At 49.1% G+C, this 41,867-nt stretch carries 37 protein-coding genes; 5 read left to right on the top strand and 32 right to left on the bottom strand.

Annotated elements, in window-relative coordinates; translation table 11 throughout:
• Positions 1 to 524: 524 nt before the first annotated feature.
• From J7E21_RS02010 to J7E21_RS01955, 12 genes are all read right to left on the bottom strand, one after another.
• Entirely contained in the window at positions 525 to 1,082 is a 558-nt protein-coding gene (locus J7E21_RS02010) for a DUF4126 domain-containing protein (RefSeq protein WP_215104282.1), read from the bottom strand.
• Positions 1,083 to 1,234: 152 nt separating this feature from the next.
• Positions 1,235 to 2,215: a hypothetical protein gene (locus J7E21_RS02005; protein WP_215104280.1), complete on the bottom strand. Its 981-nt coding sequence runs from the start codon at positions 2,213 to 2,215 to the stop codon at positions 1,235 to 1,237.
• Complete coding sequence (locus J7E21_RS02000; protein WP_215104279.1) at positions 2,212 to 2,985, bottom strand: hypothetical protein; 774 nt, start codon at positions 2,983 to 2,985, stop codon at positions 2,212 to 2,214. The genes J7E21_RS02005 and J7E21_RS02000 overlap by 4 nt, the downstream gene beginning before the upstream one ends.
• Before the next feature lie 90 nt (positions 2,986 to 3,075).
• Positions 3,076 to 4,755 (bottom strand): DUF2334 domain-containing protein, encoded by a 1,680-nt coding sequence (locus tag J7E21_RS01995; RefSeq protein ID WP_215104277.1) that lies wholly within the window; start codon positions 4,753 to 4,755, stop codon positions 3,076 to 3,078.
• Positions 4,756 to 4,772: 17 nt separating this feature from the next.
• Entirely contained in the window at positions 4,773 to 5,810 is a 1,038-nt protein-coding gene (locus J7E21_RS01990) for a hypothetical protein (RefSeq protein WP_215104275.1), read from the bottom strand.
• On the bottom strand, positions 5,807 to 7,039 hold the full coding sequence (locus J7E21_RS01985) for a glycosyltransferase family 2 protein (protein ID WP_215104273.1): 1,233 nt from the start codon (positions 7,037 to 7,039) through the stop codon (positions 5,807 to 5,809). The genes J7E21_RS01990 and J7E21_RS01985 overlap by 4 nt, the downstream gene beginning before the upstream one ends.
• Positions 7,036 to 7,797 (bottom strand): hypothetical protein, encoded by a 762-nt coding sequence (locus tag J7E21_RS01980; RefSeq protein ID WP_215104271.1) that lies wholly within the window; start codon positions 7,795 to 7,797, stop codon positions 7,036 to 7,038. Before J7E21_RS01980 ends, J7E21_RS01985 begins: the two co-directional genes overlap by 4 nt.
• Positions 7,798 to 8,210: 413 nt before the next feature.
• Complete coding sequence (locus J7E21_RS01975) at positions 8,211 to 8,726, bottom strand: hypothetical protein (RefSeq protein ID WP_215104269.1); 516 nt, start codon at positions 8,724 to 8,726, stop codon at positions 8,211 to 8,213.
• Positions 8,727 to 8,809: 83 nt separating this feature from the next.
• Complete coding sequence (galU, locus tag J7E21_RS01970; RefSeq protein ID WP_215104267.1) at positions 8,810 to 9,688, bottom strand: UTP--glucose-1-phosphate uridylyltransferase GalU; 879 nt, start codon at positions 9,686 to 9,688, stop codon at positions 8,810 to 8,812.
• Positions 9,689 to 9,781: 93 nt separating this feature from the next.
• Positions 9,782 to 11,146 carry a YjiH family protein gene (locus tag J7E21_RS01965; RefSeq protein WP_215104265.1) on the bottom strand — a complete coding sequence of 455 codons (1,365 nt, stop codon included), beginning with the start codon at positions 11,144 to 11,146 and terminating at the stop codon, positions 9,782 to 9,784.
• Between the two features lie 34 nt (positions 11,147 to 11,180).
• Positions 11,181 to 12,491, bottom strand: a complete 1,311-nt coding sequence (locus J7E21_RS01960; RefSeq protein WP_215104263.1) for an aspartate aminotransferase family protein — start codon at positions 12,489 to 12,491, stop codon at positions 11,181 to 11,183.
• Positions 12,491 to 13,813 (bottom strand): sigma 54-interacting transcriptional regulator, encoded by a 1,323-nt coding sequence (locus J7E21_RS01955; protein WP_215104261.1) that lies wholly within the window; start codon positions 13,811 to 13,813, stop codon positions 12,491 to 12,493. Before J7E21_RS01955 ends, J7E21_RS01960 begins: the two co-directional genes overlap by 1 nt.
• 215 nt (positions 13,814 to 14,028) lie before the next feature.
• Between J7E21_RS01955 and J7E21_RS01950 the strand changes: the two genes are divergently transcribed.
• Together J7E21_RS01950 and J7E21_RS01945 are read left to right on the top strand one after the other, a co-directional pair.
• Positions 14,029 to 15,210 (top strand): processed acidic surface protein, encoded by a 1,182-nt coding sequence (locus J7E21_RS01950; RefSeq protein WP_215104259.1) that lies wholly within the window; start codon positions 14,029 to 14,031, stop codon positions 15,208 to 15,210.
• Positions 15,207 to 15,908, top strand: a complete 702-nt coding sequence (locus J7E21_RS01945; RefSeq protein WP_215104256.1) for a class D sortase — start codon at positions 15,207 to 15,209, stop codon at positions 15,906 to 15,908. Before J7E21_RS01950 ends, J7E21_RS01945 begins: the two co-directional genes overlap by 4 nt.
• An 87-nt stretch (positions 15,909 to 15,995) precedes the next feature.
• Here J7E21_RS01945 and J7E21_RS01940 read toward each other — a convergent pair whose 3' ends face one another.
• The 10 genes from J7E21_RS01940 to J7E21_RS01895 all read right to left on the bottom strand — a co-directional run bounded on the left by J7E21_RS01940 (position 15,996) and on the right by J7E21_RS01895 (position 27,990).
• Positions 15,996 to 17,426: a trypsin-like peptidase domain-containing protein gene (locus J7E21_RS01940; RefSeq protein WP_215104254.1), complete on the bottom strand. Its 1,431-nt coding sequence runs from the start codon at positions 17,424 to 17,426 to the stop codon at positions 15,996 to 15,998.
• A 315-nt stretch (positions 17,427 to 17,741) separates the two neighbouring features.
• Positions 17,742 to 18,143, bottom strand: a complete 402-nt coding sequence (locus tag J7E21_RS01935; protein WP_215104252.1) for a hypothetical protein — start codon at positions 18,141 to 18,143, stop codon at positions 17,742 to 17,744.
• Between the two features lie 90 nt (positions 18,144 to 18,233).
• Positions 18,234 to 18,749, bottom strand: a complete 516-nt coding sequence (locus J7E21_RS01930; RefSeq protein WP_215104250.1) for a hypothetical protein — start codon at positions 18,747 to 18,749, stop codon at positions 18,234 to 18,236.
• A gap of 771 nt (positions 18,750 to 19,520) precedes the next feature.
• Positions 19,521 to 19,892: a hypothetical protein gene (locus J7E21_RS01925; protein ID WP_215104248.1), complete on the bottom strand. Its 372-nt coding sequence runs from the start codon at positions 19,890 to 19,892 to the stop codon at positions 19,521 to 19,523.
• A 157-nt stretch (positions 19,893 to 20,049) separates the two neighbouring features.
• Complete coding sequence (locus tag J7E21_RS01920) at positions 20,050 to 20,583, bottom strand: divergent PAP2 family protein (RefSeq protein WP_215104246.1); 534 nt, start codon at positions 20,581 to 20,583, stop codon at positions 20,050 to 20,052.
• Between the two features lie 160 nt (positions 20,584 to 20,743).
• Positions 20,744 to 22,786, bottom strand: a complete 2,043-nt coding sequence (locus tag J7E21_RS01915) for a S8 family serine peptidase (protein WP_215104244.1) — start codon at positions 22,784 to 22,786, stop codon at positions 20,744 to 20,746.
• 264 nt (positions 22,787 to 23,050) lie between these two features.
• Positions 23,051 to 24,724 (bottom strand): glycerol-3-phosphate dehydrogenase/oxidase, encoded by a 1,674-nt coding sequence (locus J7E21_RS01910; protein ID WP_215104242.1) that lies wholly within the window; start codon positions 24,722 to 24,724, stop codon positions 23,051 to 23,053.
• A gap of 139 nt (positions 24,725 to 24,863) precedes the next feature.
• Positions 24,864 to 26,366, bottom strand: a complete 1,503-nt coding sequence (glpK, locus tag J7E21_RS01905) for a glycerol kinase GlpK (protein ID WP_215104240.1) — start codon at positions 26,364 to 26,366, stop codon at positions 24,864 to 24,866.
• 18 nt (positions 26,367 to 26,384) lie between these two features.
• The gene (locus tag J7E21_RS01900) at positions 26,385 to 27,221 is read right to left on the bottom strand and encodes an MIP/aquaporin family protein (RefSeq protein WP_215104238.1); all 837 of its coding nucleotides are present in this window, start codon (positions 27,219 to 27,221) and stop codon (positions 26,385 to 26,387) included.
• 253 nt (positions 27,222 to 27,474) lie between these two features.
• Complete coding sequence (locus J7E21_RS01895; RefSeq protein WP_215106061.1) at positions 27,475 to 27,990, bottom strand: glycerol-3-phosphate responsive antiterminator; 516 nt, start codon at positions 27,988 to 27,990, stop codon at positions 27,475 to 27,477.
• 172 nt (positions 27,991 to 28,162) lie between these two features.
• On the opposite strand from J7E21_RS01895, the gene J7E21_RS01890 reads away from it, so the two are divergent.
• The gene (locus J7E21_RS01890; RefSeq protein WP_215104237.1) at positions 28,163 to 28,873 is read left to right on the top strand and encodes an MBL fold metallo-hydrolase; all 711 of its coding nucleotides are present in this window, start codon (positions 28,163 to 28,165) and stop codon (positions 28,871 to 28,873) included.
• 21 nt (positions 28,874 to 28,894) lie between these two features.
• Here the strand turns inward: J7E21_RS01890 and J7E21_RS01885 are convergent, their stop codons facing one another.
• The 3 genes from J7E21_RS01885 to J7E21_RS01875 are packed head-to-tail and all read right to left on the bottom strand — an operon-like array spanning position 28,895 to position 30,421.
• On the bottom strand, positions 28,895 to 29,452 hold the full coding sequence (locus J7E21_RS01885; protein WP_215104235.1) for a GNAT family N-acetyltransferase: 558 nt from the start codon (positions 29,450 to 29,452) through the stop codon (positions 28,895 to 28,897).
• A gap of 22 nt (positions 29,453 to 29,474) precedes the next feature.
• A complete protein-coding gene (locus J7E21_RS01880; protein WP_215104233.1) occupies positions 29,475 to 30,116 on the bottom strand; it encodes a flavin reductase family protein in 642 nt (213 codons plus the stop codon).
• 17 nt (positions 30,117 to 30,133) lie between these two features.
• Complete coding sequence (locus tag J7E21_RS01875; RefSeq protein ID WP_215104231.1) at positions 30,134 to 30,421, bottom strand: hypothetical protein; 288 nt, start codon at positions 30,419 to 30,421, stop codon at positions 30,134 to 30,136.
• A gap of 337 nt (positions 30,422 to 30,758) precedes the next feature.
• Here J7E21_RS01875 and J7E21_RS01870 point away from each other — a divergent pair, with 337 nt between their 5' ends.
• A complete protein-coding gene (locus J7E21_RS01870; RefSeq protein WP_215104229.1) occupies positions 30,759 to 31,931 on the top strand; it encodes a DUF2157 domain-containing protein in 1,173 nt (390 codons plus the stop codon).
• On the top strand, positions 31,928 to 32,374 hold the full coding sequence (locus J7E21_RS01865) for a GDYXXLXY domain-containing protein (RefSeq protein WP_215104227.1): 447 nt from the start codon (positions 31,928 to 31,930) through the stop codon (positions 32,372 to 32,374). Before J7E21_RS01870 ends, J7E21_RS01865 begins: the two co-directional genes overlap by 4 nt.
• 670 nt (positions 32,375 to 33,044) lie before the next feature.
• On the opposite strand, the gene J7E21_RS01860 is transcribed toward J7E21_RS01865, so the two are convergent.
• Genes J7E21_RS01860 through murJ form a run of 7 tightly spaced genes read right to left on the bottom strand, consistent with a single transcriptional unit; the run spans position 33,045 to position 41,196 of the window.
• Positions 33,045 to 34,220, bottom strand: a complete 1,176-nt coding sequence (locus tag J7E21_RS01860; RefSeq protein WP_215104225.1) for a glycosyltransferase family 4 protein — start codon at positions 34,218 to 34,220, stop codon at positions 33,045 to 33,047.
• Complete coding sequence (locus J7E21_RS01855) at positions 34,150 to 35,316, bottom strand: hypothetical protein (RefSeq protein ID WP_215104223.1); 1,167 nt, start codon at positions 35,314 to 35,316, stop codon at positions 34,150 to 34,152. Before J7E21_RS01855 ends, J7E21_RS01860 begins: the two co-directional genes overlap by 71 nt.
• 46 nt (positions 35,317 to 35,362) lie before the next feature.
• Entirely contained in the window at positions 35,363 to 36,541 is a 1,179-nt protein-coding gene (locus J7E21_RS01850) for a glycosyltransferase family 4 protein (RefSeq protein ID WP_215104221.1), read from the bottom strand.
• A gap of 15 nt (positions 36,542 to 36,556) precedes the next feature.
• Complete coding sequence (locus J7E21_RS01845; protein ID WP_215104219.1) at positions 36,557 to 37,183, bottom strand: sugar transferase; 627 nt, start codon at positions 37,181 to 37,183, stop codon at positions 36,557 to 36,559.
• 14 nt (positions 37,184 to 37,197) lie between these two features.
• Positions 37,198 to 38,379, bottom strand: coding sequence for a nucleotide sugar dehydrogenase (locus J7E21_RS01840; protein ID WP_215104218.1), 1,182 nt, complete (start codon positions 38,377 to 38,379; stop codon positions 37,198 to 37,200).
• Entirely contained in the window at positions 38,379 to 39,662 is a 1,284-nt protein-coding gene (locus J7E21_RS01835; RefSeq protein ID WP_215104216.1) for a hypothetical protein, read from the bottom strand. Before J7E21_RS01835 ends, J7E21_RS01840 begins: the two co-directional genes overlap by 1 nt.
• 19 nt (positions 39,663 to 39,681) lie before the next feature.
• Entirely contained in the window at positions 39,682 to 41,196 is a 1,515-nt protein-coding gene (gene murJ / locus J7E21_RS01830) for a murein biosynthesis integral membrane protein MurJ (protein ID WP_215104214.1), read from the bottom strand.
• Positions 41,197 to 41,867: the final 671 nt, after the last annotated feature.

Below are 41,867 nucleotides of genomic sequence, written 5' to 3'. Positions count from 1 at the left end.
GCCGACTCCTAGGGGACCGCGCGGGACTAGCGAGTCAAATGTGGCGCGTTCTATGCGGCACATTTACTCGACGCTCGACGCCCCGGAAAGCCGCTGTTGGAGCGCAGTCTTAGCACCAGCAAATTAGACTTGAAAGGTCTGGGACATCTTTTCTTACACCCTGTTTACCAGAGGTCAAGAAAATTCCAAACCACTCTAAACCTAGAGACGGAGCGGAAGGGGCCGACGCCTGGGGGACCGAGCGGGACAGGCGAAACAATGGTGGCGCGCCCTTTGCGCCACCTTGGTTCGACGCCCGCCCCCCCGGCAAGCGTGCCCCTGAAGCGCAGTCCAATAGCGCTAGCTATTTAAAGATGAAAAGTCTAAGACATCTTTTTTGACTCACTTTTATAAGAGGACATAAAAACGATTAACCACTATAAACCTAGAGACGGAGCGGAAACTACCGACTCCTAGGCCTGGGGACCAAGCAAATGAACAAGTGAAGGTTAGCTGAACTTATTCATTTGCTTCCATACTTCAAATCAAGCCGGCTGCCTTTTCCGGAGAAACCGATTATATAGACGATAGATGACGAAAGCCATAATCAGCAAAAAGACGATCGCCAGCACTGGCATCAAAAAGATTAAAATCGGCGCAATTGTTGCCGTTACATCTTCAGCCACCGATACCGCCGGACCTACCAGCGTAGTATCACTGACCCCTTTAACTGCCGTCAATGTGGCATGAGACACCGTAGCGACTCCACCGCCGCCGATAATCGCAATCGACCATTCCAAAAATGGATTCATATCCCCGATGAACGCAGCCGTCAGTAAAATTCCCGCCAACGCAGCAACAGGAGTAGAAATCAACTTCATAAATGAACCGACCGCAGGAATATAATTGACCAGAACTTCAAATATTGTAGCGGCTCCAAAAGCAATGAGTGCAGGCGTACTGCCCACCCAGCTGAAGCCTTCGGATAAAGTGATCCAATCTATACGTTCAAAGATGCCCGTGAGCAATAACGGAGTGAAAATACGAAAGCCTACCGTTGCACTTAATGCCAGACCGACGAAAACCGCAAGAACCATTTCCATCGAACCACCTCCAGTATGTTCTTTTACCTATTCCATACCCTTATAGAAATGAAACTAACAAATCGGTTCGAACTCTCCAGTCAAGATGTTCATTTTTCAAAAAAGACGGAAAAGAGTTTACCCTTTCCCGTCAGTTCTATCGAGGCAACTGCTCATTGATCCGCCATCATCATTTGATAATGAATAAAATCGAAAAAGTGCAATTCTCCCGGCACTTCCCCGTCCGTTACCAACTCTGCCTGCTTTGCCGCTTCTTCCGCAAATCTGGGCTGCTCGATTCTTTCGAAGTATTGCCATAAATAATAATAGACAGCAAGTGACTCGTAATCGACTGTCGGGGCTCCAGTATCCCGGTCAAAACGGCCAGCCAGCATACTTTTTTCTTCCCATTCCGCCATAAGCCAGCTGTCGAATCGAGGTGACGGGAGGCCTTGATCAAAACGGTTGATGGCTATCAACAATTGATCAATCATATGCACTTCGCCGCTTTCTACATAGCGCTTTCCATCAAAATCATAATACTCCGGAAAAAAAGTCTGTTCTTTTTCAGCTTCAAGCATGTCGAATGAATCGGCAGACACGGTTAATTCGTTGATCAAATAGCTGAGGGTCAGGCGCTTGCCTGCCACCCCATACGACCAATCATAATAATCCACGGCAATGCCGCCTTGATGTTGCCGCGATCTAATCGAAGACAATATTTGCTCAGCAAGAACAAGGAAATCAGGCTCATTAAAGGCTTTAGCTGCATTTTTCAATGCCGCCGCAATGCGGACATCGTCAATCAATGCATTGACATTCGCTTTTTCGTACAGGCGCCAAGGCACGAAATACTGGCCATCCTGTTCGATGAGAAAATGGTCCGTCAGAATTTCCACCTGCTTCCCGAAACCTTGCTCATCGTTGACTTGGAGCAAATACTGCATATACAAGCCAATGCTTTCAGAAAGGTATTCCGAAGTTTCATCATTTGGGTATGCGTGGATTACCCCTTCATCGTTGACGTAATGAGAATCGACTAATTGCTGAACTGTAGTTTCCTGTCCTTTAGCCACTGCACATCCCCCGATTCCAAAAATCAAACTGTTGACGATCATTAATAATGTTAATCCATTTCTGCTTGTCCGCTTCAACTTAATAAACTCCTCATTTCAGCAACCTTCGTAATGCGTGTTTTCCTTATTTCATAAGCGAAGATATGGTCTTCTGCATGCATAGCTTTCTCAAAACTATGGATCAATGGCTGAAGTGCCTGTTCCTCTGTTTCTTTCACAAGCAGATAAACTTTTCCTTCTTTGCTGGTCACCAAATCACGCCCACTGGCAATAGAGCAGAGGGCAACTTGCTCCAATTCCGCGGTCAGTACTGGGCAATTCATCGCCGGCACCACTTCCATAAACCATGTCCGCTCTTTGTGAGTAGACGTCTTCATCATCCAAAGTGCCTGTTCAATGAATTCCTGCAAACTCAACACCCGAAGCTCGCCGTTCTTTTGCGACAAAAAATCATACTGCTCCCTGAGCCGGTCTGTTTCATCCGCGGTTTGCTTCAGTTTATCCGCCGTTGACCAGAGTGAAAACTGGAATATAGACAACAAGAAATAAGTGCCAATGGAAGTCAAAACAAAAGCAGGTTCTTGCGACGCATAGCCAATGGATAAAATCAAAACGCCAAACAAAAAGACCGGTATCCACTTTTTTGACAGCAAAAAAATGGCCGGCACTGAGACTATTGCGACTAATAAGGCTTGTTCATAAAAAGGCCAGCGAACATACAATAATAATGCTCCTGAAAAAAACGCTAACACAATATACAATGGTAATAATTTTAATCTATTCATTTTATTCTCTCTCTTGTAAAATATTTGGTAAAAAATCAAAAATATTTTGAATTTCTTTACCAAAATTATCTTACACTAGCTTGCAAGAAAAAACTATGGAGCAGAGAAATTCTCTGCTCCATTTTTTCTTTCAATCACTTTAGTTCATCATTGCTACTGAAAAAACTCGTTTTCTGGTTTGCGCTTACGGAGTTTTTGGATAAGCGTAATGATTGCAATGATGATGAAAATAGCAATCGGTATCGACACCCACCACAAATCTCTTGTCGTTTGAGCAACCAGTACACTCATCGGGCGCGATACATTGATATCTCCACCAGATGTTTCCACAACGATGCCGTCAACTTCTGTTTTATGATCCATTTGTTTCAAGTCGACCCATTCGTATTCATCGAACTTCTCAAACTCGTCCATCACTTCCTCGAACGTTTCAATACCGAGATATGGATGGTAGAAAAACGCCAAGTAACTACTGCTGAATTGGGAGACGTAATCAGCCTCCGCCATCATTTCATCCACCGCATCCGGGTTATCCGGATTGATGTAGCCGAGCCTTTCCGGATACAGTTTCATGCCATGAAGTCCTGCTGACTCCGTTTCATAGACTGGCGCGAACGTTCCGTCATAAGTTCGGTCGGAAATTTGAATCTGCCCGACGTATGTTGTGAAATAATTCGACAGTTCCTCGTATCCAGTTTGCGACATCGAATAATGGGGTGCTTCGAACGCAATCGGATAAAGCCCTTCTGCCGTCATTTCATAAACACCGTCCACAATCGACTTATAGATATGTGTTTGCTCGTATGGCAAGCCGACATTTTGCACGAACTCTTCGTATTCTTCTTCCGAAGCAAAATCTTCGCGCAGCCGAACTTCATCTTCATTGGATTGGAAGATTGGACGGTCATGGTCCACATCCCAATATTCGAAGCCTTCGCCGGTTTCATCTGCACGGTATTGGTGATAGTATCCGTGCTGAATCAAACTGGCGCCATTATTTTGCATTTCCTGCAATACATCCACCAGTTCGATTGATTGGGCCAAATGGATATTCTGGCCGGTTTCTGGATTAGTGTAAACCGGAATAACAGTCACCGCATAAGGAATGTTACGCTCTGCCAAATAATCACCGACTTGCTTGACGAGCACCGGATCGCTTCTCGGATGGATGTCTTCCAAACGGATCAGTTTCTTCGGCGGTGATTTCTCGGCGTCGAAGAAATCGAATAGCGACTCCCCGATTGCATCACTGAGATTCCCTGTAATCGAGTTCGCAGCGACATAGTAAAGCTGCCCGTTCTTGAAGATCAGTGGATGGTTGCCGTCTTCGGCATGTCCTTCGAACAGCACTTCCATTTGCTCGATGCCATTGATAAGCATCATGTCTTTTCCTTCAGGGAGCGGGATTTCCATCCCATCCCCGGTAATCGAATCCATCGTCCGGAAATCACGGAGACTGAGATCATGTGAATCAGTAAAATATTCAAAATAGTTTCCGATGAACATTTTATTGATGTCATCGTATTGGTCAACGATAAACAATTCTTCCGTAGTCAATTGCCGTTCACCTAAACCAAGATAAATCACGTGCGTATAATCGCCTTTCTCGTATTCAGCAGCAGCTTCTTCGATCGATTGAATGGTGATGTCCGAAGAAAAATGGCCGACCAACATATCCAAGATTGGAACTTCCTCTTTTTGCGTCACTTCTTCTGCATGATACAAAATCAAAACTTTCGGTTCGTCGCTTGCTGGCTCATCGGCAGATGCTTTATGCCAAGGGGCAATAACCAATGCGGCGATCAGCATCATAACAGCTAATTGATTTTTCACAAGCAGCGCCCCCTCTCTTATTTCGTCTCATCTTCCATCATGAGATGGTAATGGATAAAATCGAAGAAATGCGTTTCTCCGTTATCATTGGCTTCTGTCACTTCTGTCGCACGAGCTTTCACTTCTTCTGCCGCTTCATCTTCACCAATGGCAAGAAGATATTCATTCATATAAAAGTACATTGCAAGTGATTCATATGTGACCCTTGCTTCTTGAGTCTCCCGATCGTACCTGCCGAACAGCCGGCCCTCTTCTTCCCATTCAGTTTTCAGCCATTCTTCAAATACGTCCGAAGATAGTCCAATCCGCTCCCGGTTGATCGCTATGAGCAATTGATCAATCATATGAACTACTTCATTTTTCACATACATTTCTTCTGCCACATCAAAATATTCAGGAAAGAAAACAGCATCCGCTTCCACATTTTCAAGCAAACGGTCTGCATTCATATCTTCCGGCACATCAGCGATCAAGTAACTCAAGGTCACGCGCTGCGCTGGATATTCCACTTCCCAATCGTAATAATCGACCGTGTAATCATTATTTGTCTGAATACGGGAAATCGTCTCGATTATCCGATCTGCTGTTTCGGAATATTCCGGGCGATTGAACAACTCGTCTGCTTCACGCAGCGCCGCGGCAATTCGGATATCATCAATCAATGCATTGACTGTCGCATCTTCAAAGATGAGCCAATTGATGAAAAAGTTTTCTCCTTCTTCGACCACAAATTCGCTCATGAGGTTGTCATATTGTTCAGCGAACTTCTCCTCGTCTTCCATCATGACCAAATACTCCATATACAAACCTATGCTTTCGGACAAAAACTGAGAATCCAAAGCGTCCGGATATGCGTGAATAAAGTTATTTTGATCAAAATAACGTTCTCCAAAATCTTCAGGTACTCCCTTTTGCTCTACCGCCTGTTCCTCTGTTTCTGGCTGCTCTTCAACTTCAGGTTGTTTATCTGGTTCAGGCGCCGGTTCACTCGCTCCGTCATCGCAAGCACTTAGGAGCAACAAGAGCGCTACGGGCGGCAAAAGCCATTTCCTCATGAATCCACTCTCCCTCTAAAGCGCTGGGTTTTGTCCCAAGCAATTGTTTTTTTGCGCAGTTTGCTCCAAGTGTATTTTGTGATGCTGAGTACCAACAACAGGAGGAACAACTGTGCATAGGTGAAATACATGACTAATACGAAAAGCACATTTGTCAACGAGACGTTCCGGTCGACGACTAAAGCGCTTAAGAGTTGGGCGGTATAGACGATATACGTCATAAACCAAAGCATCATTAGCGGCGCGGAGATAATTGGTATATCTACACCCGATACACTTAAAATGAAAAAGATATGGGAAACCAGCAGCATGAGCACGAATATCAAATAGGTGAAAAGATGCTGCAAGCTGAGAATGAACGTTCTGCCCTTCCAATGTGACCGCTCTTTCAAAGATTTCTCCAATAAATACAAGTTTCCTGTCAGCCAGCGCGTCCGTTGTTTGATGAACGCTTTTAAAGTCTCCGGTTCCTGCTCCCACGTATGCGAAGTCGGGATTACCGGCAAGACATAGCCAGCAGCCGCCAAACGGACTGTCAGCTCTGCATCTTCTGCCAGTGCGTAGACGTCATAGCCTCCAAGCTTTTCAATGACCGAACGACGCAGCAGCATATTCGTGCCGGCGAGTGAGCCGATTTTGAAAAGCGCCCAGCGTCCGCATTGCATAAGCAGTTGGAACACTTGGAATTCAAGTGCGATCATGCGGGTTAATATATTCGTGTCGACGTTTTTCGTTTTGACATACCCGACGGCTCCTGCAGCATTCGGAACTGTTTCTGCCGCTTGAACCAGCTTTTCCAGTGCATCCGGGTCAGGTTCATTATCAGCGTCATAAACGACAAAATATTCCGAGTTGGTAATGCTCAAGCCATAATTCAACACCCGTGATTTGCCTTTCGGATTGCCTGGTGGAACCGGAATGTAATGAATACGGGAAAATACTTCCGCAAACTCCTGGACAATCCCAGCTGTCCCATCTTTTGAACTGTCGTCCAGCACATAAATATCAAGTTTTCCTTCATATTTCAATCTAGCCATCGCGCGCAAGGTATTTTCGATGACGATTTCTTCATTATGGGCGGGGATCAGCACGGCCACACTCGGATATTTATCGATTTTCGGCGGATTCTTGAACCGGAGCCGGTACCAGACCCCACCGATTGTCACCGCGGAATAGAACAGCAGCAAAATCCAGAATAAGACAACGATGAATCCGATGAATATATTCATACCGCTCTACCTAAAGCACGTGACAATTCGTTGATATTCGACACTTGCTCCTTTCTCACTTCATAAGGCGAGTCGAGCAAGTTCAGCTCCTGTTTCACTTTGTCACGGTAACGCTCAAGCATTTGGCGGACGCCTTCTTCATCGATATCTTTTAGCACCAGATAAATCGATTGCCCCGTCGAAGTCGCCAAATCGTACTTTTGGCGAATTGTTGATAAGGTAGCCCGCTCAAGCGATTCTTTAATGTTTTGCTGTGTCCGCTTGTTTTTCGTATTGATGGTAATTTCGACAAACCACGCTTCTTCCTGGCGGCGCTCCGTCGTCTTCAGCAGCCATTGCGCTTGTTCCGTAAACTCGTTGACCGTCAGAATATCGGTTTCGCCGTGATATTTCTGAAGCAACTGCACTTGCCGGCGCAACTCGCTCGCTTCGTAGCCGATATTCTTGATTTGATGCAGCAAGAGCCAGAACGACAAGACAAAGCCGGTGAACAATAAGTGGCTGTAGATGTACATCAGTTCCAAGTCGGGACGCTGGGTGAAGAAAAAGGCGAATATTGTCAAAAATATCCCATAGCTCAAAATGACGCTTATCCCATAAAGGAATACGTAACGCTCGTGGATCAAGGTCATGAAGAGGATGGAAAGCCCCGCCACCAAAAGCATTTCGGTAGAAAACGGTAGAACTAGCGAGAATAATGCCCCCCCGAATCCAAGCACCATCAAGATCAAAACTCCAAGCTTCAAATTATTTTTCATTCTGCCCACCCCATCATCTAGGTTTAAATACCCGTTATTTATTTCAACATTAGAAATATTGAAATATTATAAACCTATTCTACTACATAAACTCGTTAATAACTAGTGCAAAAAGTATTGTCAGTATTAATGCCCTGTTTTTTATCGATAAAAGTAGGTATTATTATCTATTTAAACCAAATTTTCAGATATCATATTTCGAGTGAATAAAGCCTTAACAGGTGCCTCACAGCAACTCTGGAAGCGCATACATAAAATGTGAATGAATTTCAAAAAAATTTTAGTTAATTTCCGTGAATTTGAACTTTTAAGGCATATCACATAAAAACATCCATAAAGAAGCTTATTTTTGCTCACTCGCTTCACTTTTTAGCCAATAAAAAAACCGCCGAATCGGCGGTTTTTGCTGCTAGCTATAAATACGTATACATGACTGGATTGTCCGTATTCTTCTTCAATCGCTTAAAGCCATTCTTCTTATAGTAAGCACGGATCCTTTTATTATACGCCTCGTCCTGCTTTGAAGTATTCGTATAGTAACCAGGGATGACAACCAATAGCTCGACATCCAAAAAGCGCAATTCTTCGATCAACTTTTGGCCGAACGATTCGCCGATGCCTTTGTTGCGCTCTTCTTCGACGACTTGCAGATCATCAAAAACCGCTATAAGGCCGAACACATCATCAATGTCCGGGATATGCTTTAAATCCCGGTAGACATCGCCCAAACCTTCCGAAATTTCCCCGGCGTACATTGCCAGCGATTCGAGCGAACTGCGCTGTGGGTTGAACAAATAGAAATGAGCATCACCAACTTGCGCCGACTCTTCTTCACCTTTCAGTGTACAATCTGCTACACATGTAAAGATTTCTGTGCCTGCCTTCATTTGGATCCGGTAATCGACATGAATGTCATCTTCTGTAATCATCGAATTCCTCCTCCGCTCCATCTATTAGATTGAACATACTATAAGTATGTCATTTTTTATCAGAAAATTCAATCACATAAAAGTTATTTTCCCTTCCGTTCCTCTTCCAGCTTTTTTTCGAATAGGTCGAGCAGCTGTTGTTTCAATTCCGGCCGTTGCAGCGCAAATTCGATGGTGGTTTCAATAAAGCCGTATTTCTCCCCGACGTCATAGCGTTTGCCTTCAAAGGCAAATGCGTGAACTGGGCGAATTGCGTTGAGCCTTTCGATGGCATCGGTCAATTGAATCTCCCCGCCAGCTCCAGGTTGCTGTTCAGCGAGCAATCGGAATATTTCCGGCGTCAGCACGTAACGGCCCATGATGGCAAAATTGGAAGGCGCTGTTCCCGGGTCCGGCTTTTCGACGAAATGATCGACTGCCATGAGCGCCCCCTCCGTCTCTGTCGGTGCGATAATACCGTATCGGTGCGTTTCACTTCCACTTACTTCCTTGACCCCGATCACCGGGCTATCCGTTTTTTCAAACTGTTCCATCAGCTGCAGCAGTGCCGGTGGATCGTTTTGGACGATGTCATCGCCGAGCAGCACCGCAAACGGTTCATCCCCGATAAAATGGCGCGCAGACCATACCGCATGGCCGAGTCCGAGCGGCTGCTTCTGGCGTATGTAATGGATTTCCACTTCGGACGTGGCGAGAACTGAATCGAGCATATCAAGTTTCCCTTTTTCCCTGAGTATGTGTTCGAGCTCAAACGCGTGGTCGAAATGATCTTCAATCGCCCGCTTGCCTTTGCCGGTAACGATAAGTATGCTCGTGATGCCCGATGCAATCGCTTCTTCGACGATATACTGGATGGTCGGCTTGTCGACAATCGGCAGCATTTCTTTCGGCATCGCTTTTGTCGCAGGCAAAAAACGGGTGCCGAGTCCAGCTGCCGGAATGATCGCTTTCGTTACTTTCATGGAATCTCCCCTTTCCAAATGCAGTTGTTTTCTTGTGAGTATAGCATTGATTCGGAAATGCAAAAAAGCCTCCGCACTGGCGGAGGCTCTTCTTTAGACAAACAGGTGTGCAAACAACACGATGATCGGCAATGTGATCGCTGTGCGCAATAAGAAGATTGCGGCAAGTTCCCAAAGTTTCACGGGAATATTCGACCGCAAAATCAGGATGCCGATTTCGGACATGTAAATCAATTGCGTAAGCGACATGCCGGCGATAACGAATTTCGTCAGATCGCTTTCGATGCCGCTGCCGAGAACTGCAGGCAAGAACATATCCGCAAATCCGACGAGCAAAGTCGGTGCCGCTGCTGCCGCTTCAGGCAATCCCATTAGCGTAAGTAGCGGAATGAGGGGGTAAGAGATGATTCTGAAGATCGGTGTATATTCCGCGATGACCAGTGCTGCTGTACCGAGCGCCATGACTAGCGGAATCAAACCGAGCCAGATATCCATGACGGTACCGACACCGGATTGAACCAGTTTTTTGCCGCTTGCTGCACGATTCGCTTTTGAGCGTGCGGCTTCAAAGCCCCATTTAACTAAGGAAACATCCGTTGGGACGGTATCATCAATTTGCTTTCCGACACCTTCCCTATATGTATCGACTTTGCGAGACAATGGCGGGATGCGCGGCATGATGACTGCTGCCACGAGGCATGCGACCGAGACTGCCAAGTAAAACGGCAAGAACAAATGGCCGATGCCGATGACGTTTGCGACCACCAGGCTGAAAGCGATGGAAGCGATCGAGAAAGTCGTCGCGATGACGGAAGCTTCGCGCTTCGTGTAATAGCCTTCGTCGTATTGCTTCATCGTGACCAACACCCCGACCGGCGCCGCACCCATCCAGGATGCCATCGCATCGATGGAAGAGCGGCCAGGAAGCGTGAACACTGGGCGCATGATTTTATTGAGCAAAGTCCCGACAAACTCCATCAAGCCGAACTCGACAAGAAGCGGCAACAGTATGCCGGCAAACAAAAACCAAGTCAACAGGACCGGCGCCAGGTCATACAACACGACGCCGCCGGTATTGCGAGAAGCGATTGCTTCAGGCCCGATTTCATAAAATGCCATGACTCCGACTGCAAACCCGATGAAACGGATCAATAAGCCAAACGGTCCGACAATGAAGATTGGACGCAGCATAGCGGAATCTTGGATAAAGGCAGGTCTTGCAATAGTTGCCACCAGCCCTGCGACTGCGGAGAAGCCTAGAAGAATCACAATGAATCCAGGAATCCACTCCCCGAAAGTAGAGAGCAGGAATGAGGCGAGTATGCCGACCCCTATGGTGATTTGCCCGTCATATGAAACCGGCACAAGAAACAGCAGTGCCCCGATCAATGACGGAACGAGAAATTTCCAGGTGGCGGATGGTGGTAACTTCTGCGTTTCTTTTGGAATGCTTGTCATGAACAGTTCCCCCTTTTTTAGTCCCCTTCAATTGTTACTGCAAGTTCGCGAGCGCCCGATCGAGCACGCGGATGCCTTCATCGATTTGCTCTTTTGTCACGGTGAGCGGCGGGATCATACGGATGACTTCGCCTGAATTGCCGCATAAATAGAACAGCACCCCTTGCTTCAGGCAATCGTCCAACACGGTCATGACCGCTTCCCCGTCCGGGCGCTTTGTTTTTGTATCCATCAGTTCGATGCCGATCATCAGCCCGACACCGCGCACTTCACGGATACATGCATGCTGTTGTTTCAGTTTCTCCAGCTCTTCCAGTGCATACGCTCCGAGCGTTTGGGCATTTTCCAACAAGCGCTCTTCTTTCAGCACTTCTATAGAAGCAAGAGCTGCAGCGCATGCGAGCGGATTGCCGCCGAACGTCGTGCCATGCGTTCCGAGCGGCCATTGGTCCATCAATTCTTTTGACGCGACCGTGGCACTGAGCGGAAGCCCAGCTGCGATGCCTTTCGCAACAGCCATAATGTCCGGTGTCACACCGAAAGTTTGCGCGGCGAACCAATTGCCGGTGCGCCCAAACCCGGTTTGCACTTCATCGAAAATCAACAGTATGCCGTGGCGGTCGCAAATCTCTCGCACTTTTTCGAGCCACGCTTTCGGCGGGATGATATAGCCGCCTTCACCGAGCACCGGCTCCAAGATGATGCACGCCACTTCTTCCGGCGTCACTTGGTGGTTGAAGAGCTTCTCGATGTCGCGCTCCAGTTTTTCCGGGAAAAACACTTTCGGGTCCGCGGATTCCGGCAAATCATCCGGATGCGCATACGGCAATTGATACGTCAGCCACGAGGGCTGCATATGTTTACGGTATTTGCTTTTCGATGTCGAAACGCTCAACGCACCCATCGAACGGCCGTGGAAACAACCCGTGAACGAGACGACGTACGGTCGTTTCGTTACGTATTTTGCCAGCTTGATGCCGCCTTCGATCGCTTCTGTACCGCTATTGGCGAAAAAGAAGTTATCGAGCTTTCCAGGCATTATCTGCTGCAACTCATATGCGAGTTTCAAGATCGATTCGTAGATGATGACGCCGGACGGCCCGTGGATCAAATGGTCCGCCCCGTCTTTGATCGCCTGGACGACTTTCGGGTGGCGATGGCCGACGTTCTCCACTGCAATTCCGGACGTGAAATCCAAATACGTACGGCCATCCGCGCCGTAATAATAACAGCCTTCCGCTTTGACGACCGGCAGATTCGGATGGTCCTTCGCCATGCTCGGCGCCAGCAGATTACCTATCGAATGGGTCATTCCCAACCAATCCTTCGTTTGTTTTTCAGTCATTATGCTTCATCCTTTCCTGTTGCGATTGCATGTTTTTTCAATTTGCGTACTACGGACGGCTGGCTGATACCGAGCCGCTCCGCCATCTCGGTCGTCGTTCGGTAACGTTTTTTGGCATTTTCCAGCACTTTTTTCTCCACCACATCCAGCAAATGCGGCAAGGTGCGTCCCGCTAACTCGATGCCGACTTGCTCGTCTTCTGCCGGCCGGTAGTTGATTGGCAAATCGTCCAGCCCGATCTCCGCTTGCTCACTTTCCAAATAACTGCGTTCGAGCACGTTGCGCACTTCCCGGAAATTGCCTTTCCAGTCCAACTGCAACAGGTGGACATAGGCCTCATCTGAGAGTTTTTTGATTGCACCGTATTTTCGCCCGAGTTCCTCAACGGTTTGAATGAGGAACGCTTCCAAGTCTTCCGGACGCTCACGCAGCCCAGGCAGTTGAATGAGCGACACGTGCAGCTGATAAAACAAAGCTTCCCGGAATTCCCCGCTGTGCATCCGTTTTTCTAATGAAGTATCACTGATGGCGATCAGCCGGATATCGCGTTTTTGTGAAAGCATTTTCTCTAAAATCGACTGCGTCCGTTCGGATAGGCGGTCGATTTCATTCAAGACGAGCGTGCCCCGCTCTGCCAGATCGAAATAACCGCTCTCTCCTTCGAACGATTCCACAAAAATCGTCTCCGGCACAGCACCGCAATCCACTTCGATAAACGCTTCGCCGCTTCTCTCGCTATGTTGATGAATGATTTTTGCGAACAGGCTTTTACCCGCCCCTCTAGGTCCTTCAATAACGATCGCTGCGTCGTACTCGGCAAGCTTCAGCGCACTGCGTAGCGCGCGTTCTGTCTGTATGCTTTGTGAGATGACGCCGCCGATGGACAGTTGCCTGCCGCGGAGGTGAGCCAGCTCTCCTTTGACGCGGCCCATTTCAGTTTCCAGCGATTCCAAGTATTCTTTCATAACCATCAATTCCGATACTTCATAAGAATAACTGATGACGAATTCCACTTCTCGCTGTTCATCGAAAACCGGTATTCCGGTAATGAGCATCTTTTTGCCTGTCGCCGTTTCCTGGACGAGCACCAACTTTTTCTTGCGTTCGATGACTAGCGGCGTAACAGCTGGTGTGAATAAACCCTCTTGTTCCAGTTCGTAAATTGACCGCCCGAGCAGCGCTTGCGGCGCGACACCGTAATGCTGGCCGCTCAGCTCTGTAACTTTGAGGATGCGGCCAGCGCGGTTCGTGATGATGATATCCTCATCGTGCATCGCCATTACTTCTTCTTTTGCATCCGGTACGAGCAAATGTCGGTGCATCTTTTCACCTCGTTTATTCATTATTGTATAGACTATACGTTATTGAATAATTGAAAAGCAAGATAATTTCAATAATTCCCTCAAATAGTCTAATTAACAGCACCCGTACGTGTACCAACAACTTTTTTATAATCTTAAATACCTATTCCAAAAGACTCAATTCAAGACTATACTATTCTAGATATTCCATTTATTACACATATAGGAGGTTTCACATGAAAGCAGCGTTAACGATTATCACTTCCCTCTTGCTGGCCATAACGACCGGGGCAATCCCCGCGTTCGCCATTTCACAGGAAAGCCGCGATTTCGACCGCTTTTTGCAAAGCATCGAATGGGAAAAAGCGGATTATTTAGCATACTTGGACAGCAAAGAGTGGTCACTGGATGAATTCGACTCGGTCGATGAACTTGGTACCCCGCTTTCTGAAACTGAAGTATCCAAAGTTTTGAAAATGTACGATCTGACTCGTGCAGAATTGAATAGCTTGCTCGAGGAGTTCGGGGAAATAGACAAAGGCGAAGATGTGCTTGATGGGACTTACATCATCTTTACAGAAGAACTTATTGTTTATGTCGAATTCTATTTATCCTACCAAGAAGACTGGACGCCGATTTCGGATGCTAAATTGGCCACATTGATGGCGGAATACGGTTTTTCTTCCAAACTGGAACTGGAGGAATTTCTCAAGCTATTCGATGATTCACTCGACAACTACGAGTTTATCGAAGACTTGGAGAGCTCAATCATGTTCTACCAGGAAGACTGGCTCGGCGATTTCGATTTTGACACTTTGTTTGCCGAATTCGGCTTGACAGAGGAAGAGCTCGAACGCCTTCTCGAGCATTTTGAAACAATCGATTATACGAATCCCGAATTCGAAGAACGCCTGATCCAGTTGAGCGAGCGCATGATGGCGATTGAGGAGTTCTCGACGGTTACGGAGTTGACCGCTGAACAAATTGCAGAATTATTATCGATCTACGATGAGTTCATGACGCTTTTTGAAATGGAAGCGAAGTATTATTTCGTCAAAGGCGATGAGAAAAAAGAAATGAGTGTCCAATCCCTCATCACTTTGGAAACAACTGACGGCTATGATTTATTGATCGAATTGTACAACCTGCAAGGCATTTTCTTGGCGGACATCTTGTTGACGGCTGAAATGTTCGGGTCTGACCTGATCATCGATACCGGCAAAGAACTGGGCGGCACGCCGACCATTACTACAATCCCGCAGAAGGCAACTGTTGAAAGCACGACGAACCAGACTGTCAAAGGCGGCAAATTGCCGAATACGGCGAGTGATTTTGCCACAAATGCTGGCATCGGGCTCGGCTTCGTCTTGTTCGGTGCTTTCCTATTAAGACGCAACCGGGCAAAACGCGCAGCATGACAAAGAAAAAAGCTTCCTGGCTCGTCACCGCCATGGCAGCCAGCATGATTTTATTTGGCTTATGGTTTAGCGGTACACAAGCAGCGACGTTTTTAAAAGGCTATACGCTGTATAAAGCGGATTCCGTTTCTGCAGAAGATTTTGCACCTAAGCTGCAGACAACCGACGCAACAATCTACTTACCGGAGAAAGAAGAAACGGTTGAGGAAATTACAGAAGTCGTGGAAGATGAGAACATCGAGGAATCACCAGAAGCAGCTACAACCCAAACTGCCGCCAACTATCCATCAAACCCTAAAATTGGGGATTTGATGGGTGAACTGGTCATTCCGAAGCTCGGCGCAAGTTTGCCGATCATCCACGGCACCGACGAAGATGAGCTCGAAAAAGGCGTCGGTCATTACGCGAGTAGCGTCTTGCCTGGACAATCCGATAACTCGGTCCTATCTGGACATCGCGACACTGTGTTCCGGGAACTCGGCAAAGTCGGCAAAGGCGATGAGTTTATCGTCCATACCGCAGATGGCACGTTTACGTACCGCGTCAGACAAGTGCGCATCGTCGATGAAGACGACCGTACTGTCATCGTCCCAAAACCAAAAGCAACACTTACCGTATCGACCTGCTATCCATTCGATTTTGCCGGATATGCACCTGACCGCTACATCCTGATCGCTGACCTCGTATCGAGCAGCTGACACAAAAAGCGCTGCATCCATGATGGATGCGGCGCTTTTTTGTTCTATAAAAAAATGCCCTGAATGCAGGATTCAGGACATTTCATGCTATTCGACGTTGACGATATCGGAAACATAGAAGAACCCGTAATCATCCATGACAATGGTGTAAACTTTGCTGCGCTCTTGCAGCGACCAATTGCCCTGTGCATCCTTGAATTCAAAGGCTTCATTCGTCTGGACCATCGCATGGTCTTCTTTAATTTCAACACCGGTAATATCCAGTTTATTGAAATTATGTTCCATGCCCTTTCCGGCAATCTGATCGATATATTCAATCATGCTGTTGTAAATATCGCTTTGGTACACGAGCAAGTTTTGGACATAATAGAAATCTTCTTCATTTAGCGCGAGCTCATAAAACTCTTGATAGCTCGTAACAAACTCTCTCAAAGATTCATCCGTAAACTCATGTGTCGTACTATAATCAAACTCGTAATTGTCGTCTTCATAACTATCGAAGTCATCATACACCGGGAAGATTGCCGCGACTGCTTCGCGGCCCATCGGCGACTTGGCCCAACTATCCAATTGGGCATACATCGAATACATCGGTATCGAGAAGCCGATCGAATCGCCATCCGGGAACAACAGCGAGTTGATGCCGATCACTTTTCCGGTTCCTGCATCGAGCAGCGGGCCGCCGCTTGATCCTGGGGCAAGTGCTGCATCAATCTGGTAAATATCCTCATACGTAAACTCCTGGTAGAAATCACGATCGATGCCGGTCAAATAGCCCATCGAAGCGGTATTTTCAAAACCGGACGGGCTGCCCAGTGCAATGACTTCCGTACCGACAGCAGTCCCCGCCATCTCTACTTCCAGCGGTTCAATACCGGTCAAGTCTTTCACTTGGATAAGTGCGATGTCTGATTCTGCTGAAATCCCGACAACCGTTCCCTCCTGGTCCTGGCCGTTAACATTGCGGACAATAACATCCGTATACCCTGCCACTACGTGAGCGTTTGTCACGACCATGCCTGTCTCCGTGAACAAGAACCCGGAGCCTTGGCCGCCTTCAGTCAAAATGGTGTAGACACGCGATTGCGCCCCTTTGATAATTGCGGTTTTATCAACTTTTTTTGGCTCCACTTTTTCTTCCTGATCGGAAGGATGCGTAATGTTCTCTGCCTTTGTTACAGTTCCTTCGACCTGCTCTTCCGATGACACTTGTGTTTCAGGTTCTTCAACCGGCATTTCTTCTTCAACTTCTGCTGGTTCTTCAACCGGCTCTTCCTCGACTACTTGTTCCTCGGCCGATTCGGTTTCTTCCTGCGGCAAAGCCTGTTCCGGTTCATCGTTCCCAATCAATTGGCTAAGTCCTAACCCTAATCCCAAAAACGCCACCAATAACACGAGTGCATAGAGGAATTTATTGCGCTTTGGCTTGCGTGTTTTTCGCGTGGTCATTGTAGCTCCACATTTTTTACAGAACTTTTCATTTTCGCTGTTTGCAGCTCCACATTTTGTGCATTCCATAGCTGTACCTCCTGCCGGACATTTCTTATCCCCGAATTTTCTTCATTATAAACCTTAGAACGCCAAACCTCCACCTTAGGTTGCTTTTGTAATATTTTGTCCTCATTTGGTAATATGTTTCAAAATTCAAAACAGAAGTTTTGAACTAGGTTTAGTCATTAGAACTAAGAAATCTGCTTCTCATTTTCAATTTCTCTGATAATAAGTTACTATGATTCAATTCGTCAGCAGGTTGGGTGTACATATTTAGAGGAGTACGTAGTCATTTTAGAAGTTTGAGTGAGGTGATGTGTCCATGGATCGTTTCATCGCGAACTAGCCGCCTTCCGCTTTGGGCATGCCTTTCGCCAGGAGCCGACAAACAGGCTTCGCCAGTCGTCTCCTTGCTTCGGCTAGCCCGTTTGCGCGGTGCGGCTTGGAGATTTCATTGAAGTTTGTGGGTGATGATGTGAACCCTTTGATTCGAGTTGTCCGCTGGGTGGGTGTGCTTATTTGGAGTAGTCCGTGGTCATTTTGAAAGTTTGAGTGTGATGGTTTGTTCATGGATCGTTTCATCGCGAACCAGTCGCCTTCCGCTTTGGGCATGCCTTTCGCCAGGAGCCGACAAGCTGGCTTCGCCAGTCGTCTCCTTGCTTCGGCTAGCCCGTTTGCGCGGTGCGGCTTGGAGATTTCATTGAAGCTAACAGGTAATGAAATGATTCCGTTGATTTGAATCATCCGCGGGGTGGTTGCGCTTATTTGGAGTAGTCTGTGGTCATTTTGAAAGTTTGAGTGTGATGGTCTGTTCATGGATCGTTTCATCGCGAACTAGCCGCCTTCCGCTTTGGGCATGCCTTTCGCAAGGAGCCGACAAGCTGGCTTCGCCAGTCGTCTCCTTGCTTCGGCTAGCCCGTTTGCGCGGTGCGGCTTGGAGATTTCATTGAAGTTTGTGGGTGATGATGTGAACCCTTTGATTCGAGTTGTCCGCTGGGTGGGTGTGCTTATTTGGAGTAGTCCGTGGTCATTTTGAAAGTTTGAGTGTGATGGTTTGTTCATGGATCGTTTCATCGCGAACCAGTCGCCTTCCGCTTTGGGCATGCCTTTCGCCAGGAGCCGACAAGCTGGCTTCGCCAGTCGTCTCCTTGCTTCGGCTAGCCCGTTTGCGCGGTGCGGCTTGGAGATTTCATTGAAGCTAACAGGTAATGAAATGATTCCGTTGATTTGAATCATCCGCGGGGTGGTTGCGCTTATTTGGAGTAGTCTGTGGTCATTTTGAAAGTTTGAGTGAGGTGATGTGTCCATGGATCGTTTCATCGCGAACCAGTCGCCTTCCGCTTTGGGCATGCCTTTCGCCAGGAGCCAAGAAGAACGCTTGTCTCCTTGCTCCGGCTAGCCAGTGTGCGCGGTGCGGCTTTAAGATTTCATTGAAGTGCTCATGTTATGAAGCTGCCCTCTTGATTTGTTTCATCGGCTAAGTGACTGAACTTATTTAGAGCTGTAAGTGATGAAATTAATTTGGAGATGCCGAGTGACAAAACTTCTTCACATTGAGAAGTGGCTGCTGCTTACTCTACTAATTTTAGATAACGACGAAACATACCACCATTTTAAAATTAGAGATGAAGCGGAAGGGAGGCGACGCCTGGGGGACTGCGCGGGACTGGCGAGACAAATGTGGCGCGCACTTTGCGGCACATTGGCTCGACGCCCGCCCCCCCGGCAAGCGTCCTCCCTGCAGCGCAATCTCCCACACACCTTTTCCTAAACTTTTACAAGCCTATGCAGAAATCTCCAGCTGCTTCATTTTGAAACTGATATTACCTACCTGAAATATAAAATTAGAGATGAAGCGGAAGGGAGGCAACGCCTGGGGGACTGCGCGGGACTGGCGAGACAAATGTGGCGCGTACTTTGCGGCACATCGGCTCGACGCCCGCCCCATACCCGGGCAGTTGGATCTCGACATCCTGTCGCACTAACTGCATGACCCGCATATTGCGGGCCCCAATCGACCCCTGCAGCGCAATCTCAACCACTAATACTTCCTATTAAAATCTAAAAAAAGCAACGCCGCAGCATCGCTCCCATCACTCTTCCCTATATATTCAGCCCGGCTTACCGAACATCTATCCCAACCACGACTTCCTGCATCTCCAACACTTCCCCGAACAGCTCCGCATCCGCCTCGCCGCTCACCTTCGCTTCTTCATTGACCCGCTGCAACAGTTCATCCAACTGTCCTTGAACCGCCTGATATTCTTCAATCGTCAAAGATTCTTTGCTCTCCACTTGCCGCTCCAGCTGTGCCAAGTCTTCCATTACTGCATGTTCATGCGGACCCAGACGTTCGATCACTTCCCGCCCCGGTTCGTATGTCTTGCCGCCCTGTGCAGACTCATGAGCGAATGCGGCCGGCTCATAATGCGCCATGAATACCAGTCCAAAAGCGAGTGCCGAAAATGAAATGTTCAGAGCAGAAATCTTCAAATGATTTTCCTCCTTTGAATGGGGCTGCCTTCACTCCTAGAGTAACCGATTTCCCTTCACTCATGACTACTTCGGCACAACACTTCACCAACTCTTAACAAACTTTACATTGGTTTTCTGCACAAAAAAACCCCTGGCACATGCCAGCGGCTTTTTGTTATCTGTAATCGGCTCTCGTCTTGCGGCCGTTGTATGGAAGTTTTTTTTGCTGCTCTAATTCCCGCTCGCGGTTTTCGAGTTTTGCGGAGACAACCCCCATCAAAATGCCGAACCCTGCACCTGCGAAGACTTCCACCGGCTGATGGCCCAGCAATTCTTTTAAATCTTTATCCCGCTCAGTGAACTCGAAACTTGGGAACTCTCCGGAAATCTTCATGAAGCTGTCTTCTAAGTCATTGACCAGTCTTGCAATTTCACCTGTATGGCGGCGTATGCCTTGTGCATCGTACATGACGATGGCCCCGAATACGACGGCCAGCGCCGTTTCCGTATGGCGCGCGCCTTTATTGGCTGCAACGTATGACGCGAGTGCCGCTACGCCAGCTGAGTGGGAACTTGGCATGCCGCCGGTCGTGAACGCTTGCTGCCAATCCCATTTTCCGGCCACCACTTTGTGGGTTACAATTTTTAATGCTTGAGCAACACTGATTGCTCCGAGCGCTGTAATCATTCCGCGATTCATCTTTCTCATCTTTTCATCCTCCAATACAATAACTGCTGCGGCTTATGCCGCCCAATAACTTTCTTTACCCTCATCAGCTAAAGATTATGTACTGAGCGCATTGTTTTTTTCACACCCTTGTTCTGCTCGCTTCCATTAAAAAATTCCCCTCATCGCTGAGGGGAATGAATTATTTCAATAGCTTATCGATTTCAAACTTAACTTCCGCACTGACTGCTCCTTTATTTCCGTAAATACTGAAATTCTTATAATTCGGAAGCAAACTATACGTCGAATGCGGCACCGAATATTTTGCCGTCAACAAGATCGGCGCATCCATTTTTGCCGCTAGAACAGAGCCCGCAAGCGCATCCGGGAAATTCAAACCGGTTGCGACAAACGCTTTTTGATTGCCCATCGGCAAACTTTGGTTGATCAATTTGCCCGTGTCATAGCGTGTCGCGCCGCCGTAGCGCTTTGCTCCTGGCAATTGTTTGAGCACCTCAGCGCTGATTGCACCGGTTCCGCCCGTTACGATCGTCGAACTTTTTCCGGCGAGCGCCGCTTTCGTTTCCGTCGGCAACGTTTTCGTCCGCGTCAGCAAAATCGGAATGCCTTGTTTTGCCGCATACGGGGAAACGGATAGAACGTCCGGGAAGTTTTGGCCGTTGGTGATGACCGCCCGATTGCTCGGTATGCGTTTCGCGATCATGGCCGCCGTTTCATAACGGCTTTTCCCGCCGATTCGGGTAATCGACAGCCCAATTGCTTTGATTTGGGCCTCGACATTCGCTGATAAAGCGCCCGTACTGCCTAGCAGAATGGCATTTTTAGCTTTCAGCCGGCGAATTTCTGCCGCTGTGGCCGGATGCAGCGAATCGCCTTTCGTCAAAAGGATCGGCGCCCCCTCACCGTAAGCGAGCGGTCCTCCCGCTAAAGCATCCGGGAAATCAGTTCCCGTAGCGATAACTACGGTCGCAGAATCCGACCAGCCGGCTTTGGAGATATTGACCGCGGTTTCATAGCGGCTCGCACCTGCAATCCGGTTTGACCATTTCGTCGCATCCATTGTGAGCGCCTGGTTCACATCCAATCTCCCATAGCCGTATAGGGGATCTTTCCCTTTCACTCCAAGATCTGTTGCTGTCAGCATCAAGCGGCCCATAATATCATTGTTCGTCAAGTTCGGCTCTTTCGCTTTCAACAGCGCCGCAGCCCCTGAGACAATCGGTGTCGACATCGAAGTCCCACTCATTTCACCGAATGGTTCGTATCCTAACTTCGGATCGGTCGGTAAAATCGAGAAGACATTGCTGCCGGGCGCCGCGATATCAACCCACAGGCCGTAATTCGAGAAGCCGGATCGTTTATCGACCGCATCCGTAGAGGCTACAGCTAATACTTCGCCGTAAGCTGCCGGGTAATGCGGGGAGTCGATATTATCATTGCCCGCCGCCGCTATGACCAGTACGCCTTGTGCATGGGCATAGCGCACAGCTTCCGCTAAAATATCGGCATTAAAATAAGCGCCGAGGCTCAAATTGATAATGTCCGCCCCTGCAGCCACTGCGTGGTAAACGCCCGCTGTGACGTCGGCAATATAACCGACTTCGCCGTCAAACACATCGATCGGCATAATGCTCGTGTTCGGTGCGACGCCGACGCCGCCCACGCCATTGTTCATGCCGCTCGCGATCAGCCCCGCAACGTGGGTGCCGTGCGCGTCGACACTGACATTGGCGTTTTTCGTAATGACATTATACGGGGCAACGATGCGCCCTTTCAAATCGGGATGCTTTAAATCGAAGCCGTCGTCAATGACCGCCACAAGAACATCCGGCTTGCCTGTTGTCTTTTGCCAAGCGGCTTCCGAACCGATGCGCTGGTGGTGGTATTGATAGCCTTTATAATAAGGATCGGTCGGCACGATGGTCAGTTCTACCCGGTGATCGGGTTCGACATGTTCGATATCTGCCCGTTTCAACAGCTCGGCCATAAACGAATTCAAACTTTTCCCTTCCGGCACATCAATCGTGACAATCCGCTCGCTGTTTTCACCCGAAACGGGGACTTTCTGTGTGCTGAACACATTCAGACCAGCCGTTTCGCTCATTTTAACGATGACGCGATCCGTCACTGGCTGCTCAGCTGCTTGTGCGTTTTCGAATGTGCTAATTCCCATAAGAGAAAGGGCTAATGTCATAGCCGCTAAAGCTGTCGTGATGTTTTTCATGGTCATTCTCCTCACCGTCCGGTTAGTCTATTCACCCAAAGTTTTCTGATAATTCCAATTCATTAATACGGAAATTATACGACCTTTCCGGACAAATGCCTAGACAATGTCAAAATTCTTTTGAATTTCAATAAGAAATGGATATTATTCTCTACCCCACTTTAATCAAATTTTAGCACTTTTGACATAAAATTTAATAATCTGGTCAAAAAAGCAGCCGCTTATCAAATCGATGATAAGCGGCTACTGTGATTTTTGTGCATGTTACTTGCTTAATTCCGAAACGGCTGTCGGAATGACCGCTTCGTGAAGCAAAACGTCCAATTCGTAGACATAACGCTCCTGCTGGGCAGCAGTCCAACGGAAAACATCTGCCATGTAGTTATTCACTGCTTCTTTATGCGCACGTACCCAATCGATATCAAAGTACAGGGCGCCTGTGCGGCGAATGAAGAAGTCGACCGGTTTGCATACCGCTTCCGCTTCTATGCCGTAGCGCAGCATCGCATAGACGAGCGGATCGAGGTTAAAGTCGGCCGCTTCCGTTAACCCTTCCGTATAGAAGTACAACACAACATCGACATTGGCGCCGTAGCGGTCGACGAGCAATTCCATTGCATCCTCCGTCAAGCCGAACTCAGCCGAACGGTTTAGACGATCTGCCTTCAACTCTTTAAACCCTTTCGATCCGCCGACTTCCCCGCCGGACAGCGCCATTTTCTTCGTCGAGACTTTCGAGAATGTGGCGCCCGTTTCGCTCTCCAATTGCTTGGTGACGAGGTCGATGATGTTCTCGCCCATTTTGCGGTAGCCGGTCAGTTTGCCGCCCGCAATGGAAATCAAGCCGGAAGCCGACACGAAGATTTCGTCTTTGCGGGAAATTTCTGACGGGTCTTTGCCTTCTTCGTGGATCAGCGGACGCAATCCGGCCCAGCTCGACTCGACGTCTTCCGCCGAAATGACCACGTCAGGGAACATGAAGTTGACCGCCTCCAACACATAATCGCGGTCTTCGCGCGTCATCGTCGGGTGGGCAATGTCCTGCTTATACACCGTATCGGTCGTGCCGACGTACACTTTGCCTTGGCGCGGGATGGCGAATGCCATGCGGCCGTCCGGCATATCAAAATAGATCGCCTGGCGCAACGGGAAGCGCGATTGGTCGAACACCAAGTGGATGCCTTTTGTCAGCTGCAAAGTTTTGCCGTTTTTCGATTTGTCTTCATCACGCAAAGTGTCGACCCACGGGCCTGCCGCATTGACGATTTTTTTTGCAAAAATCTCGTGAATTTTGCCGTCGAGCTGGTCTTCCGCCACGACGCCGACCACTTTGCCGTTATCGTACAGGAAGCCTTTCACTTTTACATAATTTAATGCAAGCGCGCCTTTTTCGACCGCTTTTTTCATCACTTCCATCGTCAGCCGGGCATCGTCGGTTTTATATTCGACATAATAGCCCGCACCTTTCAATCCGTCTTGTTTCACAAGCGGCTCTAAGTGCGATGCTTCGTCACGCGACATCATGCGGCGGCGTTCGCCTTTTTTGACGCCTGCCAGGAAATCGTAGACGCGCAGGCCGACGTTCGTGCTGAGCGGGCCGAATGTGCCGCCTTTATGGAACGGCAGCATCATCCATTCCGGTGTCGTGACGTGCGGGCCGTTTTCGTAAACGATTTCGCGTTCTTTGCCGACCTCTGCGACCATTTTCACTTCGAATTGCTTGAGGTAGCGCAAGCCGCCGTGGACGAGCTTGGTCGAGCGGCTGGACGTACCGGCTGCAAAATCCTGCATTTCGAGTACGCCTGCGCGCATGCCGCGAGCTGAAGCGTCGAGCGCAATACCTGCTCCTGTAATGCCGCCCCCGATGATCAATACATCGAGTGGTGCTTGTTCTAATTGTTGGTAACTTTCAGTACGCAAAAAGCTTGAGAATTTCATTGTTAACCGACTCCTTATCCAATATTTTCCACACAAAAAAAGAGAGACCCGTACACAGCCGCAGAATTTTCTTCTGCTGTACTGGCATGGTCTCTCTCCGTGTCTCCGGCCATATATCTCTCGCTATTAACTTGTAAGTTTAGTTGACGGGTTTGAATGTACGAGTCGCAGCTACGGCATTTTTCCAGCCAGCGTATAAACGCTCGCTCGTTTCATCCGACATTGCCGGCTCATACGTTTTGTCGACTCGCCATTGTGCGGCGATCTCGTCTTTATCTTTCCAAAATCCTGTCGCCAGGCCTGCAAGGTATGCAGCGCCAAGTGCCGTCGTTTCCTGGATTTGCGGACGTTCGACCGGCACGTGAAGAAGATCTGACTGGAACTGCATCAGCATATCGTTGCTGACCGCACCGCCGTCTACACGCAAGGTCTTCAATTCAATCCCTGCATCTTTAATCATAACATCTACCACGTCTTTTGTCTGGTATGCGAGCGCCTCGAGCGTTGCGCGAATGAAATGCGCTTTGGTCGTGCCGCGCGTCAAGCCGAACACCGCGCCTCTCGCATCGGTGTCCCAGTAAGGCGTGCCGAGCCCGACAAATGCCGGCACCATATAGACGCCGTCTGTCGATTCCACTTGGTTTGCGTAATCTTCGCTTTCCGGCGCCGTATCGATGATTTGCAGCCCGTCGCGCAGCCACTGGATCGCCGAACCGGCGACAAAAATGCTGCCTTCGAGTGCGTATTCGACTTTGCCGTCTACGCCCCACGCCAAAGTCGTCAGAAGTCCGTGTTCGGATTCGACCGCTTTGTCGCCGGTGTTCATGAGCATGAAGCAGCCGGTGCCGTACGTATTTTTCGCCATGCCTTTTTCAAAGCACGCCTGTCCAAAAAGTGCCGCCTGCTGGTCGCCGGCAATGCCGGCAATCGGCACGCTGTAGCCGAAGAAATGGTATTCGATCGTATTGGCATAAACTTCAGATGACTGGCGCACGTCCGGCAGCATGCTTTTTGGCACCGTCAGGATATCGAGCAGCTCATCGTCCCATTTCAGTTCATGAATATTGTACATCAGCGTGCGGGATGCGTTGCTGTAATCGGTAATGTGTACAGCGCCGCCGGACAATTTATAGACGAGCCACGTGTCGATCGTTCCGAACATCAAATCGCCATTATCCGCTTTTTCTCTGGCGCCTTCGACATTGTCGAGAATCCATTTGACTTTCGTTCCGGAAAAATACGCGTCGATCAACAGTCCGGTCTTCTTGCGGAATGTCTCGTTCAAATCACGCTCTTTCAAGTCGTTGCAGATGCCGTCCGTCTGGCGCGATTGCCAGACGATCGCTTTATAAACCGGTTTTCCGGTATGGCGGTCCCAAACGACTGTCGTTTCGCGCTGGTTGGTGATACCGATGCCGGAAATCTCCGCAGGATCGATGTCCGTTTTCCGCAATACGTCTGCGATGCATGCAAGAACGGATGTCCAAATTTCACTAGCATCGTGTTCAACCCAGCCTGGTTTTTGGAAAAACTGCTGGAATTCCTGCTGGCCTGTGCCGACAACCTCACCGGCATGGTTCCACAAGACCGCGCGTGAACTGGTCGTTCCTTGATCGATCGATAAAATATATTTCTTATTCAATGGAATCGCCTCCGCTTGTTAGGAAATGGTGTTTTCTTTATATTGTTCGGCCTTTACACTATCCTTTTTCAATTCTACACTGGCGGCGGCCCTAGCGAATACCAGGACGAGCGCCAAGCTCATCACAAAGAACGGTAAGCTGTAATCGCCTGTAAACATCGCTTTATAGAAAACCGCGCCATATATTCCGCCGAAGATCGGCCCGACAATCGGCACCCACGCATAGCTCCAATCTGACGCACCTTTTCCTGGAATCGGCAGCAGCGCGTGCGCAATCCGGGGACCTAAGTCGCGCGCCGGGTTGATCGCATAACCGGTCGTTCCGCCGAGCGACATGCCGATCGCGATGATCAAGGCACCGACAATCAACGGATTCAAGCCTTCTGTGAATTCGTTGGCACCAATAAACAGCAAGCCCATCACGAGCACCGCTGTTCCGATGATTTCACTGACCAAATTGGATAACGGGCGGCGTATTGCCGGAATTGTCGAAAAGACACCGAGCTTTTTGTCCGCCTCTTCAGTCGCTTCCCAATGCGGCAAATAATTAAAGAACACGATTACGCCCCCAATGATGGCCCCTGCCAACTGGCCTGCTATGTACATCGGAACTTGCGACCAGGGAAACTCACCGATAAACGCGAAACCGAGTGTCACAGCCGGGTTCAAATGCGCTCCTGAGAAACTGCCGACCGCATAGATGCCCATCGTGACGGCAAGCCCCCAGCCGATGGTGATGACGATCCAGCCCGAATTTTCCGCTTTGGAATGTTTTAAAACGACGCCGGCGACGACCCCTGCCCCGAAAATGATGAGCACCATCGTACCGATCAACTCTGCTAAAAATACCGTCATATTGTACACTCCTTTTTGCATGCCTCGCCGCTGCCTGCTTTGCGGCAAAATTTAAAGCATTCATTGGTATAAACTCCGAACACGAAAAAAAAATCCGCAACGAACCAAGGCTCAACTACGTGAGCCTTGTCCGATGCGGATCTCCTAATCTCCTGCACGGTCTTTAACTTGTAAAATCAATTTAGCAGTTTCTGAAAACGCTGTCAACAATTTCAGGTAGGCGTTTATTGGAAAAGGCGCAATGCAGCTTTCCTTATTTGTCCCACAGCTCCGGCTGGGACGTCGAAATCGCCTGCGCCCCGCCCTCATAGGCCAGTTCGATATCTTCTTGCGTGCGGATCAAACCGCCGGCAATGATCGGGATCCCGGTTCGCTCGTGCACTTCTTTAATAATCGAAGGAATCAGCCCGGGCAACAATTCAATATAATCCGGTTTCACCTGGTTGATCAATGTCAAATTATGTTCAAGCGCATGGCTATCCAATAAGAATAAGCGCTGAATGGTCGTCAATTTGTTCTTCTTCGCAAGCGCGATGACGCTGCTGCGCGTCGAAACGATGCCATCCGGCTTCACTTCACGGATCAGGTATTCAAATCCGTAAGCATCCGCTTTCAAGCCTTGGATCAAATCGGCATGCAAAATCACTTTCTTGCCCGCTTTTTTTGCTGCCGCAACAAGTGGCTTCAGCTGCGCGAGCCGCACTTCCAGGAATATGATCGTTTCCTGGCCGCTCGCAAGCAAGCGTTCAAATTCCTTCAAATTCCGCATAACGGGCAACACACCCTTTAACACAACCACCAGTTTCTCCTCCTCCACTGTAAATACAATCTACGGTCATTATGCGCCAGCTTCCGCAAGTGCACAACTAATTGACCCCCGCTTCATTTCGCTCGGCAAGTGCGCTAAAATGGAAACAACCACCTAAAAGGAGTTGACAGCTATGCGAGTCAAAAAAGTGGGAAACGTCTATCAGCTGGCGTTCATGCCCAACATGTTTCCGATCAATTGCTATCTGGTCGAAGAACAGCAAGAACTGACGCTCATCGATTGCGGTTTAGCTGGAGCGGCACGCGAAATTGCCTTATCGGCAAAAGTCATCGGCAAGCCGATCACCCGAATCGCGTTGACACATGCACACGTCGACCATGTCGGTGCGCTCGATGCGCTGAAAAAACGGTTTCCGGATGCGGAAGTCAGCGTGTCCGCACGCGAAGCGAAAATCCTCGCCGGCGACAACAGCGCCTATATGGAAGACCGAGGAAAACCAGTCAAAGGCGGCGTCCCGAAAAATATTAAGACACTACCCGACCGCCTCTTGCAACAAGGTGATTTTGTCGGTTCGCTCGAAGTGTTTGAATCCCCTGGCCATTCACCCGGATCCTTGTCGTTTTTCGATGCGGGCTCCGGCGTGCTGATTGCAGGGGATGCTTTCCAGACACGCGGTGGAACGGCCGTTTCCGGCACATTAAAGCTGTTATTTCCGTTTCCAGCCCTTGCCACTTGGGACAAGAAGACAGCACTCGACAGCGCCAAGAAGTTGACTGCTCTAAAGCCCGGCACACTGGCAGTCGGGCACGGCCGACTGCTCGAGCACCCCTTGCGCTTCATGGAACAAGCAATACGTGATGCTGAGCAAAAACAAAAAAACTAGCCGTCCACTATTGTGGCTAAGCTAGTTTTTCTTCTGTTCAAGCTGATGTCTCGCTACCCGCATAAACCAGACCGGGCGGGTAATATCCGATAGTTCCTCCACCCGCCGGACTATCTCGAACCCAACTTTTTCATACACACGGATTGCCGGCGTATTACGGATATCCGGATCCGTCACACAGCAAGTCACCGAACCGTCGCGGAACACCACGTCCTGCAAAAAGCCGCGGATGATCGCCTGTCCGAAACCTTTTCCGCGGTATGGTGGAGCACCGATCAGAATATCGAGCCCAGCAGCGCGCTGAAGTTCCGCAAACTGTTCACTGCCCGGATAGTCGCTCCAATGGAAGGTCTGGATATAGCCGATCGGTTCGTCGTCATAATAAATCAAATACGGTTCGGTCGGATCGCTGCCCTTTATGCTGCTGACAAACTCGTGCACAAACTCCCCGTATGTCCCGTTATAGCTATATCCCCAAAACCGGTTGATCGGCGGTTCTTTCGTAATCCAGTCATAAAGCAGCGGCAAATGTTCACGCCGCATTCTATGAAAGCTGATATTATCCACTTGCAAACCCATTCTTCATCCCTCCGGCGCAGCCTTATTCCCGGTCTTTATCTACCGGCGGCCGCAAGTATTCTTCCAGGTGGTCATTCGGCAACGAAAACATCGATTCCACTGGCGAGTAATTCCCAGCAAGCCGGCCGATCGGCGCCAGTTTTTTCGTATCGATCCGTCCTTTGTCGTACAATTCATCCTGAATATGAAAACGCAGCACTTTTCCGATGACAAGGTGGTCATCCCCGAGCGGAATCACTTGTTCCAGCACACATTCCATGCTGACTGGGGACTCTTCCACACGCGGCACAGAAATCGCTTGTGAAGGAATCGGGGTCAACCCCACGTATGCAAATTCATCCACATCCGGTGCGACATGTTCACCCGTTCTGGCCATTTCATTGGCGAGAGGCCCCGACACGATATTGACAACAAATTCCCCCCGCTCCCGTATATTCGCAAGTGTATCCTTCACCGTGCCTGCCCGCGCTTCCACCCCTTCGCCAATCGAAAAGATGAGCATCGGCGGATTGCGTGAAGCGACTGTAAAAAAACTGAAAGGCGCCAAATTCAATTCACCCGTCTTTGAAACGGATGATACCCATGCAATCGGCCGCGGCAAGACGCTGCCGATCAGCAGTTTATAATTTTCCTTGCTCGTTTGGTCTTTAGGGTCGATAATCATGTGCTCCCACTCCTTTTTTAATCCTCTGAACCAGTTTGCTGACGGTGGTCAGCCGTTTTCTGCAGTAAATACCCGATCAGTGAAATCACCGCAAGATAAGGCAAAATCACTGTTCCATATCCTATCTCGAATCCTTCAGCGCTTGGCGCAAAGCTCTCATACAATCGCCAAAGCAAATAAAAAACATAGCCCACCGCGACAAAGCTGAGCCATACAAAAGATTTAAGCCAAAACGGCAACAATAGCCCACCCAGTAAAAATACTGCCAGTTGGATGGTGCCCATCCATTCGTAGATCATCTCCACCCTTTCCACGCCCCAACCTTAAATTATTAAGATAAGCGAAACCTAAGTTTACAGGCTACCCGCTTGCTTTACGCGAAGCAGCATGCCCAAATGCCATCAAGCAACATTCACAAACTCCACTTAATATATAATTAAACTTTCGCCATATCTGCCCAAGAACCCTTTTAATGCACCTGCCCTTCAAAAAATCCCGCACACCCTCTTTAGGACCATATCACTTGAAATCATATATTCCGCCTGCCGAACCGCTAAAATAGACCTAGAAAACATAAAAACTTTCTGTCTTTTCTGACAATAAAGGTTTATAATACAGTTAATAATTAGGGAGGTGTCTTATATGGAATGGGATCGCAAACTCGCCCAGTGGCGCTCGGAAGGCCTCATCGATCAGGAGGCAGTCGAGCGCATCCAGGCGTTTGAAACCCGTCAACCGAAAAAGCGCAAGCTGCCTCTTCTGCTCATCATCGGCTTGATCTTTTTCGCACTGGCCGTATTCAGCTTTATTGCCGCCAACTGGCAAGCCATACCGCCAATCGCAAAAGTCGGCATGGTCGTCTTGCTCATGTGGATCTTCTATGTGCTCGCCCATTTTTCCGAGAAAAAACATTTCGGCCATCCGATCATTTTCCGGATCCTCGGCTATACGATGTTTGGTGCCAGTTTGGTCGTGGCAGGGCAAGCATTCCACCTCGGAACCTCTTCAAGCATCGTTCCGTGGGCTTTATTCATCGCCGCTTTGGCACATTTTTTCACCTGGCGCCACACAGCCTTTACAATCATTTCGTTCATCAGCGGTATTTCCATCCTGTCTGCCGCAGCTCCCGGTGTCGGGTTTATCGAATGGGGGCTGTTCATCGCCGTCACGCTCGCCTGGTTCTTCCTGAGCAAGGACGGCCCGGCGATGATCTTCAGTTGGCTCCTGCTCCTCGGTTCAGGTTTCCTCGTTTGGAGCATTTGGGACATCGATAGTCCGCTCGTGCCGATCTGGACGTTATTCGCACTCGTCCCGCTTATGCTGATCGTTCCGAAAGACAAGCAAAAGCTTTTGGCTCCACTCTATTTGATAACCGGCGGCATCCAGCTTGTCACCTTCCTTGCGATACGCGGGGAAAGCGATATGCGCTTTGTCGAATTGAATATGATCGAATCGGTCATATTGGCGGTTGTCGGGGCTGGGATTTTCGTCCTCGCGTTCTTCCGGTTCCGCAGCCTGATGTGGCTCGGCGTCCTCGGCTTTGTCGGCTTCATGCTTTACGATGAAACCGCTATCGCGCTCGCTATCGTCGCTGAACTGACAGCGCTCGCGTACCTGATCATCGCCCAGCGCCAGGACAAACCGCTCGCCATGGGCTTCGTTTATTTCATCGTTGTCCAATTCGTCATCTACGTCATCTATGCATGGGAACGGCTCGATATGTCGCTGTTCTTCCTAATCGGCGCCATCCTGCTGTTCGTGCTATCAGGCATCGCCTGGTGGCTTAACCGCAAGAAAGAAGGTGCTGTGTCATGAAAAAATGGCTAATGCCCGCCCTGCAGACCGTTTTCGTCGGCCTGCTCGTCGTCAGTTTCTATGCCACATCCTGGTTCGGCGAACAATACGTTCTGCGCGCCGAACCATACGATCCGTTCGACCCGTTCTACGGCGAATACGTCATGCTGCAATATCCGGACCTTGATGCACCAGCCGGCATCCGCGACGGCACAATTTACTTCACATTGACTGAAGCCGACGATGGCTACGCTGTCATCGACCGGATTGAAGAGCGGCCGTTCTTCGGGGCCATCAACGGCTATAAATACGACCGCCGAGTCGTCGCGCCGCAGCTTGAAAACTTTTACGTCGAACAAGGGCGGGGCCCAGAGCTCGAAGCAGCCGTTGACCTTGAAGTCACCATCGACGTCGCGCCGTGGGGCTCCATCCGCCCGGTCAGCATTGCCCCACGCGAAGAATAGTCTATATCTAAAGCCCAGCCATAGCGATTTTGCTATGCTGGGCTTTTTCGTGCGTTCTATGAGGGAGTTGGAGAAGTTGTGTGTGGCAATTTCGAGGTGTTCGTTTGGAGTGTCACAGAAATGTGCCGCAGCCTCGCTTAGGGCCCCGCTCACGTATTGAGCCAAGAAGAACACTTGTCTCACTACTCCCCTTCACCCATGAGCGCGATTCTGCTTTTATATTCATTGATTCGAGACTGTGAAGAGGGGGCTGCTTCCACATGATTCATCGACAAATAGAAGACTGGCTAAGCTGGTTTAGTGAGTACAAACCAGCATTACCTTTATAATTTATAGGGGAAACTTATATAATATGCTATTCATTAACAGAGAAATGTATTTCGGCATTTTTTATTTGAGGGAACAAAAAAATAATTATCCCTATAAATCTAGAGATGTAGCGCAGGGCGGCGACGCCTGAGGGAGCAGCGGGTTTGAGAGACCCCGCAGGAGCGCGGTTTTTGCGCGACGAGGAGGCTCGATTCCCGCCCTAGGCAAGCGTCCGCCCGGAGCGCAATCTCCAAAACAACTCATTTATACTTATACATACTCTAAATTCTTCTCTTAATTCACACAAAAAAACCGGATCAAACCCATTGGCTCTCCAATAGACCTACCCGGCATACCTTATCTATGCTTCCTCGAGAACCCCTGACCGTTCCATCAAGCAGGTTTGGTAATAACTGTCCATCTCTTCCCATAACGCTTCATTGCTGAAATACTGCCGCACCCATTCCTGGCCGGCACTTCCTAAGCGTTCGCGCAACTCCAGATTTTGAATCAGCATCTCCAGTTTCGCCAGCACACCTGCATGATCGTCCGGATCGACCAAATACCCGGTCTCCCCGTCCACCAGCGTATCGCGAGCACCCGTCACATTCGCCGCAACAACCGGAATCCCCGTCAACGCTGCTTCCGCCGACACATTGCCAAAACCCTCACGCTTTGTCAGGAATAAAAACAGATCCATCAAATGATAAAACGGCACCGGATCCAGCTGGTGATCCTCGTGTACAATATGCGGATGCTCCGTGATCGTCTCGAGCGTTTTCTTGGATACGGCATCTGCGGACTCATAATCGCCGACAAGCAGCAGGCGCAGGTTCGGATAGCGGCCGGCCAACTCGAGAAAAGCCCGGACCGTCTCATCGATGCCTTTGTCTTTCGTGATCCGTCCCATCGACCCGAGAACGATATGTTCGTCCGTCCAGCCGTATGCGGCGCGCTTTTCATCGACGCGTGCTTTCATCGCTTTATCGAGTTCAAAACGCTTCAAATCGAAGCCGTTGACGCTGCCATGCCCCAGAATCCTGATTTTCTCAGCAGGGGCGATGCCGAGCTCGACAATCTGCTGTTTCAGGCTGGGCGATACCGCGAGCAGGTGAGTGGAAGAAGCAGCTGCGATTTTTTCCGCCATCAGCAGGATCTGCCGTTTGACACCCGTTGTCGTCTCCAAGCGCAAACCGAGCACGTTATAGATGCGCACCGGCACCCTGCAATAATATGCCGCAAGCGATACGATGAGTCCCGCTTTCGGTGTTCCAGCGTTGACGATGTCCGGCTTTTCTTTGCGGATGAGACGGATGCAGGCGAACAGCGATTCCAAATCTTTTTTCAAAGCGATCTCGCGCTCCATCTCGACGTGGAGTACTTTCACCCCTTCCTCTTCTTCGAAAATCCTTGCGTATTGGCCATTAGAGGTCAAGGCCTTTACTTCAAATCCGCGGGTTTGCATGTCATTCAACTGGCCGCGCACTAATTTCAGGCTTTGGGCGATGGTCATGGCGTGCAGTATTTTTGCTGTCATCGCTGAACCTCTCCCTTTCCCGTTCAAGCTTCTTGGACGCCGCATCAGCAATCGGGCTGCCGATCTGATCCAGCAACTCTTTCGTATAATGAGTAGCGTTGATTTTCTTCACGGAAAACACTTTTTCGCTATTGCGGATCAGCTTCGTCAAAATTTCCCGCTCATTGGCGAGGGCTTGGTCAATTTCCAGTTCAGGATTGAAGAATTCATAAGCGGTCAAAAGTGGCGAGCGAAGGTAATTAAAAATGTAGCGATTCAGATTCATAATTTTTTGGAGAGACTCAACATCATTAATTTTTGCAACATGCTCCTCCCCTCGTTCTAATACAGCAATATGAGTCACTGCATTCTTACTGAGAAGAAATTGTTTATCTACATATTCAGTTATTTGCTTCGAGCTTTTAGGATTGAAGTGTTCCATCATTGGCACTAGTCGACTCAAACCGTATGACAACTTCGAGCTTTTTTTATTATTGAAGTTTGAGTAATAACGAAAACTACTTGTCCATGGCACAGAGTGGATCATCCGACCGTCTGTGATGGCGAGATCTTCTGCGATGAATTCAGCGCCGTGGTCTATACATGCCGTCATGCTGCTGAGTGTTTTTCCTGTATCAGGCGGAGCAAATACAGCCAGTGTTGACCCTTCTTTCTTGAACGCCGAGCAGTGGATTGGCGCGTAGCCTTTTTTCAACAGCAATAATGTCGCCAAATCGGTCATAATATAGCCGATGGAATGCAGGTTCATGATACGGTGCGTGACGAGCTTATAATAGGCGCGGTTGACGGTGATTTTCGGCTCATCGGTCAAAAAGCCTTCTGCACGGATGCGCATTCTGCCTTTGCCGGCGTAATTTCGGGTATAGTAGAGTTTGTCCGCGCCCGGTGTGCCACTGAAATAATGGTATTTCCCCATCATTTCATGTTCCGCGTCATCACTAAATTCCTTCAAATCAACTTGAAGCCTGACGGCGCAGCAGTCGTATTGTTCTTTCGTGCCTTCTGGAACATTGTGGCCGTATGACCAGCCGAAGCTTTTGATATTCGTTTTGACTCCTAGTACTCCAGAGGATGCAATATAATAGTATGTTTTCAAATGAAACGCCCCTTTGTATTTACTTTCCCTCGCATGACCAGATTGATTAGTTCAGTTCGCCTGTTGGCACCAGCGATTCGGCGAGACAGCTTTTGTAAAAGTCATCCAACTCTTGCCATAGCACCTCGTTGCTGAAATGGATGTTCGCCCACTCCCGCCCGGCTTCCCCAAACCGCACGCGCAATGTGTCGTGTGCTATCAATTGCCCAATCGTTTCCATAATATCCTGAAGATTATCCGGGTCGACCAGATAACCCGTCTTTCCTTCAACGATGGTATTTCTCGCTCCGGTAACATTTGATGCGATGACCGGCAGCCCGCATAAAGCTGCTTCAATTGAAACATTCCCAAAACCTTCACGTTTTGTTAGGAAGACGAAGACGTCCATCATATGGTAATAGGGCACTGGATCCGGCAAAAAACCGGTGTTGATGATGTTCGGATTGTTCTCGATTTCCCATTTCACTTCTGCGTCTATCGGATCGTCGTCTTCGTAATCACCAACGATGAGCAAGCGCAGCTGGGTATACTCAACATTTAACTTTTTAAAAGCGGTGACGAGCTCATTGACGCCCTTGTCTTTCGTCAACCGCCCGACGAACCCGAGGATGAGATGTTCTCGCCGGAGCCCAAAGCGTTCGCGTAGCTTATCGGCTTGCGCTGATGTTTCGGGGCTTTGCTGGAATCTCGAGACATCAAATCCGTCGCCGCTGCCTTTGCCCAGAACGCTGATTTTTTTTTCATTAGCAATGCCGAATTCAATCGCGCGCTCCTTTAAGCTGTCGGACACGGCTAGGCAATGGGTTGCTGAAGAGGCAGCGAGCTTCTCCATATTCAGCAATAGCCGGCGTTTCCAGCCATTTGTCGTTTCGAGCCGCAAGCCGCGCATCGTATAGATCCGGACCGGCACGCGGCAAATGCGCGCTGCTATCGTCACCACCAGCCCAGCTTTTGGCGTACCTGCATTCACAATTAAAGGCTGTTCTTTTTGAAAAAGCACAACGCAACGAATGAGCGACTTTAGATCGTGCAGTGGTGAAATACCTCGCTTCATCGGCAGTTCCAGCATATCTACCTGTTCGCTTACGCGGAACTCTTCATAGCCTGCCCCCTTGGAACTCAAAGCTTTTGGTTCAAATCCTTGTGTTTTCAAATAGCGCAGCTGGCCATTCATGAAGCTCAAGCTTTCTGATACGGTTACGGCATGAATCAATTTCTTCGTCATGGCATTACCCTCCGCTCAGCTTTTTTCATAAACTTCTTCTGTCCGGAACACTTTTACAAAAGTCTGCATCAGAATATACAAATCGAGCCGTAAGCTTTTGCGGTTGATGTAATCGATGTCGATCTCGATTTTTTCATCCCAGGTCAGTGTATTGCGCCCACTCACCTGGGCAAGTCCCGTGACACCAGGTTTCACCAGTAGCCGCTGCTTCTGGTAATCGTTATAGTTATCGGTCTGATCGGTGACGGTCGGGCGCGGACCGATAAAGGCCATATCCCCTTTGACGATATTGATCAGCTGGGGCAATTCGTCGATGCTTGTTTTACGGAGAATATTGCCGACTTTCGTGATGCTTGGATCTCCAACGAATGGGTTGATGCGATTGCGCTTTTTGTCCCTTCCGTGCTCCATCGTGCGGAATTTATAGATGGTGAAATGCCGTCCATAGAGACCGCCACGCTGTTGCTTAAACATGGCCGGCCCTTTCGACTCAAGGCGGATCAATAGCGTGACGGTTAAAAATAAGGGCGATAAGACTAGCAGCATCAAAACGGCTGTGATGATTTCCAGAAACCTTGCCACCACATTCGAGCGTTTCGGTTGCTTTTGTTTTTGTACTTCACTAAAATCTCCAATAATCATTCGTTGCTCACTCCTCACATTCTCCATAAAGTTACCTTCTCCGGTTTTTCATTTCGCTCAAGCACACTCTTCACATCAAAAACATAGCCCTCTTCTCCTTCGAGCAAGCGTTCGAAGAGTTTCCAGCCCAGTTGCCGGTATGGCTCATGAGGTACAGCGAGCACCACCGCAACAGCCGGGAGCAGCTCTTTCTGCCTCGTCAGCAAAACGCCGCCTGCACATTCCGCTTTCGCCAAATCAAGTTTCGCATCCGACACTTGAACGTCTATGCCATATTCCTGCAACTCCGAGACGAGACCTATGACCCCCACTTCCGTCACCTCGCTCTCGCTATCCATTTTTGTGATGCCAAGGATGGTGATGCGCGCTTCATGGATGATTACTTCATTTTGGATGAGCTTTTTGATGATGCGCTGCGCCATTTGCCGCCCTTTCACCCCGCCTTTGCACCAGGATGGGTTTGCGCCTTGCCAGAAAACATGATTGTCTCCTAACAGATCGGGTTCGAATTTGATGAAGCCCCGCTTCGTATTCGCGGTTTCCAGCACATCATGCGTATCGATACCCTGTTGGTTCAAAGTCAGCGCGACTTCATTCATCAGCGCGATGTTCACTTGTGTTTGTGCGATTTCCAGCAATTGGGCGGCTTCAGCGACACGGATTGACTTCGCTTTATAAATGCCACCGTCATGGATCGGCGCAAACAGGTCTGCCAGATAATCCGTGACCTGTCGGCTCTGCCCTGATATCACTTTGCGCATTTTCGGGATATTCGCTCGCAGTTCACTGTTATTATTCCACCTGGCCGGCGCGAAACCGATGAAAAATTCCTTGTCGGCTTTCAGCCCCGAATGTTGCTCCAGAATAGGGATGCACGTTTCTTCTGTCGTCCCCGGATAAACCGGAGCTTCGAAAATCAGCACCGTCCCTTTTTTCATATGCGTTCCGGCGATTCGGCACAGATCCGACAGCGCATCTAAGGTATAGGCCGGCCGCTTGGAGCCGGTCAAGAGGAGAATGCCCGCTTCACTAAGTGCTTCAGGACGATCGGTGAAAGGAATGCCCTGTTTTTCAAATGGTTCTTTTTTGGAGCCATCCGGATCGAACACGATGACCGGATAAACGTTTCCAAACGCTGTTGCCGCAAGCAAGCTCGTTCCGTCGGCTCCGACAATTGCAATTTTCAAGTTGTCCATCATAAGCCCACCTTCTCCCCCTTTTTCCTCTTCCATTTCAGTTTCGTGAATTCCATCAATTGCCGGCTATTCGCTGCTGCATACGACAGCAATAATAGTGGGATGATCTTATTGCGGTGGCGCATCGCCGTTCCGGCACTCTGCGTACCGTATGAATAGATGAACACCGTCACACCGATAAACAGCAGGATGAACAATTTCGTCCGCACCGGCATTTCACTGCGGAACAAGCCGTAGAGCGTTGCTCCGATCAAGAAAATGTAAACCGTCGAATCGAACAGGAAACTGACCACATCGTCCACACCCCGCCAATCGAATGGAAGCGGCGAGAATAGAAAGTAGAACATTTTCAGCGGTGCCACAAGCAGCGCGGCGACGCCGGACAAGCCGCTAAAGCTCGCTAAGTAAACCGAGCCTCCTGCTGCGAAAATCTCGTAATCGACCGTACCGCCTTCTTCACTGACAAATTTGCTCAAGAAGACATCGGCGTTCTGGAAGACGATGAAAGCGATTCCGCCGATAAATATCAGGTAGATGAGCGGCGTCGAGATTTTCTTGCCCATCGTTTCCCGCTCCAGCCAGACGAACGAAGCGATGTAGACGAGCAATAAGCCGATCATGCCCGTATGGAACATCATCGCGAGTATCGACAAGACGACCGCCCATCCGAATTGGAGGAACTTCCGCTCCCCGATCCAGCGCAGGAAGTAATAAAGCGAGACAGTTGTAAAGAAGATGATCAGCGCTTCCCTGAGGAGGATGCTCGACATGAAAATACTGTTTGGCATCAGCGTGAAAATCAGCAATGCGATAATGCTCAATTTTTTTTCAATCTGCAAGTAGTTCAAAGACTTGAATAGGAAAACGGCTGCGAATACCCAGCAGGCGATGTTAAGAAATTGCGAGTAAGCCCGCTGATCACCGATCATATAGTAGAGACCCGACAGAAACGGCACATAGACCGTAGCTGTCTGTTCCAACGGATATTGGCCATTCGCGACCAGTACGGATACTTCATGGAAATATTCGGTGTCCGTCCCGCTCGAGAAAATTCCCACCGAAGGGAAATACAAATCGATGAATAAAATGACTATCCGGACCGCAAATCCAGCAAAAATGACGATCAGCCATTCATTTTTCAAATTACGGTATAAATACAGTGAAATTGCGACAATTCCAGTGAAGACAAGAAGCATCGCATAACCGTCACCCGGCGGAAGAAAATCTTTGATCAAAAACGTCGCGAGAATCTGTATGACAAAAAATCCAAGTACATAAATCATGAACCCCCACCCCCTTCTTTCATCGTCTGGACAGCGCCATCAGCCGCGCTTTGTAATAGGTGATATCGCTCAATTGCAGCACCCACAGCATCGCTGCATAAACCAGTACACCGGTCAACACGCCGATAACCAATGCCGGGATGTCTCCTGTTGCCTGCAAGGAAACGGTAAACGCCGTTCTGGCCGCCCCCCCCATGACAATCGCCGCGAGTATGCCTTTCGCCAGATCCATCATGAGCCGTCGACTGTCGAGCGAACCGATTTTCCGGACGAGCGACGCATACAAGAGCACCGTACTGACAATCGCCGCGATGCTCGTTGCGAGCGCCAGGCCGTTCAGCCCCATGACGCGCGACAGCACCAGATTCAGCGCGACATTCAAAAACATTACACCGAACGCGTTGATCATCGGTGTCCGCGTATCTTGCAAGGAATAGAACACTTTCGACAGCACTTCACGCAGCCCGAACCCGAGTAGGCCGAGTGCGTAGAAGAACAATAAGCCCGCGGTCATCGCAATGGCCCGTTCTTCAAACGCCCCTCGCCCGAATAACAGCTCCGTAATCTGCCGCGAAAAGATCATCATGCCGACCGCCGCAGGAATAACGATGAGCGAAACCGTCGTAATGATTTTGCCGACGACATCTTTCAGTTCTTCTATATTTTTCCTTACTGCCAGTTTGGAGATTTTCGGGAACATCACTTTCACGACCGCCAGAACAAAAATCGCTTGGATGAAGAATACGATGCGGTGTGCATAAGTGAGTGCGGAAATCCCGCCTTCCGCCAGCTGCGAGGCGATCGTCCGGTCGAAAAGAATGTTAACTTGGTCCGCCGATACCCCGATGATGACTGGAATGGCGAGCATCATCATCTGCTTCAAATCCCTGTCTTTCAAGTTCAAAATAAACTGGTGGCGATAGCCGCTTTTGCGTATGGCCGGCACCATGTAGAGAAACTGCGCAATAACCGCAATGACAGTCCCAATCGCCAGCATCATGATGTCCATTTTTGAACTGACCACTATGGTCGTAATAAGCAGGACATTCAGCGGCAACCCGCTCAACACCGTCGGGAGAAAGCGGTCTTTCACTTCCAGGTAGCTCGTGAAAATGAAGATCAAGGCAGTGAAGTAAAGCGCCAACGACATGATTCGCGTGAACAAGACCGCAATGCGCAGCGTTTCCCCTTCAAACCCGTAGGCAAACACTTTCACAATCGGCTCCGGGAATACCAAGAGCAGGATCACGAGAACCGTCGACAGCAACATGACGGCGTTGGTAAGGTTGGCGGTGAAACGCTCCGATGCTTCATTGCCACGCTCTTCTCGGATTTTCGTGTAGACCGGGATATAACTGGCGGCAATACCCATACCAATAAAGGCAAAGAAAACAGTTGAAATACTGCTAGAAATTAGATAAGCATCTGTTAAACCGTCTGCGCCATAAAAATAGGCAAGGAAGATATCACGGGAAAAACCAAGAGTTTTTGTGAGAATGGCGACGAACATGATGGCGATGACTGTTTTTTCCATAGTTTCAACCTCTTTTGCGTTCATTCTGGGAGTCAGGTGGCGCTCCCGAAGCGGTGATGCGGTCAGCTAGTTTAATCCGGCCGTCTGTCTGCAGCGGACTTCGGCGCGGATGGAATCCCGTTGTGATTAATCCTAGGGGGTGTAGGTTAAAAGATGGTTAAACTGCGCAAGTGTTTTGAAAAAAGCTCGGAGATTTTATTATGGTGAGTGGTGCTTGGCAAGTGACTCATGTGGACGTTTATAGTGGCTGTCATTTTTCATTATTTTTTAAACTCTGCAAGCAAGAAGTAATAACCTCTTATCTAATACAATCTCAGCGTCCAAAATGCATGAAATATTCCTATATATGTTGAACCAAAGAAATATTAGTGAATTACCACTACTACTTGAACACTAACAATTTGCGAACAAACAGATATGGAGCAAAACTACGGAGACTCCCAAGGGAGCAACGGTTTTCTTGCGAGGTTTGAGCTAGCGAGAATCGAGCAGCGCTCTTTTCAGCGACGAGTCAGCCGAGACCCCGCAGGGAATGAATGAGCGAAGCTTAGCTGAGCGCATTCATTTGCGACGCATCTGCCCTGCAGATGTGGGAGCACACGTTTTTCGCAGCGACTGAGGAGGCTTGGCGCCCGCCCGCAGGAAATGAACAAGCGAAGGGAAGCTGAGCT

This window comes from Planococcus sp. ISL-109, from assembly GCF_018613655.1.
Lineage (GTDB): Bacteria > Bacillota > Bacilli > Bacillales_A > Planococcaceae > Planococcus.
The sequence above is the reverse complement of the archived record's forward strand: the minus strand, read 5'-3'. Positions and strand labels throughout refer to the sequence as shown.

Excerpts from the sequence above, each read along its gene's own strand:
- J7E21_RS02010 (WP_215104282.1), bottom strand. The coding sequence starts at position 1,082 with ATGGAAATGGTTCTTGCGGTTTTCGTCGGTCTGGCATTAAGTGCAACG.
- J7E21_RS01990 (WP_215104275.1), bottom strand. The coding sequence starts at position 5,810 with ATGAGGAAATGGCTTTTGCCGCCCGTAGCGCTCTTGTTGCTCCTAAGT.
- J7E21_RS01985 (WP_215104273.1), bottom strand. The coding sequence starts at position 7,039 with ATGAATATATTCATCGGATTCATCGTTGTCTTATTCTGGATTTTGCTG.
- J7E21_RS01980 (WP_215104271.1), bottom strand. The coding sequence starts at position 7,797 with ATGAAAAATAATTTGAAGCTTGGAGTTTTGATCTTGATGGTGCTTGGA.
- J7E21_RS01975 (WP_215104269.1), bottom strand. The coding sequence starts at position 8,726 with ATGATTACAGAAGATGACATTCATGTCGATTACCGGATCCAAATGAAG.
- galU (WP_215104267.1), bottom strand. The coding sequence starts at position 9,688 with ATGAAAGTAACGAAAGCGATCATTCCGGCAGCTGGACTCGGCACCCGT.
- J7E21_RS01965 (WP_215104265.1), bottom strand. The coding sequence starts at position 11,146 with ATGACAAGCATTCCAAAAGAAACGCAGAAGTTACCACCATCCGCCACC.
- J7E21_RS01960 (WP_215104263.1), bottom strand. The coding sequence starts at position 12,491 with ATGACTGAAAAACAAACGAAGGATTGGTTGGGAATGACCCATTCGATA.
- J7E21_RS01955 (WP_215104261.1), bottom strand. The coding sequence starts at position 13,813 with ATGCACCGACATTTGCTCGTACCGGATGCAAAAGAAGAAGTAATGGCG.
- J7E21_RS01950 (WP_215104259.1), top strand. The coding sequence starts at position 14,029 with ATGAAAGCAGCGTTAACGATTATCACTTCCCTCTTGCTGGCCATAACG.
- J7E21_RS01945 (WP_215104256.1), top strand. The coding sequence starts at position 15,207 with ATGACAAAGAAAAAAGCTTCCTGGCTCGTCACCGCCATGGCAGCCAGC.
- J7E21_RS01940 (WP_215104254.1), bottom strand. The coding sequence starts at position 17,426 with ATGGAATGCACAAAATGTGGAGCTGCAAACAGCGAAAATGAAAAGTTC.
- J7E21_RS01935 (WP_215104252.1), bottom strand. The coding sequence starts at position 18,143 with ATGATTCAAATCAACGGAATCATTTCATTACCTGTTAGCTTCAATGAA.
- J7E21_RS01930 (WP_215104250.1), bottom strand. The coding sequence starts at position 18,749 with ATGCCCAAAGCGGAAGGCGACTGGTTCGCGATGAAACGATCCATGGAC.
- J7E21_RS01920 (WP_215104246.1), bottom strand. The coding sequence starts at position 20,583 with ATGAGAAAGATGAATCGCGGAATGATTACAGCGCTCGGAGCAATCAGT.
- J7E21_RS01915 (WP_215104244.1), bottom strand. The coding sequence starts at position 22,786 with ATGAAAAACATCACGACAGCTTTAGCGGCTATGACATTAGCCCTTTCT.
- J7E21_RS01910 (WP_215104242.1), bottom strand. The coding sequence starts at position 24,724 with ATGAAATTCTCAAGCTTTTTGCGTACTGAAAGTTACCAACAATTAGAA.
- J7E21_RS01900 (WP_215104238.1), bottom strand. The coding sequence starts at position 27,221 with ATGACGGTATTTTTAGCAGAGTTGATCGGTACGATGGTGCTCATCATT.
- J7E21_RS01895 (WP_215106061.1), bottom strand. The coding sequence starts at position 27,990 with ATGCGGAATTTGAAGGAATTTGAACGCTTGCTTGCGAGCGGCCAGGAA.
- J7E21_RS01890 (WP_215104237.1), top strand. The coding sequence starts at position 28,163 with ATGCGAGTCAAAAAAGTGGGAAACGTCTATCAGCTGGCGTTCATGCCC.
- J7E21_RS01885 (WP_215104235.1), bottom strand. The coding sequence starts at position 29,452 with ATGGGTTTGCAAGTGGATAATATCAGCTTTCATAGAATGCGGCGTGAA.
- J7E21_RS01880 (WP_215104233.1), bottom strand. The coding sequence starts at position 30,116 with ATGATTATCGACCCTAAAGACCAAACGAGCAAGGAAAATTATAAACTG.
- J7E21_RS01870 (WP_215104229.1), top strand. The coding sequence starts at position 30,759 with ATGGAATGGGATCGCAAACTCGCCCAGTGGCGCTCGGAAGGCCTCATC.
- J7E21_RS01865 (WP_215104227.1), top strand. The coding sequence starts at position 31,928 with ATGAAAAAATGGCTAATGCCCGCCCTGCAGACCGTTTTCGTCGGCCTG.
- J7E21_RS01860 (WP_215104225.1), bottom strand. The coding sequence starts at position 34,220 with ATGACAGCAAAAATACTGCACGCCATGACCATCGCCCAAAGCCTGAAA.
- J7E21_RS01850 (WP_215104221.1), bottom strand. The coding sequence starts at position 36,541 with ATGACGAAGAAATTGATTCATGCCGTAACCGTATCAGAAAGCTTGAGC.
- J7E21_RS01845 (WP_215104219.1), bottom strand. The coding sequence starts at position 37,183 with ATGATTATTGGAGATTTTAGTGAAGTACAAAAACAAAAGCAACCGAAA.
- J7E21_RS01840 (WP_215104218.1), bottom strand. The coding sequence starts at position 38,379 with ATGGACAACTTGAAAATTGCAATTGTCGGAGCCGACGGAACGAGCTTG.
- J7E21_RS01835 (WP_215104216.1), bottom strand. The coding sequence starts at position 39,662 with ATGATTTATGTACTTGGATTTTTTGTCATACAGATTCTCGCGACGTTT.
- murJ (WP_215104214.1), bottom strand. The coding sequence starts at position 41,196 with ATGGAAAAAACAGTCATCGCCATCATGTTCGTCGCCATTCTCACAAAA.